This is a genomic window from Pseudocoprococcus catus (assembly GCF_019734885.1).
Lineage (GTDB): Bacteria > Bacillota > Clostridia > Lachnospirales > Lachnospiraceae > Coprococcus_A > Coprococcus_A catus.
The window spans coordinates 379,485-421,556 of the sequence record NZ_JAAXCM010000020.1; the positions used below are offsets into that span (position 1 = coordinate 379,485).

At 43.5% G+C, this 42,072-nt stretch carries 35 protein-coding genes, 1 tRNA gene and 1 other RNA gene (1 of these 37 cut by a window edge); 35 read left to right on the forward strand and 2 right to left on the reverse strand.

Going from position 1 to position 42,072, the window contains the following annotated elements; translation table 11 throughout:
* From HED67_RS03775 to HED67_RS03825, 11 genes are all read left to right on the forward strand, one after another.
* Positions 1–1,238 carry the 3' portion of an acyl-CoA carboxylase subunit beta gene (locus tag HED67_RS03775; RefSeq protein ID WP_221717563.1) on the forward strand. The gene continues 217 nt to the left of window position 1, outside the view, so the window shows 1,238 of its 1,455 coding nt (coding positions 218–1,455); its start codon lies beyond the left edge, outside the window; its stop codon occupies positions 1,236–1,238.
* 15 nt (positions 1,239–1,253) lie between these two features.
* A complete protein-coding gene (locus HED67_RS03780; protein ID WP_178441075.1) occupies positions 1,254–1,655 on the forward strand; it encodes an OadG family protein in 402 nt (133 codons plus the stop codon).
* Between the two features lie 14 nt (positions 1,656–1,669).
* Positions 1,670–2,044 (forward strand): biotin/lipoyl-containing protein, encoded by a 375-nt coding sequence (locus tag HED67_RS03785; RefSeq protein ID WP_221717564.1) that lies wholly within the window; start codon positions 1,670–1,672, stop codon positions 2,042–2,044.
* A 41-nt stretch (positions 2,045–2,085) separates the two neighbouring features.
* Positions 2,086–3,243, forward strand: coding sequence for a sodium ion-translocating decarboxylase subunit beta (locus HED67_RS03790; RefSeq protein WP_015514147.1), 1,158 nt, complete (start codon positions 2,086–2,088; stop codon positions 3,241–3,243).
* Positions 3,244–3,345: 102 nt separating this feature from the next.
* Positions 3,346–4,758, forward strand: coding sequence for an oxaloacetate decarboxylase subunit alpha (locus tag HED67_RS03795; RefSeq protein ID WP_221717565.1), 1,413 nt, complete (start codon positions 3,346–3,348; stop codon positions 4,756–4,758).
* 462 nt (positions 4,759–5,220) lie between these two features.
* Positions 5,221–6,402: an acetyl-CoA C-acetyltransferase gene (locus HED67_RS03800; RefSeq protein WP_178441081.1), complete on the forward strand. Its 1,182-nt coding sequence runs from the start codon at positions 5,221–5,223 to the stop codon at positions 6,400–6,402.
* Positions 6,403–6,576: 174 nt separating this feature from the next.
* Entirely contained in the window at positions 6,577–7,446 is an 870-nt protein-coding gene (locus HED67_RS03805) for a MurR/RpiR family transcriptional regulator (protein WP_221717566.1), read from the forward strand.
* A 21-nt stretch (positions 7,447–7,467) separates the two neighbouring features.
* The gene (locus HED67_RS03810) at positions 7,468–8,715 is read left to right on the forward strand and encodes a BaiN/RdsA family NAD(P)/FAD-dependent oxidoreductase (protein ID WP_221717567.1); all 1,248 of its coding nucleotides are present in this window, start codon (positions 7,468–7,470) and stop codon (positions 8,713–8,715) included.
* A gap of 13 nt (positions 8,716–8,728) precedes the next feature.
* Positions 8,729–9,400, forward strand: coding sequence for a (d)CMP kinase (cmk, locus tag HED67_RS03815; protein WP_221717568.1), 672 nt, complete (start codon positions 8,729–8,731; stop codon positions 9,398–9,400).
* Between the two features lie 6 nt (positions 9,401–9,406).
* Entirely contained in the window at positions 9,407–11,320 is a 1,914-nt protein-coding gene (locus HED67_RS03820) for a bifunctional 4-hydroxy-3-methylbut-2-enyl diphosphate reductase/30S ribosomal protein S1 (RefSeq protein WP_221717569.1), read from the forward strand.
* A gap of 70 nt (positions 11,321–11,390) precedes the next feature.
* Positions 11,391–12,170 (forward strand): hypothetical protein, encoded by a 780-nt coding sequence (locus tag HED67_RS03825; protein ID WP_221717570.1) that lies wholly within the window; start codon positions 11,391–11,393, stop codon positions 12,168–12,170.
* A gap of 216 nt (positions 12,171–12,386) precedes the next feature.
* Here the strand turns inward: HED67_RS03825 and HED67_RS03830 are convergent, their stop codons facing one another.
* Positions 12,387–13,469: a ribonuclease H-like domain-containing protein gene (locus tag HED67_RS03830; RefSeq protein WP_221717571.1), complete on the reverse strand. Its 1,083-nt coding sequence runs from the start codon at positions 13,467–13,469 to the stop codon at positions 12,387–12,389.
* A 107-nt stretch (positions 13,470–13,576) separates the two neighbouring features.
* Between HED67_RS03830 and ruvA the strand changes: the two genes are divergently transcribed.
* The 23 genes from ruvA to HED67_RS03945 all read left to right on the forward strand — a co-directional run bounded on the left by ruvA (position 13,577) and on the right by HED67_RS03945 (position 39,788).
* Complete coding sequence (gene ruvA, locus HED67_RS03835) at positions 13,577–14,194, forward strand: Holliday junction branch migration protein RuvA (RefSeq protein WP_215632671.1); 618 nt, start codon at positions 13,577–13,579, stop codon at positions 14,192–14,194.
* A gap of 10 nt (positions 14,195–14,204) precedes the next feature.
* Positions 14,205–15,206 (forward strand): Holliday junction branch migration DNA helicase RuvB, encoded by a 1,002-nt coding sequence (gene ruvB / locus HED67_RS03840; RefSeq protein ID WP_178441096.1) that lies wholly within the window; start codon positions 14,205–14,207, stop codon positions 15,204–15,206.
* Positions 15,207–15,320: 114 nt separating this feature from the next.
* Positions 15,321–15,728: a cell division protein ZapA gene (locus tag HED67_RS03845; RefSeq protein WP_178441098.1), complete on the forward strand. Its 408-nt coding sequence runs from the start codon at positions 15,321–15,323 to the stop codon at positions 15,726–15,728.
* Between the two features lie 97 nt (positions 15,729–15,825).
* Entirely contained in the window at positions 15,826–18,177 is a 2,352-nt protein-coding gene (locus HED67_RS03850; RefSeq protein WP_221717572.1) for a U32 family peptidase, read from the forward strand.
* 7 nt (positions 18,178–18,184) lie between these two features.
* Positions 18,185–19,552, forward strand: coding sequence for an FtsW/RodA/SpoVE family cell cycle protein (locus tag HED67_RS03855; protein WP_178441103.1), 1,368 nt, complete (start codon positions 18,185–18,187; stop codon positions 19,550–19,552).
* Positions 19,494–21,419, forward strand: coding sequence for a peptidoglycan D,D-transpeptidase FtsI family protein (locus HED67_RS03860; RefSeq protein WP_221717573.1), 1,926 nt, complete (start codon positions 19,494–19,496; stop codon positions 21,417–21,419). Before HED67_RS03855 ends, HED67_RS03860 begins: the two co-directional genes overlap by 59 nt.
* A 126-nt stretch (positions 21,420–21,545) precedes the next feature.
* A complete protein-coding gene (locus tag HED67_RS03865; protein WP_178441107.1) occupies positions 21,546–21,998 on the forward strand; it encodes an NUDIX hydrolase in 453 nt (150 codons plus the stop codon).
* Positions 21,999–22,186: 188 nt separating this feature from the next.
* Entirely contained in the window at positions 22,187–23,683 is a 1,497-nt protein-coding gene (gene pap, locus HED67_RS03870) for a polyphosphate:AMP phosphotransferase (protein WP_221717574.1), read from the forward strand.
* Between the two features lie 86 nt (positions 23,684–23,769).
* A tRNA-Arg gene (locus HED67_RS03875) sits at positions 23,770–23,841 on the forward strand.
* A gap of 57 nt (positions 23,842–23,898) precedes the next feature.
* Positions 23,899–24,792, forward strand: coding sequence for a hypothetical protein (locus HED67_RS03880; protein WP_221717575.1), 894 nt, complete (start codon positions 23,899–23,901; stop codon positions 24,790–24,792).
* Between the two features lie 77 nt (positions 24,793–24,869).
* A complete protein-coding gene (locus HED67_RS03885) occupies positions 24,870–25,655 on the forward strand; it encodes a pseudouridine synthase (protein WP_221717576.1) in 786 nt (261 codons plus the stop codon).
* The gene (gene ligA, locus HED67_RS03890) at positions 25,652–27,616 is read left to right on the forward strand and encodes an NAD-dependent DNA ligase LigA (protein WP_221717577.1); all 1,965 of its coding nucleotides are present in this window, start codon (positions 25,652–25,654) and stop codon (positions 27,614–27,616) included. The genes HED67_RS03885 and ligA overlap by 4 nt, the downstream gene beginning before the upstream one ends.
* Before the next feature lie 179 nt (positions 27,617–27,795).
* Complete coding sequence (gene nifS / locus HED67_RS03895; RefSeq protein WP_215632662.1) at positions 27,796–28,986, forward strand: cysteine desulfurase NifS; 1,191 nt, start codon at positions 27,796–27,798, stop codon at positions 28,984–28,986.
* A complete protein-coding gene (nifU, locus tag HED67_RS03900; protein WP_178440498.1) occupies positions 28,986–29,423 on the forward strand; it encodes a Fe-S cluster assembly scaffold protein NifU in 438 nt (145 codons plus the stop codon). The genes nifS and nifU overlap by 1 nt, the downstream gene beginning before the upstream one ends.
* Before the next feature lie 89 nt (positions 29,424–29,512).
* Positions 29,513–30,619, forward strand: coding sequence for a tRNA 2-thiouridine(34) synthase MnmA (mnmA, locus tag HED67_RS03905; RefSeq protein ID WP_221717578.1), 1,107 nt, complete (start codon positions 29,513–29,515; stop codon positions 30,617–30,619).
* Positions 30,620–30,897: 278 nt separating this feature from the next.
* Positions 30,898–31,917 carry a type I glyceraldehyde-3-phosphate dehydrogenase gene (gene gap, locus HED67_RS03910; protein WP_015514169.1) on the forward strand — a complete coding sequence of 340 codons (1,020 nt, stop codon included), beginning with the start codon at positions 30,898–30,900 and terminating at the stop codon, positions 31,915–31,917.
* A 114-nt stretch (positions 31,918–32,031) separates the two neighbouring features.
* Positions 32,032–33,225: a phosphoglycerate kinase gene (locus HED67_RS03915; RefSeq protein ID WP_015514170.1), complete on the forward strand. Its 1,194-nt coding sequence runs from the start codon at positions 32,032–32,034 to the stop codon at positions 33,223–33,225.
* 51 nt (positions 33,226–33,276) lie between these two features.
* Positions 33,277–34,029 (forward strand): triose-phosphate isomerase, encoded by a 753-nt coding sequence (gene tpiA / locus HED67_RS03920; protein WP_178440502.1) that lies wholly within the window; start codon positions 33,277–33,279, stop codon positions 34,027–34,029.
* A 75-nt stretch (positions 34,030–34,104) separates the two neighbouring features.
* Positions 34,105–35,646 carry a 2,3-bisphosphoglycerate-independent phosphoglycerate mutase gene (gpmI, locus tag HED67_RS03925; RefSeq protein ID WP_221717579.1) on the forward strand — a complete coding sequence of 514 codons (1,542 nt, stop codon included), beginning with the start codon at positions 34,105–34,107 and terminating at the stop codon, positions 35,644–35,646.
* A gap of 64 nt (positions 35,647–35,710) precedes the next feature.
* A complete protein-coding gene (gene secG / locus HED67_RS03930; protein WP_015514173.1) occupies positions 35,711–35,962 on the forward strand; it encodes a preprotein translocase subunit SecG in 252 nt (83 codons plus the stop codon).
* 224 nt (positions 35,963–36,186) lie between these two features.
* Complete coding sequence (rnr, locus tag HED67_RS03935; protein ID WP_221717580.1) at positions 36,187–38,352, forward strand: ribonuclease R; 2,166 nt, start codon at positions 36,187–36,189, stop codon at positions 38,350–38,352.
* Positions 38,352–38,816, forward strand: a complete 465-nt coding sequence (gene smpB / locus HED67_RS03940; RefSeq protein WP_015514175.1) for an SsrA-binding protein SmpB — start codon at positions 38,352–38,354, stop codon at positions 38,814–38,816. Before rnr ends, smpB begins: the two co-directional genes overlap by 1 nt.
* Positions 38,817–38,930: 114 nt before the next feature.
* Positions 38,931–39,788, forward strand: coding sequence for a M15 family metallopeptidase (locus tag HED67_RS03945; RefSeq protein WP_215632658.1), 858 nt, complete (start codon positions 38,931–38,933; stop codon positions 39,786–39,788).
* A 113-nt stretch (positions 39,789–39,901) separates the two neighbouring features.
* Here HED67_RS03945 and HED67_RS03950 read toward each other — a convergent pair whose 3' ends face one another.
* Positions 39,902–41,425: a YcxB family protein gene (locus HED67_RS03950; protein ID WP_221717581.1), complete on the reverse strand. Its 1,524-nt coding sequence runs from the start codon at positions 41,423–41,425 to the stop codon at positions 39,902–39,904.
* 189 nt (positions 41,426–41,614) lie between these two features.
* Between HED67_RS03950 and ssrA the strand changes: the two genes are divergently transcribed.
* Positions 41,615–41,965, forward strand: a transfer-messenger RNA (tmRNA) gene (gene ssrA, locus HED67_RS03955).
* The last annotated feature ends 107 nt before the right edge of the window (positions 41,966–42,072 follow it).

A 42,072-nucleotide genomic window follows, 5' to 3' on the forward strand; every position in this document is an offset into this window, starting at 1 on the left:
CGATCGGAGAGATGCATGCACGCAAGATTGAGAAGATCTATGAACTGGCATTGAAGATGGGTGCGCCGGTTATTGGCATGTATGACTGTGCAGGGCTGAGACTGCAGGAAGCAACAGATGCATTGGATGCGTTGGGAAAACTGTACAGACAACAGACAGCAGCTTCAGGTGTCATTCCGCAATATGCGGCAGTATTTGGCCAGTGCGGCGGCGGTACGGCTTTGCTGACAGCATTATCAGATTTTACTTTTATGGTGAAGGACACAAGCGCACTTTTTGTCAATGCACCGAATACACTGGATGATGGTTGCGGTGCGGCTGAGAGGTATGCCAGTGCAGAGTTTCAGGGCAGGGAGACTGGCAATGCGGATTTTGTCTGCGAGAACGAAGAGACATTGCTGGCACAGCTGCGTGAACTGGTGCTGATGCTTCCGTTTAATCAGGAAGATGTTCTGGATTATGACGTATGCGAAGATGATTTGAACAGAAAGATCGCAGACTATTCAGGAACAGGTGATGCGGCACAGATACTGAAGGATATTACGGATGTCGGCAGGTATGTGGAGGTAACGGCCGGTTATGCCAGAGAGCTGGTGACAGCTTTTGTTAAACTGAATGGACTTACTGTCGGTGCAGTGGCCAATAGAACAGAGATTCTGGATGAGAATGGTGAGGCAGCTGAATCATTTAACGGCAAGTTGACAACAGAAGGACTTCAGAAAGCAGCAGATTTTATTCGTTTCTGTGATGCATTTTCAATTCCGGTGCTGTCCCTGGTTTCTGCAACCGGCTTTGATACAACCGTGGCCAATGAAAAGAGTGTTGCCAGAGAAGCAGCCAGACTGATTCATACTTTTGCGGATGCATCCGCACCGAAGGTGACATTGCTGACAGGTGAAGCTTACGGCAGTGCTTATCTGACCATGAATTCAGGACATATCGGTGCAGATCTTGTTTATGCATGGCCGACGGCGTCTGTTGGCATGATGCCTGCAGAGAATGCGGTAAAGATTATCTACAATGATGAGATTAATGCTTCTGATGATGCACAGGGACTGATCGCAGAGAAGGCAGCAGCTTATGCGGCACTTCAGACGAGTCCTGAATCTGCGGCAGGCAGAGGTTATGTGGATGCGGTGATTGAACCGGAGAGTACAAGACAGCATTTGATCGCAGCATTTGAGATGCTTTATTCAAAGCGAGCCGTACGACCTTCTAAGAAGCACAGTACGCTGTAATTGGAGGCGCTATCTATGAAGAAGAAATTAATGGCTTGTGCGGCTTTTTTGCTGCCGACGCTGGCGCTTACCGGCTGTGGTTCACAGTTTGGAGATAAGATGGTAAGAGCCGGAATGAATACATTGATGGGTATGGGAACAGTCTTTGTTGTTCTGATATTCATTGCATTTCTCATATCAAGATTTAAATACATCAGTCAGCTGGAGAACTGGTTCAGAAACCGTAAGACGAAGAATGAACAGGCAGTTACTGAGACTGTTGCTGAAGAACCGGCGGCAGATGAGGAAGAAATTGATGAAACGGATGATCTGGCTCTTGTGGCAGTGATTACTGCTGCACTGGCTGCATCCCTTGAGACATCACCGGATAAGTTAATCGTCCGTTCAATTCGAAGAAAAAATACGAACCGCTGGTAGGAGGATAAGTAATTATGAAAAACTATATTGTGACCGTTAATGGTGTCAGCTATGAAGTTTCTGTTGAGGAAGTAGGAGAGGGTCAGGCAGCAGCGCCTGCAGCCGCTCCAGTGAAAGCCACTCCTGTAAAGGCAGCAGCCCCTGCTAAGAAGGCCAAAGCATCCGGAGCAGCAGGCTCTGTGAAGGTTTCTGCACCAATGCCAGGCAAGATCATTGCAGTGAAGAAAGATGCCGGTGCTGCAGTGAAGAAGGGCGAAGTCATTCTTGTCCTTGAAGCGATGAAGATGGAGAACGAAATTGTTGCACCGCAGGATGGCACAGTTGCATCTGTGAATGTTGGAGCCGGTGATGCGGTTGAAGCCGGTGATGTTCTCGCAACGATGAATTAATGTCACTGTTAATTTAATTCATCTGTACGGGAGGCTTCAATATGGATTATATTTTTACAACATTAGGAAATCTCGTCCATCAGACTGCATTTTTCAATCTGACGGTGGGAAATTTTATCATGATATTTGTGGCATGCTTTTTCCTGTATCTGGCCATTGGACGCGGCTATGAGCCGCTTCTTCTTGTGCCGATCGCATTTGGTATGCTTCTGGTCAATCTGTATCCGGATATCATGAAAACTGTGGAGGAGGCCGCTGCGGACGGCAGTACATCAGCTGGTCTTCTGCATTATTTCTTTCTTGGAGACGAGTGGGGCATATGGCCGTCACTGATCTTCCTTGGTGTCGGTGCCATGACGGACTTTGGACCGCTGATCGCCAATCCTGCCAGCTTCCTTCTGGGAGCAGCAGCACAGTTTGGTATTTTCTTTGCTTATATTGGCGCTATGTGTCTTGGATTTGAAGATGCAGCGGCTGCAGCAATTTCCATTATCGGCGGTGCGGACGGCCCGACATCCATATATCTGGCCAGTAAGCTGGGACAGGCACATCTTATGGGACCGATTGCCGTAGCGGCATATTCCTATATGTCCCTGGTACCGATTATTCAGCCGCCGATCATGAAGGCACTGACAACAAAAGAAGAACGTTCCATCAAGATGGAGCAGTTAAGACCGGTATCCAAGCTGGAGAAGATCCTTTTCCCTATCATTGTTACTGTTGTGGTCGTACTGATTCTGCCTTCAACAGCACCCCTTGTAGGTATGCTGATGCTGGGCAACCTTTTCAGAGAAAGCGGTGTGGTTAAACAGCTTGCTGAAACAGCATCTAATGCCATGATGTATATCATCGTTATTCTTCTTGGTACATCCGTTGGTGCCACAACAAGTGCAGAAGCATTCCTGAATTGGACAACCATCAAGATTGTAGCCCTTGGCCTGATAGCCTTTGCAGTGGGAACAGCATCCGGTGTCCTGTTTGGCAAAATTATGTGCAAAGTAACCGGAGGCAAGGTAAATCCTCTGATTGGTTCCGCGGGCGTATCCGCAGTACCGATGGCAGCCCGTGTTTCTCAGAAAGTCGGTGCCGAAGAGGATCCGACAAATTTCCTGTTGATGCATGCCATGGGACCGAACGTTGCCGGTGTTATCGGTACAGCAGTTGCTGCCGGTGTGTTTATGGCTATTTTTGGTGCATAAGGATTCGGTTTTTACGATGTATCTGCAGAGCAGACACGGATTTGGCGCCGGTGTCTGCGGGCAGATCCTGAGTTTGATAAATGAATGATAGGAGAATGAAAAATGTCCGAGATTAAGAAAAAACCTGTGGGTATTACTGAGACTATTCTCAGAGATGCCCATCAGTCACAAATTGCCACACGAATGACGACAGAGCAGATGCTGCCGATTATCGACAAGATGGATCAGGTTGGCTACCATTCTGTAGAATGCTGGGGCGGAGCCACTTTTGATGCCTGCCTGCGTTTCCTGAAGGAGGATCCATGGGAGAGACTTCGTAAATTAAGAGACGGATTTAAGCATACAAAGCTTCAGATGCTGTTCAGAGGTCAGAATATTCTTGGCTATCGTCATTACGCAGATGATGTGGTTGAGTATTTTGTTCAGAAATCCATTGCAAATGGTATTGATATTATTCGTATTTTTGATGCGTTTAACGATCTCCGCAACCTTGAAACATCTGTTAAGGCCTGCAAAAAGGAAGGCGGCCATGCACAGATCGCGCTTTGTTATACACTGGGAGAAGCGTATACCTTGGATTACTGGAAAGAAATTGCCAAGAGAATCGAGGAGATGGGGGCTGATTCCATCTGTATTAAGGATATGGCAGGCTTGCTTGTGCCTTATGAGGCAGAAGAACTTGTAAAAGCGTTAAAGGCTTCTACAAAACTGCCAATTCAGCTGCATACCCATTACACAAGTGGTGTTGCTTCAATGACCTATATGAAAGCTGTTGAGGCAGGATGCGATGTCATTGATACAGCGATGTCACCGTTTGCCCTGGGCACCAGTCAGCCGGCTACGGAGGTTATGTGTGAGACATTCAGGGGCACACCGTTTGATACAGGCCTTGATCAGAAACTGCTGGCAGAGATTGCAGATTATTTCAGACCGATTCAGGAAGAAGCTTTAAAGAGCGGTCTGCTGAATCCGAAGGTGCTTGGCGTCAACATCAAGACACTGATGTATCAGGTACCCGGCGGTATGCTTTCCAATCTGGTATCGCAGTTGAAAGATGCACATGCAGAGGATAAATATTATGATGTACTTGAGGAAATCCCTCGTGTAAGAAAAGACTTTGGTGAACCGCCGCTTGTAACACCATCATCACAGATTGTCGGTACCCAGGCTGTACTGAACGTTCTGATGGGTGAACGCTATAAGATGATCACCAAAGAAAGCAAGGCACTGCTTCATGGCGAATATGGTCAGACCGTGAAGCCGTTTAATCCTGAAGTTCAGAAGAAAGCCTGTGGTGATGAGACGCCGATCACGTGTCGTCCGGCGGACCTTCTGAAACCTGAGCTGAAGGAAATGGAGAAAGAGATGGCCCGCTATAAACAGCAGGATGAAGATGTATTATCCTATGCTTTATTCCCGCAGGTAGCCGTTGATTTCTTCAAATACCGGGAGGCACAGCAGGAGAAAGTGGATCCGGCCAAAGCAGATACGAAAGCCGGAGCATATCCGGTATAAGAGATAGCTGATTTTATATTTTGATGATATGTGGTCAGAAGCATAAAAAGAAATCCCCAATGAGCAATTGTTCGTTGGGGATTTCTTATGAAAATCTACGGTTCCCACGCCGATTGGTTCATCCAATCACGTTAGAGAATTAACATGAAATAGGATAGGCCAATTTTGATTTTCGGAGGTTTTATAGAACAATAGTGCTGAAAGAAATTGATGTTAGACGATGATTTTCAGACAAAAAAATAAGAACTTCAAAAAATTTGAAAAAAGTACTGTACAAATTTAAAATTCATGATATAATAACATCAACACGATGTTAATAAATTAACGAATGCTTATGGGAGTTGAAAACGAATAGAATGATGAATGAGAGAATAACAGTTTTCAAAGGGCATCGTTAATGAGCGCGTGAGTTGCTTTATTAATATTTTATCATGTTATGTTATTGAAAGGGAGAACAAGATCATGGGAGAAATTGTAATTGCTAGTGCATGTAGAACAGCTATTGGTACATTTGGCGGTACTTTAAAGGACGTTCCGGCAGCAGAACTTGGTGCAATCGTTGTTAAAGAAGCAGTTAAGAGAGCAGGCATCAAACCTGAGATGGTTGATGAAGTTATTTTTGGTAATGTATTACAGGCAGGTCTTGGACAGAATATCGCTCGTCAGGTTACATTAAAAGCAGGTCTTCCTATTGAGACAACAGCTATGACAATCAATATTGTTTGTGGTTCTGGATTGAAGAGTGTTGCTCTTGCAGCTAACCAGATTCTTGCAGGCGAATCTGAAATCGTTGTCTGCGGTGGTACAGAAAACATGAGTGCTGCTCCATATGCAGTTCCAAGTGCTCGTTGGGGTGCAAGAATGAACAATTCTAAGATGATCGACGTTATGGTTAACGATGGTCTGTGGGATGCTTTCAATCAGTATCATATGGGTATTACAGCAGAAAATGTTGCTGAGAAATATGGTATCACAAGAGAGATGCAGGATGAATTCGCAGTAGCTTCCCAGAGCAAAGCTGAAGCAGCAATCAAAGCCGGTAAGTTCAAAGATGAAATCGTTCCTGTTGTTATCCATGGCAAGAAGGGTGATACAGTATTTGATACAGATGAACATCCGAAATTTGGCACAACAATCGAGAAAGTTGCTAAATTAAAACCAGCTTTCAAGAGAGACGGCGGTACAGTTACAGCAGCTAACGCTTCCGGTATCAATGATAGTGCAGCAGCTCTGGTTGTTATGTCCAAAGAAAAAGCTGATGAATTAGGTATTAAACCTCTGGCAACAATCGTTTCCTATGCTACAGGCGGTGTAGATCCTTCAATCATGGGTGTTGGACCTGTTCCTGCAGTTACAAAGGCAATGGCCAGAGCTAATATGACAATTGATGATATTGATCTGGTTGAAGCAAATGAAGCTTTTGCAGCTCAGTCTCTGGCAGTTGCTCAGGATCTTAAGTTTGATATGAGCAAAGTCAATGTTAATGGTGGTGCAATCGCTCTCGGCCATCCAATTGGTGCATCAGGTGCCAGAATTCTTGTTACATTATTATATGAATTACAGAAGAGAGAAGATGCTCATACAGGTCTTGCTACACTGTGTATTGGTGGCGGCCAGGGTCAGGCTCTTATCGTTAAAAAATAATTCCTTTTCTTCTAACATACATAGAGGATGAAAGAAAGGCTGTTTCAGAACATGTTTTGAAGCAGCCTTTTCTTTGCATGAACAGAATATGCGAAAGCGCATCCTTTGCTTACTTGCGGGAATGAAAAATCTGTGTTATGATAAAACGGATTGATGAAAAAACTGGAGGCAAATATGGATACATCGACAGATGTTCTGCAATTAATAGAGGAATCTTATAAAACATTCAGCAAAGGGCAGAGATATATAGCAAATTATATATGTAGTAATTATGATAAAGCTGTGGATATGACAGCGGCACGCCTTGGCAAGATCGTAGGAGTCAGTGAGTCAACGGTCGTACGTTTTGCAACGGAACTCGGCTTTAAGGGATATCCGCAGTTTCAGAAAGCGTTGGGAGAGCTTGTGAAGCAGAGATTGAGCTCTGTACAGAGAATTTCGCTGGCATACGAACGTTTATCCGAAAGTCCGGATCTTATATCTTCCGTCATTAATAATGATATTCAGAATTTAAAGCATACGGAAGAAATGCTCGACCGAGAAGCTTTTTACAAAGCCGTAGATTTGATTGGAGATGCCAGAAAGATTTATGTGATCGGCGGCAGGAGCTGCAGTACACTGGCTTCATTTTTGAGCTATTATCTCAACTATATATTTGATGATGTCCGCTTGATACGTTCTGACAGTGTGACAGAGTCTATTGAAGAAATCCATCGCATTGGTGATGAGGATGTGATTATTGCAATCAGTTTTCCACGTTATTCCGTAAAGACAATTCAGACAGTTTCTTTTGCAAAGAACCGTAAGGCGAAGATTATTGCGATTACAGATGGTGCGCAGTCACCGCTGGCCAAGTATGCGGACTGTTCAATTTATGCCGGCAGCGATATGGTTTCATTTGTGGATTCCCTTGTGGCTCCTCTTAGTGTGGTGAACGTATTGCTGGCAGCATTGAGTATGCGGTATAAAGATTCTGTGACAGATACAATGTTGTCTATGGAATCAATATGGAACACGATGAATGAATATGAACATATTGATTAAAGAATCCGGATGGAGTTTTATATGAGAAAGATAATAATCATCGGCGGCGGTGCTGCCGGTATGTTTGCGGCCATTTCGGCAGCAGATGAACATACAGAAGTTCATATATATGAACATAATGAGAAGCTTGGAAAGAAGCTGTTTATCACAGGAAAGGGACGCTGCAATATTACCAATGGCTGTGATGATGTGGAAGAATTGCTGGCGCATGTGGTCACAAACGCCAGATTTTTGTATTCGGCATTTTATACATTCAGTAATCAGGATATGATGCAGTTTCTATCTGATCAGGGACTGAAATTGAAAACTGAGAGAGGACAGAGAGTATTTCCGGTTTCAGATAAGTCCTCAGATGTGATTCGGACATTGGAACGGGTATTAAAGGACAGAGGTGTTTATATTCATCTCCGACAGGAAGTGAAAGAACTGCTGGTTGAGAATGGTGAGATTTGTGGAATCCGACTGTCTGACGGACAAAAGGTCAATGCGGATACCGTTATTATCGCTACAGGCGGCATGTCCTATCCTTCCACAGGTTCAACAGGGGATGGTTATCGTATGGCGGAAGCTGCAGGCCATCATGTAACAAAAAGAGTACCGTCTCTTGTACCGATGACAGTTGCTGATGAATGGTGTCCGGAACTTCAGGGATTATCTTTGAAGAACATTACATTTACCATGAAATGCGGCAAGAAGAATTTCTATCAGGAATTTGGGGAAATGATGTTTACGCATTTTGGTATCACCGGACCTGTTGTATTGAGCGGAAGTACACATCTTGCTCCATATCTGAAGAAAGGAACGGTAACAGCGGAGATCGACCTGAAACCGTCACTGACAGATGAGCAGTTGGATGCCCGGCTTCTCAGGGATTTTGAGAAGAATATCAATAAGCAGATCAGGAACTCTCTGTCAGAGCTTCTGCCGGCAAGTATGATTCCGATCATTATCAGATTATCGGGAATTGATCCTTATACTGTCGTACATGATGTAACCAGACAGCAGCGACAGACACTGGTACATGTGATGCATCATCTGACCATGACGGTGACAGGGGTGCGCGGATTTAATGAAGCCATCATTACCCAGGGCGGCATTCGTGTCAAAGATGTAGATCCGAGCACAATGGAATCGAAGCTTATAAAGGGACTGTATTTTGCCGGTGAAGTGTTGGATCTGGACGCTGTTACAGGCGGATATAATCTTCAGATTGCCTGGTCAACTGCTTATCTGGCAGGAAAATCTGCAGCAGGAGCGATCACAGAGTAAAGGAATGAAAAAGATGAGTATAAATGTAGCAATTGATGGACCGGCAGGCGCAGGCAAGAGTACGATTGCCAGGATGCTTGCCAGAGAATTGAATTATATTTATGTAGATACAGGAGCAATGTATCGTGCCATGGCACTTTATATGATCGAACACAAAATAGATGTCAGCCATCTGGATGAAGTCGGAAGTGCCTGCGATGCCATTACAATTGATATTCAATACAGTGCCGGTGAACAGCAGGTGATCCTGAATGGAAAGAATGTCAATGACTTTATCCGGACTGAGACAGTCAGTGAGATGTCCAGCAAGATTTCTGCTATACCGGAAGTAAGAGAGAAATTGCTTTCGCTGCAGCGATCTCTGGCGGCGGCAGAGAATGTGATCATGGACGGCAGAGACATTGGCACGCATGTACTGCCGAATGCAGATGTGAAGATTTTTTTGACGGCAGATGCACATGTTCGTGCTGTTCGGCGTTATGAAGAATTTATAGCCAAGGGTGTCAGTTGTACATTGGAGAATGTTGAAAGAGAAGTTATCGAACGGGATGAACGGGATATGAATCGGGCCATTGCACCGTTGAAACAGGCTGAAGACGCTGTCAGAGTGGATACTTCAGCTATGACTATTGAGGAAGTTGTCTGTTATCTGAAAAAGCTGATTGGACAGGCTGTTGCGAGGTAAGTTTCTATGAGAAATGTTATACTGGCCAAGACTGCCGGCTTCTGCTTCGGTGTTCGCCGGGCGGTGGACATGGCCTATGGTCTGGCAGGAAAGCACAAAGTCTATACCTACGGTCCGATTATACATAATGAGACCGTTGTAGATGATCTTGAATCAAAGGGAGTGAGAGTGGTTCATTCCATTGATGAAGCAGCCGGCCTTCGCGGAGGAACGATGATCATCCGTTCTCATGGGGCATCAAAGAATGAAATTAATCTTTTGAAACAGATGGGATTTGAAATTGTGGATGCCACATGTCCTTTTGTTAAGAAGATCCATCGGATAGTTGAAGATTTCAGCGGCCAGGGTTATGGTATTGTTATTATAGGCAGTGCTGCACATCCTGAGGTTCAAGCAATCAGCGGCTGGTGCAAGGAACCGCCGGTGATCATCGAATCAGTGGAAGAAGCAGAGAATTTTTCGCCTGATCCGGACAAAAAATTGTGCCTTGTGTCACAAACGACATTTAATTACAATAAATTTCAATTATTAGTTGAAATTATTTCAAAAAAGGGTTATGATATAAGATGTCTAAATACTATATGTAATGCGACAGAGGAACGCCAGTCAGAAGCCCGGGATATAGCCGGACGCGTTGATGCGATGATTGTCATCGGCGGAAGACAAAGTTCCAATACGCAGAAATTATATGATATTTGCAAAAACGAATGTAAAAATACTTACTATATACAGACACTTGTTGACTTGGATTTGAAGACATTTGAATCTATAGGTAATGTAGGTATTACAGCAGGGGCATCGACCCCAAATAATATTATCGAGGAGGTTCACACCAATATGTCAGAAATGGGTAATGAACAGAGTTTTGAACAGATGCTGGAAGCATCATTAAAAACTATCAGAACAGGAGAAGTCGTTGAAGGTACCGTCATCGATGTTAAAGAAGACGAGATCATTCTTAATATAGGCTACAAAGCAGACGGAATCATCACGAGAAATGAGTATTCCAATACATCTAATCTTGATCTCAGAACAGTTGTTAATGTCGGCGATACAATGCAGGCTAAGGTTCTGAAAGTAAATGATGGTGAAGGTCAGGTTCTCTTAACATACAAGAGACTGCTTGCTGAAAGAGGCAATAAGAGAATTGAAGAAGCTTACAACAACAAGGAAGTACTTACAGCGAAAGTTGCTAATGTCCTTGAGGGCGGTTTAAGCGTTGTGGTAGAAGAAGCAAGAGTATTTATCCCTGCAAGCCTTGTTTCCGATACTTATGAGAAGAACCTGTCCAAGTATCAGGATCAGGAAATCTCTTTTGTTATCACAGAATTCAACCCTCGCAAGAGAAGAATCATCGGTGATAGAAAACAGCTCATCCTTGCTGAAAAAGCTCAGAAACAGAAAGAATTATTTGAAAAGATTAATATCGGTGATACAGTTGAAGGCCGCGTAAAGAATGTAACAGATTTCGGTGCATTCATTGATCTTGGCGGTGCAGATGGTCTTCTTCATATTTCAGAGATGTCCTGGGGCAGAGTTGAGAATCCAAAGAAGGTTCTTAAAGTCGGCGATACACTGAAAGTCCTGATCAAAGATATTCAGGGCGAGAAGATTGCATTAAGCCTGAAATTCCCAGAAACAAATCCATGGCTTACAGCTGCTGAAAAATATGCAGTAGGCAATGTTGTTGAAGGTAAAGTAGCAAGAATGACAGACTTTGGTGCATTTGTTGAACTGGAGCCAGGTGTAGATGCTCTCCTTCATGTATCTCAGATCTCAAGAGATCATGTAGACAAACCATCAGATGTTCTTTCTTATGGTCAGGTTATTACAGCAAAGGTTGTTGATTTCAATGAAGAATCCCAGAAGATCAGCCTGAGCATGAAAGCACTGGATACAAAAGAAGAAACTGAAGAATAATTTTTGAATTCAGGAGAGGCTTTGCCTGCTGTTGGCAGGTAGGGCCTCTTTTTTCTCAAGGAGGTTTTATATGCAGCCGTACTATGCCATAAAGTTAAAATGCTTTATCCTGCGTCTGATGATGGGGTGTTCCCTTTTGCTTATTTCTATAGGGATTACCGTATCCATTGTACAGGAGATAATGGAAAGTTATGATATCAACAGCAAACTGGCGTATATATTGGGGCTGGTAATTTGTGCATTGATGGTCTTACTGGGTGTCTGGCTGATTTATCAGGCATTTCATTTTGAAAGGTTTGTTTTTGGCAAAAGCAAATCAGGCTATGTGCTGCTGAAGAAAGATATGCAGAATGAATCTGTTGTCAGTGCTGGTGATCTGATCGTGACAGACCAGTTTTTGCTGCTTTTTTCATTGCATTTATTGAATATGTGCAAAGTGATCCGTCTGGATAACATTATTGCCTGTTTTGAGGATCCTGTTTATGGAACGGTTGCAAAGCCTTCAGAATACACTTTATTTATTTATGACAGGGATTTCAAATGTCATACAATTGTTCTGGATGCAAAGCAGTCGGAAGCAGGGCATCTTGCCAAGCTGAAGATCAGTCAGACACATCCGTGGATTTATGCTGTCAGCAGAGATACATTTCTTGACAGGACGATGACCAAGAATGGCAGGCGTAATTTCTTAAATGAGATAGAGAAGAGAAAGTACAAGATGTCTTCTCATGTCAATGTGGAAGCTGAAGCAGAGACGGAGATTGACCAGATGGTCAGCGATACCAGAAAGAAACTGGATTTTCATTCCATCCTTGGAAAAACCGATAAAAACCAACAGAAGAAAAAATAAAATGAGTATGTGGAAGAATGAGGTCATTTTTCCACATACTCATTTCATTTACGCGAGCAACAAGCCAAAGTACGTGCCTGCACAAGACCTTGGCGTTGCTAAGCGCCAGTGGCGCTTGTTTAGCAACGACCGAAACGGAGTGTAGAGGCCGCGATAACCTGAGAAACTCGCGGAGCGTGTTTCTCATAGTTTGTAAAATCTGCAAGATCGGAGATTTTAATGGATCAGAGACTTTTTGATCAGGATGCTTAAATAATGTTTTAAATCATCAGGATGCTCTTCAAAACGATTGGTATCATATGCAATAAAAAAATGTGTACTGTCATAAGATTCTCTGAAACAAGGCTGCAGAGAAGTATCCGCGGCCGGAAGGAAAACACCGTTCTGGCGAACATAACAGGTGGCGGCGGTGGCCTTCTGTCGGTAAGCTTTGTCAACATAGCAGGCAATGGATCGGTGAACAGCCTGATCTTCTTTTGGAAGATAGTAGTAATCTTTGGCGGGACCCGGAAGAAAATACTTTAATTCACCCTGAAACATGGGGATGCGAAGCAGTGCGGAGGCTTTAGTTAGCGAAAGAAAGAAATATACACCAGAAGCTTGAATCGGAACCGGAACCGCTGTTTTTAAAGATAAAGTGAAAGAGCAGAAGCGGCCATCTGTTTCACAATGCTCTATGGCATCAAATTCACCTCTGAAAAACTGTGCATAAGCTATCAGGGAATAAAGGGAGAGCAGTCCGATCATATCCGCATCGTGATGGCTGATAAGCTGTGTCTGCAGTTTGTTGTCGCCGGAAAGTTCCCATGCGGTGTAGCATTTAATCAGCTCCTTTGGTGCAGTGTGCTCTGAACGATGATAATGAACAAAATGCTCGGCTGTTTCTTTTTTGATATCTGCAAAGGACAGCAGATGTTTGTAGGGTGAAAGGCTTTTCTGGATATCCAGCTGGCGGATGTTCTCAAAAAGACGATGCTCTGTGTCTGAAAAGAAATCTGAATCGCTGTAGTTTCTCCAGCGTTCTTCCAGAAAACGGTATGTAAAACTATGGCCGCCATAGGTTAGAACCTGATGGTAACCGGTCAGAATCTGTTGGAAAACTTCCATCAATTTGCGTTCATCCATGCGTTTCTCTGCAAGAAGGCAGCGAAAATGCCAGCCATTGTTCTCCATCCATCCCAGGCCGATCATAAAAACAAAGGCATTGCGAGGGGAAAGACCGGTCGTTTCGATGTTCAGGAGAAGAGTGCTGTCGCCGATCTGTATATCTGATGAATAAAAAGTATCAAAAGTAAGCATAAGAGGACCTCCTGTCCGTATCTTATCACAAAATCGAACATTTGAACAGTCTCTACTGGACTGAACAGCTGTTTTGTGGTATGATGATTTCCGAAGGAGTGAAAGTCGTGATAGCATTTATTCAGGGAGAATTATGTGAAGTCGGACAAGATACGATTATTGTTGCCTGTCAGGGCATTGGATATGAAATTCAGGTGCCGGTATCTGTGGCGCAGTCGCTGCCGGATCCGGGCAGCAGAGTTAAAATATATACTTATACTTATGTAAGAGAAGATGCCTTGGGATTATTTGGTTTTCTGACCAGGGATGACCTGACTGTTTTTAAATTGCTGATTACAGTGAATGGTGTGGGGCCTAAAGCTGCATTGGCCATTTTATCCTCTATGACGGCGGATGAGCTGCGGTTTGCAATTCTGGCTGAAGATGCCAAGGCTATTTCCAAAGCGCCGGGTATCGGTCCGAAGACAGCTAAGCGTATGATTATTGAATTAAAGGATAAGCTGGATCTTGAGTCAATGATTGACAATCATGGAGATTCGTCGACATATGCCGCAGGAAACGCTGAGGCAGCAGCTTCAGTTCGGGATGAAGTTATTATGGCGCTGACAGCGCTTGGTTACAGCAATACGGAGGCAGTACGTGCGGTACGTGCTGTTTCAGGAGCAGACGAGATGGACAGCGAGACTTTATTGAAGCAGGCGCTGAAGAAGATTATGGTATTTTAGGTGACGGACAATGGCAAAACGAATTATTACAACTGAGTTTGCAGAGGAAGATATAAAGATTGAGAATCACCTGCGGCCTCAGCTTCTGAAAGATTACATCGGACAGCAGAAAGTGAAAGATACTCTTTCTATTTATATTGAAGCAGCCAGACAGAGGGAAGAACCTTTAGATCATGTCCTTTTTTATGGACCGCCGGGACTGGGCAAGACGACCTTGGCTGGAATTATTGCCAATGAGATGGGTGTGAAGATGAAGGTGACGTCTGGTCCGGCTATCGAGAAGCCGGGAGAAATTGCGGCCATATTGAACAATCTGTCAGAAGGGGATGTTCTTTTTATTGATGAAATCCATCGGCTGAACAGACAGGTAGAAGAAGTCCTTTATCCGGCGATGGAGGATTTTGCCATCGATATTGTGATCGGAAAGGGTGCTGCAGCCAGATCTATTCGATTGGATCTCCCGAAATTCACACTGGTGGGTGCGACGACGAGAGCCGGCCTTTTGACAGCACCGTTGAGAGATCGTTTTGGTGTTGTCAGCCGACTGGAGTTTTATTCAACAAGGGATCTGATGACAATTATCAGAAGATCCGCGGATGTTCTGCATGTGAAGATTGATGAACGGGGAGCAGAAGAACTTGCCAGACGGTCAAGGGGGACACCGCGTCTTGCCAATCGTTTGCTGAAGCGAGTGAGGGATTATGCACAGGTTTGTCATGACGGTGTGATCACTTTGCAGGTTGCCAATGAAGCACTGGATCTTCTGGATGTAGATAAGTATGGATTGGATCAGTCAGATAGGAATATTCTCTTTACCATGATGGAGAAATTCGGCGGCGGGCCTGTGGGACTTGATACACTGGCAGCGGCGCTGGGAGAGGATTCAGGGACATTGGAGGATGTCTATGAGCCTTATTTGATCAAGAACGGCTTTATACAGCGGACGCCACGGGGAAGAGTTGTCACAGAACTCGCCAGAGTCCATTGCGGTATTCCAAAAGAGCAGCTTTAAGGAATTAAGACTTGTAATTCCGGATAATTCGTTTATAATATATGGAAGATGTCTCAAACTTTTGACCAGATGAGGCAGATGTTTGTAGTAACTGAAGATGAAGGAGGATATGGAATGGCATCAAAGACAGATGTTCAGGTTTTGCTTGGCGGCAAGGTTTATACGCTGAGCGGCTATGAGAGTGAGGAATATCTTCAGAAGATTGCATTATATATCAACAACAAGATGTCAGAGCTTAATGAGCTGCCGGGATATAAGCGTATGGGCAGTGATATGCAGAAAACTTTGCTTGAGCTTAATATGGCAGATGATTATTATAAAGCAAGAAAAAGGATCGGCGAATTGGAAACGGATCTGGAAGATAAGGATAAAGCTGAGTATGATTTAAAGCATGAGCTGATCGCCGCTCAGATTCAGCTGGATGAATCATCCAGAAAGGTCGATCAGCTGAAGGATGAAATCAATGAGCTTCAGAAACAGATTGTAAAGCTTGAGGCAAAGGCAGATCAGCAGAAGGACTAAAGAGACTTTTGTGAATAATACGAGGGGTTGCTGTACGGATTCATAGTGATAAGTTGCGGCTTCCCCTCATTTGTTCTTTGCAGGACAGGAGACAGAAATGAGACAAATAGAGGTATTGGCACCGGCAGGTTCTTTTGAGACGATGAAAGCAGCCTACAAGGCGGGAGCAGATGCAGTTTATATGGGAGGTCCGATGTTTGGGGCACGGGCTTATGCGGACAATGCAGATATGGAACAGATGCTTTCTGCCATTGATTATGCCCATCTGCATGGCAGAAAGCTGTATATGACGGTGAATACACTTTTGAAAAACATAGAAATAGAGGGACAGCTGACGGAGTATATCAGGCCATTTTATGAGCAGGGACTGGATGCGGTGATCGTGCAGGATCTGGGCGTGATGACGCTGATCCATACCCTTTTCCCGGATATGGCGATTCATGCCAGTACCCAGATGACGGTGTGCGGGACACAATACGGTGAATGGCTGAGAGATCATGGCGCTTCACGGATTGTAACGCCCCGTGAACTTGATCTGTCGGAGATTGCAAATATGAAACGACGGACAGGCGTTGAGATTGAGACATTTGTACATGGTGCCCTTTGCTATTGTTATTCCGGACAGTGTCTGATGAGCAGTATGATCGGGGGTAGAAGCGGCAATCGCGGAAGATGTGCACAGCCATGCCGTCTTCCCTGGACGTTTCAGGCAGACCACAAGAGCAGCAGCGGTTATCTGCTGAGCCCGAAGGATCTGTGCAGTCTGAGCCTGCTGCCGGATCTGATTGATGCAGGGGTGGATTCCCTGAAGATCGAAGGCCGTATGAAGAAGCCTGAATATGCAGCTCTTACAGCCTATCTGTACCGAAAGTATACGGATATGTATCTGACGGGCGGACGTGAGAATTATCATGTGGATAAGGAAGATATTCATCAGCTGATGGATCTGTACAACAGAGGCGGATTTACGGACGGATATTTTAACCGTCACAATGGTGGGGGGATGATGTCTGTTCATCGCCCAAATCATTCAGGGGTTTATATCGGACAGGGCAGCATGGGCCGCAAAGATGAGATCATTATTCAGGCAGAAGAAGCTCTTGGTACAGGCGATGTTCTGGAATTGCCGGATGGGCAGTCAGTAAAGATTGACAGAAACGTGGCTGTCGGCGGGCGCCTGAAGCTTCAATATGCGGGAAAGCCCTTTAAGCAGCCATGCCGTATTATGAGAACCCGCAATGAATCTCTGATCCGGTCTGTTACGGAACAATATGTCAAAAACAGTGACTTGAAAGAGAAGCTTTATGGTTATATAAGTATTTCGAAAGATTTACCTGCTAGAATAGATCTGTATCATGAGGATGACCATGCAGCAGCGGAAGGAGCGATTGTTCAGGCGGCAGAGAAAAGACCCCTTGAAAAAGAAGAGATCTGCAAGCGTCTGATGAAAACCGGAGGAACGGCCTTTGAATTTGAAAATCTGGAAATTTCTCTGGATGAAGGGTGCTATATGACAGTGCAGGAATTAAACCAGCTTCGGAGAAAAGCACTTGAGGAGATGGAACAGGTCATGCTTAAGCCTTATCGGCGCATATGGCAGCCATCGCCTGATACAAGCGTGCATATTGACAAGAAGACGGAATCCGGGTTTGAAGTCAGTGTTCTGGTTTCTTCTAAGGAGCAGGCCAAGGTTGCTGTAGAATTTGAAGAGATCAGCAGAATTTACTTTAATTATGAAGGCAATAAAGAGCTGGTTCTTGAAATCTCTGAGTTGGTTCACCGGGCAGGCAAATTGTTTTATCTGGCGATGCCGTATATTCTCAGAAAGGATACGGATGCCCTGTGTCTGGCACAGAAACAGATTCTTTGCCGCAATGTGACGGACGGATTTCTTATAAGGAATATGGAGACATTGCTGATGCTTCGAAGAGAAGGATTTGACCAGCCTTGCATATCGGATTATAATATGTATTGCATGAATGACAGAGCCAGTCAGGTTTATACACAGATGGTGGATCAGATAACATTGCCTGCAGAACTGAACAGGAAGGAATTGGCCGGTCTTTTGGCTTCGGGAAATGGTGAGATGATTGTGTATGGTTATCAGCCACTTATGGTATCTGCACAATGTCTTTTAAAGACCACCGGGAAATGTACCGAAAAGCCGGGATATTATGAACTGGAAGATCGTAAGCACAAGAAATTCCAGGTACACAATGTATGTGCATTTTGTTATAATCTGATATATAACTCTGTTCCATTATATTTAATGGATGTTGTAAGTGAAGTCATGCAGATCGGTGCGGCAGGAATGCGTCTTCAATTTACCGGTGAGACGGCAGAAACAGTCAGAAGAATGATCAGTGACGGTGTCCGTGCAGCCAAGGGTGAACACGTAACTGCGGCCGGTGATTTTACAAAAGGACATTATAAAAGAGGAGTAGAATAGGTGAAGAATGGTTAATGTTATTACACAGTTATTTAAGTACATGGTTGCATTGATCATGGCGATTTATACGATTCGCTGTTTTACGGTTTTCAGTGTCAAAAAAGAAAAGAAAAAGCGCAGAATATACAGGAGTCAGAATTTTTTGATGCTGTTGATCCATTTTATGCTTTATACAATTATTTTTCTGAATGAAAAATCCATGTATGTACTTGTCTTTTACGGCGCACAGCTGTGTTTTTTTATTGTTGCATTGTTTATGTACAACAATATTTACAGAAATGCGTCAAGATTACTTATCAATAATATGTTTTTTCTGATGATGATCGGATTTGTGATGCTGACAAGGCTGGATATGACGCTGGCAGTGAAGCAGTTTTTAATAGCAGTGGCATCTGTGGCTTTCAGTCTGGCAGTGCCGGTCATTGTTGAGAAGGTGGGATTTTTGAGCCGCCTTGGGATTGTTTATGGCATTCTCGGCCTTGGTGTTGTCGGTTCTGTCTTTATTTTTGGTACAAAGGTATACGGTGCGACAAACTGGGTCAGCATTGCAGGCATCGGGTTTCAGCCTTCCGAGCTGGCAAAGATTATTTTTGTATTCTTTGTAGCAGCGATGCTGTACAAGAATACCAGTTTAAAACAGATCATCATTACATCCGTCATTGCAGCGGTGCATGTCCTGATGCTGGTGGTTGAGAAAGACCTTGGTGCAGCGGTTATTTTCTTTGTAACGTATATCGTAATGCTCTATGTGGCATCACGCAGGGTGATGTGGCCGCTTCTGGGTCTTGCAGCAGGCAGCGGGGCTTCTGTGGTGGCGTACCATCTTTTTGATCATGTCAAACGAAGAGTGATCGCATGGAAGGATCCGTGGGGGAATTATAACGATGCCGGCTATCAGATCGCGCAGTCGTTGTTTGCAATCGGAACCGGCGGATGGTTTGGAATGGGCCTCTATCAGGGGATGCCAAAGGATATTCCGGTTCGGGAAAGTGATTTTATTTTTGCGGTGATTGCTGAAGAATTGGGAGGATTTTTTGCAATCTGTCTGATCCTTGTGTTTATGAGCTGTTTTATTATGTTTATTAATATTTCATTGCGCCTGACCAATAATTTCTATAAACTTCTGGCCATCGGACTGAGTATTGCTTATGGTTTTCAGCTGTTTTTATGTATTGGCGGCGTGATCAAGTTTATTCCGCATACAGGTGTTACGCTTCCTCTCATCAGTTACGGCGGTAGCTCTATTCTTTCTACAATTATTGTCTTTGCAGTGATTCAGGGACTCTACCTGTTAAAACAGAAGGAGGTGAAACAGATTGAAGAAAAACGACGAGAATCAGAACAGCGACAGCGGCTTGACCAGACGCATCTATAAAAAGGCAAATCTGGATGACACAGTTGTCAACATCAAAAAGGATTCTTCCGATGACTTTAATCTGCTTTCTGGTGACGAGATGATGGATTATGTGCCGGGAGTTGATGATGTGGATCACTTTGATTTTGATGAAAGTGATATTGAGCACTATCGGAAGCTGAATGAACAGGAAGCAGTCGAACGTGACAGACGCAGAAAACAGCGTGCGGCAGAAAAACAGTGGATAGCGCAGAATCAGCAGCGTACAGAAAAACAGCGGGCAGCGCAGAATCAGCAGCGTACAGAAAAATTGGATGAACAACCGCAGGAAAAGAGACAGAATAAACAGGCCGGCAAGGCCGCAGCAAAAGAGGTTCCTGTGAAGAAGACGAATACAAAGAAGCAAAAGCGGCGGGGCAGAAAAAAGGACGATCTGGATATTGATGATACCGAACTGCGCCGTGAACTCAGTGAAAAGAAACGTACCAACAAAGAGATCATGCGTATCACTTACGTGATGATGATCCTGTTTTTTGGTATGATCGGTTATTTTATTTATTTTGATGGTGTGACAAGCAAAGAAGTGATCAACAATCCCCATAACAGTCGATTGGCCAAGATGGCAGACAGTGTAGTAAGAGGTGAGATTCTTTCGGCGGACGGAGAGGTTTTGGCAGAATCAATTAAGGATGACAACGGGAATTATTACCGTTACTATCCGTATGGCTGTACTTTTGCGCATGTTGTAGGTACCAGCGATGTGAATAAGTCAGGTGTTGAGCTGACGGCAGATTATAATCTGATCACATCAGATATTCAGCCTGTGCAGAAGATCATCAATGAGATTAGCGGACAGAAGAATCCGGCGGACAATGTGGTAACGACACTGAATGCGAATCTGCAGCAGGTGGCTCATGATGCACTGGGAGAGCGGGAAGGTGCTGTTGTTGCTATTGAGCCGTCTACAGGCAAGGTTCTTGCCATGGTCTCAAAACCGGACTACGATCCGAATTCGCTTGTTGACAATTATCAGGATATTATCAGTGATGAAAACAGTAAAGTATTGTTGAATCAGTCAACGCAGGGGCTTTTTGTCCCGGGATCCATATTCAAAATCGTCACATCGCTGGCATATCTGAGAAGCGGCGGAGATCCGGATAATTACAGCTATTACTGTGATGGTTCCATTTCAGTGAATTCTGATGACGGTGATAGTTATATTAAGTGTTATGGCGGAGAAGAGCATGGGCAGGTGGATTTGCTGGAGTCTTTTGCAGAGTCCTGTAATTCGTCTTTTGCAAATCTTGGATTATCCATCAGTGTTGACAAGATGAATGAAGTTGCCAATTCTCTGCTTTTTAATCAGGCACTGCCGACGAAATTTACAACTGCTAAGAGCCAGTTTGGATTGTCCTCAACGGACAGTCAGTGGCAGATTGGTGCAACAGCCATCGGCCAGGGCAATACAACAATTTCTCCGATCCATGCAACGATGATTGTGAGTGCAATCGCCAACGGCGGTACACTGATGGAACCGTATGTGATTGATGAAGTTCAGAATACAGAAGGCAATGCAGTTGAAAAATATGAACCGGAAAGCTGCGGTGCATTGGTGTCATCTTCTGAAGCTTCAAGGCTGACAGAGATGATGAAGGCAGTTGTCAGTGAGGGTACCGGTTATAAGCTTTCAGGCAGGGATTATTCTGTTGCCGGCAAGACAGGTACAGCAGAGGTTGTCGGAAGAGGCAATAATGCATGGTTTGTTGGTTTTGCACCGGCAGACGATCCAAAGATTGCTATCTGCGTGCTGGTGGAAGATGCAGGCACAGCCAGCAGTGAAGCGGTACCGATTGCCGGTGAGATTCTGGATGCTTATCTGGATAATTAGCATTTGCATATTCATTGGCAAACAACTACTTAAAATCCTGTGATGCTGTTGTAAAATACAGAAAATCATTGTATACTAATAATCAGAATACTTGATGGACACACCAATGAGCAGGGAGGAATTGCGATGACAAAGGCAACGAGCTGTGGCGGTGTGGTTATATTCAGAGGTAAGATCCTTTTACTGTATAAGAATTACAGGAACAAATACGAAGGATGGGTATTACCAAAAGGTACTGTTGAGGCAGGCGAGGAATTTAAGGAAACAGCACTCAGAGAAGTCAAAGAAGAAACAGGTGTAGACGCATCTATTGTTAAATATGTAGGTAAGAGCCAGTACAGCTTTAACACATCCCAGGATGTGGTGATGAAAGAGGTGCATTGGTATTTGATGATGTCTGACAGCTATTTCAGCAAACCACAGCGTGAAGAGTATTTCGTGGATTCGGGATATTACAAGTATCACGAAGCGTATCATTTACTGAAATTTACGAATGAGAGGCAGATCCTTGAGAAGGCTTACAGTGAATATATAGAATTCAGGAAAAGCAATCTCTGGGGAAGCAAAAAGTATTATTGATCTGTCATGGGGCAGAACACACAGAAGAGGGGATGTTGTAAAATGCGGACAAGCCATGAAAGCTGTCCGGGCGGCATATGTTACGACATCCCCTTGTCGTTTATGGATTACTTGTGAATGCTCTGTTCCGATGAATGTTTAGATTTATTTCCTCCCCTGATACCTGTTTAGTTAAGAAGGAGAATACAATGCTTGGTGAAGTTGATTTAAATAAAAATCTTTCAAAAAAAGAATATAAAGAAATGATGGATGTGCTGGCTCCGAAATTTTCAGCTCTTCAGCGTGAAGCAAGAAAGAAAGGTCTGCCTGTGATGATCGTATTTGAAGGGTGGGGGGCATCCGGGAAAGGAACACTGATCAATCGACTGATACAGCCCCTTGATCCGCGGGGATTTAAGGTATTTACTGTTCAGGAAGAGAATGAGGAAGAACGGATGCATCCATTTTTGTGGCGATTCTGGACGAAGACACCGCAGAAGGGGCGTATTCATATTTTTGACAGAAGCTGGTATCGTCGTGTGATCACAGAGCAGATGGATCAGCCGATGTCCCAGAAGAAACTTGCTTCTTCTTATCAGCAGATACTTTCTTTTGAAGAACAGTTGGCGGCGGATGGCACATTGATCATCAAGTTCTTTCTGCATATTTCGGCGGATGAACAGGAGAAGCGGCTTAAGAAACTGGAGCGTTCGCCGGAGACAAAATGGAGGGTGACAAAGGCCGACTGGAAGCATTTTAAACAGTATAAGGGTTATTTTCCGATGTATGATTATATGCTGGAACAAACGGATATGGCATGGGCACCGTGGCATGTAATCGAGGCAATGGACCGCGAATATGCAGCATTGAAAGTGATGGCAGTGGCTGCAAAGATGATGGAGGAACGGCTTCGTAAAATGGATCGTGTCAAACAGTCGGAAAAAGAGGCAGAGAAAGCTTCCGATGTGCCTTTGGATTTTCAAGAGACAGTGAGAACTTCTGTTTTGGATGGCGTGGATATGAGTCTTTCGATGACGAAGGAAGCGTACAAAAAGCGGCTTGCACAGCTGCAGGATGAGTTAATGCGGCTGCATAATGAGATGTATCTGAAGAGAATTCCGGTTGTTGTGGCACTGGAGGGCTGGGATGCGGCCGGTAAAGGCGGTGCGATTAAACGTTTGACGGAACCGCTGGATCCCCGTGGATATGAAGTTGTTCCTACGGCAGCACCGAATGACATTGAGAAAGCCCATCATTATTTATGGCGGTTCTGGAAGGAAATGCCGAAGGATGGCCATATGACGATTTTTGACAGAACATGGTACGGTCGTGTGATGGTAGAAAGGATCGAAGGCTTCTGCAGTCAGAATGAATGGCGTCGTGCTTACAGGGAAATCAATCAGATGGAGCAGAATCTGACCGACCATGGTGTGGTTGTTCTGAAGTTCTGGCTTCAGATTGATAAGGATGAGCAGGAGCGGCGTTTTAAGGAGCGGATGGAAGATCCGGAGAAACAGTGGAAGATTACAGATGAGGACTGGCGCAACCGCGGAAAGTGGGATGAATATGTCAAGGCAGTAGATGAGATGATTTTGCGTACATCTACAACTTGTGCACCATGGACCATTGTTGAGGCCAATTCCAAATATTATGCACGAATTAAGATTCTTGAGACGGTGGTTCGGGCTCTAAAGAAGAGAGTATGAGTTAAATCAACACACTTGAAAAATTAACATAAGAAAAATTAATTTATCCATTGCATTCTGATAAAAAGTATTGTACAATAACAATTGCATCTGTAGCTCAGTGGATAGAGCAACGGTTTCCGGAGCCGTGTGCGAGGGTTCGATTCCCTTCAGGTGTATTTTTTATATAGAATGCTTTGAAAGATATGATTGAATAAATGGAGGAAGAAATAGGAATGCGTAATTCATTAGATGATAGAGATATAGAAAACGGGCGCAGTGGATCTGCCGGCAGCAGACGGAATGCAGTGATGAACCGAAACAGCATATTGATCATTATATTGTCAGTAATCGTTGTTGTTGCAGCAGTGGCGGGACTTGCTGTGAACCTTGGAGGTAAGGAGTCTACGAAGAAGAATCCTTCTTCAACGTCAGATAGTGCCAAGGCGGAGTCATCGGTAAGTATCGATGAGAATACCAATGCCCTTGAGGAGAATAAGTATCCTGAAGTGAGTGAGCTGATCGCCAACTACCGTAAGGCATTTAAGGAAGGGGATACAGATCTTCTGAAGAAAGTCTATAATTCTGATCAGGAGATCAATGCAGACGTACTGACTGCGACATCTCAGATTATTGAAGATTATAAGAATACACAGTACTATACAAAGCGTGGATTGAATTCAGGAGAATATGTTGTTTTTGTTTATGATGAACTGAAGCTTGCAGATATCAAGACACTGGCACCAAATCTTTCTGTTTTCTATGTGAAGACAGAAGACGACGGTTCATTATATATTTACCGTGGTGACTATAATGCAGCATCCGGTTCATTCGAATATGATGAGAAAACACAGAACTACATTAACCAGCTTTATCAGGATCAGGATGTCATGGAGCTTATTTCCACAGTGAATACGAAGATGGACAGTGCCTGTGCGAATGATTCAAGTCTGATGGAATTTATGCAGAAGGTACGTTCCAAGACAAAAGTGACAGATACATCTTCAGCTGAGACCGATGATACATCTTCAACTGAATCGGGACAGTCTGAGACAGAATCACAGACTGGGACCGAGTCAGCCAGTGAGACAGAATCACAGACTGATGGCAGTGATGCTGCACAGAACTAAATGGATGAACGAAGGATAAGAGCTTTTGCTGAAGAGAAATGCAGCAAAAGCTCTTTTGTGTGATAGGGATAACAGATATGAGTGGTTTTAAGAAAGATATGCTGCATGAGAATGCGAATAAGGAAGATGTCCGTCTGAACAGATTCTTAAGTGATGCGGGCTTTTGCTCCAGAAGAGAGGCTGACCGGCTGATTGAAGCCGGACGAGTGACAGTGGACGGCGTGAGAGCTGAGTTGGGAACGAGAGTAAGAAAAGGACAGAAGGTCAGGGTCGGCAGCCAGCTGATCAGGCAGAATGACAGGATGGTGCTGATCGCCTTTAATAAACCAAGAGGCATTGTCTGTACAACGGACAGAATCCGGGAGAAGAACAATATTATTGATTATATTCATTATCCCGAGAGAATTTATCCAATTGGACGTCTGGATAAGGAATCTGAGGGATTAATCCTTCTGACGAATGATGGAACGATTGTCAATCATATTCTGAAAGCCAGTCAGTATCATGAGAAGGAATATATTGTCCGGGTGAATAAGAAGATTACGGATGATTTTATACAGGGAATGTCAAAGGGTGTGCCGATTCTTGATACGGTGACACGACCGTGTACACTGCGAAGGATGGATGATTATACATTTTCAATTATTCTGACACAGGGTTTGAATCGTCAGATACGTTATATGTGCAGATATTTTGATTATCACGTAACGAAACTCAAGAGAGTCCGCGTGATGAATATTCGTCTGGGTAATCTGCCCATAGGCAAATGGCGGGACGTTACACCGGAAGAGCTTGAGACTTTGAAGCAGCAGTTTATCGACAATCAGCGACAGAACCAGATAAAGCGGAGGAAGAGCAGATGACATCAAAGGCAGATAGAATCAAAGAGTTGACAGAAATCCTGAATCGGGCATCGAAGGCTTACTATATGCAGGATACAGAGATTATGAGCAATTACGAATATGATGCCCTTTATGATGAACTTGTGCAGCTTGAAAAAGAGACGGGGATTACTTTGAGCAACAGTCCGACGATTCATGTCGGATATGAAGTAGTGAGTGAATTGCCGAAGGAAGAACATGAATACCCGATGCTGTCATTGGACAAGACAAAGGATGTTCAGACGTTGTCGGATTGGCTGGGAGATCAGATGGGTGTTCTTTCCTGGAAGATGGACGGCCTGACGATTGTATTAACTTATGATAACGGAGAACTGGTCAAGGCGGTGACTAGGGGCAATGGCTATGTTGGAGAAGTTATTACCAACAATGCGAAGGTATTTAAGAATGTACCTCATCGGATTGCGTTCAAAGGGAAACTGACGCTGCGCGGTGAAGCCGTTATCAAGTATTCTGATTTCAATGCACTGAACAATCAGATAGAGGACAGTGAAGCAAAATACAAAAACCCGCGTAATCTCTGCAGCGGTTCCGTCCGTCAGCTGAACAATGCGGTGACTGCGGAGCGGAATGTTTTCTTTTTCGCTTTCACACTTGTTGTTGCTGAGGGAGAAGATTTTCATAATTCCAGAATGCAGCAGTTTGAATGGCTGAGATCCCAGGGATTTGATGTGGTGGAACATGTACAGGTGGACAGAGAAAGTCTGCCGTCATATGTATCCCAATTTGCAGAAAGAATTACAGAGAATGATTTTCCATCAGATGGACTTGTACTGATTTTGGAAGATATTGCCTATGGTGAATCACTTGGAACAACGGCCAAGTTCCCCCGTAATGCCATTGCTTTCAAATGGGCGGATGAGATCAGAGAGACCCATTTGCTGGATGTGGAATGGAGTGCATCAAGAACAGGATTGATCAATCCAATTGCTGTATTTGAGCCGGTGGAGCTGGAAGGAACGACAGTATCAAGGGCAAGTTTGCATAATATCAGCATTTTGAGAGCATTGCAGTTGGGCCGGGGCGATTTGATCCAGGTATACAAGGCGAATATGATCATTCCTCAGATTGCTGAGAATCTCACAAGAAGTGACAGCCTTGAGATTCCATCTGTCTGTCCTGTCTGTGGTGAGACAACAGAGATCAGAAGCCTGAATGATGTGTCTTCCCTGTATTGCCTGAATGAGGAATGCCCGGCAAAGCATGTTAAGCAGTTTTCACTTTTTGTCAGCAGGGATGCGTTTAATATTGAAGGTATGTCAGAAGCAACATTGGAGAAACTGATACAGCATGGATTCCTTCATGAGCCGGCTGATCTTTTTCATCTGGATAATTATCATGATGAGATTGTGCAGCTGGATGGTTTCGGCGAAAAGTCGTATCAGCGTTTAATGGCATCTGTTCAAAAGGCAAGAAAGATTACACTGGCTAAATTAATCTACAGTCTTGGTATTTTGAATATCGGTCTTTCTAATGCCAGATTGCTGTGCCGGCATTACAAAAACGACCTTCAGGCGCTAATGTCGGCGTCAACAGAAGAATTGACAGCGATTGACGGAATTGGTCCTGTTATTGCCGGCAGCTTTACGGATTATTTTGCGGATGAGCATCACAAAAAGGAATTAGAGGATCTCCTTGGCGAAGTGGAGATCGAGCAGGAGAATTTTGAAGCAGAGGATCGTATTTTCGATGGAAAGATTTTTGTCATTACCGGTTCACTGGAACATTTCAAAAATAGAAATGCGCTGAAAGAGCTCTTGGAGGAGAAAGGAGCCAAAGTGGCAGGTTCCGTATCATCTAAGACGAGTTACCTCATCAATAATGATGCGGCATCGGCTTCATCAAAGAATAAAAAAGCACGTGAGCTGGGTGTGTCGGTCATCACAGAAGAGGAATTGATGGCACTGATGGGCAAAGCGGAGTAATGTGCCAATTTTCCTACCAAAATAGTATGAAAAAGTCTTGACGAATATGTTATGAAATGTTAATATAAAAAGGCAAGTTTTCATAAAAATAAGGGACATATTAACATAGACAATTTCATTGCATATGTATAAGATATGCCGCCAATGATAAAATTTGAATAATTGAAGGAGATGAGCAAATGGATCATTTAGTTTATCTGGATCATGCAGCGACAACTGCAGCAAGACCTGAGGTCGTTGAAGCGATGCTGCCTTATTTTACAGAGAAGTATGGTAATCCATCCAGTATCTACAGCTTAGGTTCAGAGACAAAAGCTGCTATTGCACATGCACGTGAGGTTATGGCGACGTCCATAGGGACGACGTCCGAGAATATATATTTTACAGCTGGCGGCAGTGAATCAGACAACTGGGCACTTGTTGCGACAGCAGAAGCATATGCTTCCAAGGGCAAGCATATTATCACATCTAAGATTGAGCATCATGCTATTCTTCATACATGCGATTATCTTGCATCCAGAGGATATGAGATCACTTATATTGATGTCGATGAGAACGGTGTGATCAAACTGGATCAGCTGAAAGCAGCTATCCGTCCGGATACGATCCTGATTTCTGTTATGTTTGCCAACAATGAGATCGGTACAATCCAGCCGATTGAAGAGATTGGTGCTATTGCGAAAGAGCATGGTGTTTTATTTCATACAGATGCTGTACAGGCATATTGTCAGGTGCCTATTGATGTAGACAAGATGCATATTGATATGCTCAGCATCAGTGGTCACAAGATTAATGGACCGAAGGGGATTGGATTCCTTTATATCCGCAAGGGTGTGAAGATCCGCTCATTTATTCACGGCGGTGCTCAGGAGCGTAAACGCCGTGCCGGTACAGAGAATGTTCCGGGTATTGTAGGCCTTGGCAAAGCTGTTGAGATGGCTGTTGCAGACATGGCTGAACGTACAGCTAAGGAAATTGAACTGAGAGACCGCATGATTGATGCTATTTATAAGAGAATTCCTTATGCACGTCTGAACGGAGACAGAACACGCAGATTGCCGAATAATGTTAACTTCAGTTTCCAGTTTGTAGAAGGTGAATCTATGCTGATCATGCTGGATATGGCGCATATTTGTGCATCCAGTGGTTCCGCCTGTACATCAGGTTCTCTGGATCCGTCCCATGTCCTTCTGGCAATCGGTCTGCCTCATGAGATTGCACATGGTTCTCTGAGACTGACTCTGGGTTATGATAATACACAGGAAGAAATTGATAGTGTTGTAGATGAGATTGAGAAGATCGTTGCACGTCTTCGTTCTATGTCACCATTATACGAAGATTTCATCAAGAAAACAGGAGGAAATAAATAATGTACAGCGAGAAAGTTATGGATCATTTCCAGCATCCTCGTAATGTTGGAGAGATTGAGAATGCAAGTGGTGTCGGCACAGTTGGCAATGCCAAATGCGGTGATATCATGAGGATATATTTTGATATTGATGATAACCAGGTGATCAGAGACGTTAAGTTCAAGACATTCGGCTGCGGTGCAGCTGTTGCAACAAGCAGTATGGCAACAGAGCTTGTAAAGGGCAAGACAATATATGAAGCCCTTGAAGTAACAAACAAGGCTGTTATGGAAGCACTTGATGGCCTGCCGCCTGTAAAGGTACACTGTTCACTTCTTGCTGAGGAGGCAATCCATGCCGCTCTGTGGGATTATGCAGAGAAGAACGGTATCAAGATTGAAGGCCTTCAGAAGCCTAAGAATGATATCAGTGAAGAGGAAGAGGAAGAAGATTATTAATCTCCGATTGAATTGAAAGGAGGACTGTTGCAGGATCTGACATAACGCAGCAGTCCTTTTGTTATACCACAGGAAAAAGGAGGATGCATATGGCATCGAAAAAGGTTGTAATAGGTATGTCCGGTGGCGTGGATTCTTCAGTGGCAGCCTGGCTGCTCAAACAGCAGGGCTATGATGTGATCGGCGTTACCATGCAGATCTGGCAGGAAGAGGATGATGAGATTGTTGAAGAAAACGGCGGCTGCTGCGGATTATCTGCAGTTGACGATGCCAGAAGAGTAGCAGAACGAATCGGTATTCCGTATTATGTTATGAATTTCAGAGAAGTGTTCAGAGAAAAGGTCATCGATAATTTTGTTTCTGAATATGAGAAGGGACGTACACCAAATCCGTGTATTGTCTGCAATCGTTATGTGAAGTGGGAAGCCTTGCTTGAAAAAGCACTGGCATTGGGAGCAGATTATATTGCAACGGGACATTATGCCAGAGTTGTACACCTTCCAAATGGCAGATATGCGATTGAAAAAGCGGCTTTTGACAGAAAAGATCAGACATATGCGCTGTATAATCTGAATCAGCATCAGCTGGCACATACATTGATGCCGGTGGGGGATTATGACAAGTCTGAAGTTCGTCGGATCGCTGAGGAGATCGGACTGGCTGTGGCCAACAAACTGGATAGTCAGGATATCTGCTTTGTCTCAGATGGCAATTATCAGGCATTTATCGAAGAATACACAGGAAGAAAACTTCCTGAAGGAAATTTCGTTGACAAAAACGGCAAAGTACTTGGACGCCACAAAGGAATCGGTGCTTATACTATTGGACAGAGAAAAGGTCTGAATCTTGCTATGGGACATCCTGTTTTTGTGACCGAAATTGACCAGAATGAGAATAAGGTGATTATTGGTGAGAATGATGAGCTGTTTAAGAGGGGGCTCTATGCATCTCACGTGAATCTTATGTCCCGTGCATCTCTGGATGAACCGGTACGTTTGACCGCCAAGATCCGTTATGCACACAAAGCAGCCCCTTGTATTGGGAAACAGCTGCCGGATGGAAGGCTTTATGTGTATTTTGATGAGCCTCAGAGGGCGATTACACCGGGACAGGCGGTTGTTTTATACGATGGTGACTTTGTAGCAGGCGGCGGTATCATTGAGGAAGCGGTGACCGAATTTGACTGCGAGAGTTAAAACGTTGTCAAATATGGACATAACTGGTTGAATATTTTATTTTTTTTTGCAAATAATGTACAGATATAAAAACAAAGGCTGCTTGTTTTATAAAAAATCATGAAAATAAGTAGGCAAACTGGTATAAAATATAAAGATTGTTAAAAAATTAATAAAGTGTTTTTTGTACTTGAAAAAAACATGAAAGTTCGATACAATAGGAACAGAGCGAAAGTGGTAAGAAAATTCTTAAAGCTTTCAGCAAAATAAAATGATATACAATATCAGGAGGAATTATCATGGCAGTTAAAGTAGCAATTAATGGATTTGGTCGTATTGGTCGTCTTGCATTCAGACAGATGTTTGCAGCAGAAGGTTATGAAGTAGTAGCAATTAATGATTTAACAGATCCTAAGATGCTTGCACATCTTTTAAAATATGATTCATCTCAGGGCAGATATGCCGGACATACAGTAACTGTTGGCGAAGACAATGCATCTATCGTTGTTGACGGCAAACAGATCACAATCTACAAAGAAGCAGATGCTTCCAACTTACCATGGGGTGACCTGGATGTAGATGTTGTTCTTGAGTGTACAGGTTTCTATACATCCAAAGCAAAAGCTGAAGCACATATCAAAGCAGGCGCTAAGAAAGTTGTTATTTCTGCACCAGCAGGCAATGATCTTCCTACAATCGTATATAGCGTTAACGAGAAGACACTTACAGCTGATGACAAGATCATCTCTGCTGCATCCTGTACAACAAACTGCCTTGCACCTATGGCAAAGGCTCTGAATGATTATGCTCCAATCCAGAGTGGTATCATGTCTACAATCCATGCTTACACAGGTGACCAGATGATTCTTGACGGACCACACAGAAAAGGTGATTTAAGAAGAGCAAGAGCAGGTGCTGTCAACATTGTTCCTAACTCAACAGGTGCTGCTAAAGCAATCGGTCTTGTTATTCCTGAATTAAAGGGCAAACTGATCGGTTCCGCTCAGCGTGTACCGGTTCCTACAGGTTCTACAACAATCCTTACAGCTGTAGTTAAAGGCAGTGATGTAACAGTTGACGGTATCAACGCTGCTATGAAGGCTGCTGAAAGTGATTCCTTTGGTTACAACGAAGATCAGATCGTATCTTCTGATATTGTAGGTATCACATATGGTTCTTTATTTGATTCTACACAGACAATGGTTTCTCCGATTGGCGATGATTTATATCAGGTGCAGGTTGTTTCATGGTATGATAATGAAAACTCCTACACAAGCCAGATGGTTAGAACAATCAAATATTTTGCTGAATTGGCTTAATTTTGAAATCAGAATAAATAAATAAGATCCTTGGCGGGTCCGGTCTCATTGGACCGGACCCGTTTTTGCACTTAAAGGGCGCTTAAATATAGTCAGACAAAAGGAGATAATAATATGCTGAATAAAGTTTCTGTTGATGATATTAATGTTAAAGGCCAGAGAGTCTTAGTAAGATGCGATTTTAATGTTCCTTTACAGGATGGAAAGATTACAGATGAGAACAGACTGGTAGCATCCCTGCCGACAATCAAGAAACTCATCGCTGACGGCGGCAAAGTTATCCTTTGCTCACATCTTGGTAAGCCAAAGGGCGAAGCAAAGCCTGAACTTTCTCTGGCACCTGTTGCTGTTCGTTTAAGCGAACTTCTTGGTCAGGACGTAAAATTTGCTGCAGATCCTGAGGTCGTTGGTCCAAATGCAAAAGCTGCTGTAGCTGCCATGAAAGATGGCGATGTTGTTCTTCTTGAGAACACACGTTACAGAATTGAAGAGACAAAGAATGGGGAAGCCTTCAGCAAAGAACTGGCAAGCCTTTGCGATGTTTATGTGGATGATGCTTTCGGTACAGCTCACAGAGCACATTGCTCCAACGTCGGTGTCACTCAGTATGTGAAGACAGCAGCTGTTGGCTATTTGATGCAGAAGGAAATCGATTTCCTTGGCAATGCAGTCAATAACCCTGCAAGACCTTTTGTTGCTATTCTTGGCGGTTCCAAGGTATCCAGCAAGATTTCTGTTATCAACAACCTGCTTGACAAAGTGGATACTCTGATCATCGGCGGCGGTATGGCTTATACATTTATGAAGGCTCAGGGCGGTAAGATCGGTACATCTCTTTGTGAAGATGATTATCTTGATTATGCCAACGATATGATCAAGAAAGCTGCTGATAAGGGCGTGAAGATGCTTATTCCTGTAGATACAGTAACTGCTGATGCATTTTCTAATGATGCCAATGTGAAAGTAGTCGATGCCGGCCAGATCGATGACGGCTGGATGGGCCTTGATATCGGACCGAAGACAAGAGAACTGTTTGCCAACGCTGTCAAAGATGCGAAGACAGTTGTATGGAACGGACCGATGGGCGTATTCGAAATGCCTAACTTTGCAGCTGGTACTGTTGCAGTTGCTCAGGCACTTGCAGATACAGATGCAGTGACGATCATCGGTGGCGGTGATTCAGCAGCTGCTGTTAACCAGCTTGGTTTTGGTGACAAGATGACACATATCTCCACAGGCGGTGGTGCATCTCTTGAATTCCTTGAAGGCAAAGAACTTCCGGGCGTTGCAGCAGCAACAGACAAATAATTTAAGTGGATAATGAGTCAATTATTTATCATAAATAGAAGGGATCGTAATATCATGCGTAAGAAGATTATTGCAGGCAACTGGAAAATGAATAAAACACCAAGTGAGGCAGTGGCGCTTGTAGAAACACTGAAACCACTTGTAGCAAATGATGACGTGGATGTTGTTTTCTGCGTACCTGCTATCGATATCATTCCATGTATGGAAGCAGCTAAAGGCAGCAACGTCAATATTGGTGCTGAGAATATGTATTTTGAAGAATCCGGCGCTTATACAGGCGAGATTTCTCCTGCTATGCTGACAGATGCCGGTGTGAAATATGTTGTACTTGGTCATTCTGAGAGAAGAGAATACTTCGCTGAAACAGATGAAACTGTCAATCGTAAAGTTCTCAAGGCTTTTGAACACGGTATTACACCGATCGTCTGCTGCGGCGAGTCTCTGACACAGCGCAAACAGGGTATTTACATCGAATGGATCCGTATGCAGATCAAGATCGCATTTCAGAATGTAACAGCAGATCAGGCAAAGACAGCAGTTATTGCTTATGAGCCAATCTGGGCAATCGGAACCGGTGAAACTGCAACAGCAGATCAGGCTGAGGAAGTTTGCGGTGCAATTCGTCAGTGCATCCGTGAAATCTATGATGAAGCAACAGCAGAAGCTATCCGTATCCAGTACGGCGGTTCTGTGAATGCGGGCAATGCAACTGAACTTTTCGCAAAACCGGATATTGACGGCGGCCTTGTAGGCGGTGCATCTCTGAAACCGGACTTCGGCAAGATTGTTAACTACAACAAATAATTTTTATCAATAACAATATCAATTGGGGCGCGTCTTGAATAATTCGGCGCCCTTTTTTGAAGAAAGTGAGAGAAAATGAGTAAAAAACCTACAGTTTTAATGATTCTTGATGGTTTTGGTTTAAATGACAAAAAAGATGCCAATGCTGTTTATGAAGCAAAGACACCTGTCATTGATGATTTAATGGCAACCTATCCATTTGTCAAGGGCAATGCCAGCGGATTGTCCGTTGGCCTTCCGGAAGGTCAGATGGGCAACTCTGAGGTCGGACATATGAACATGGGCGCCGGACGTATTGTTTATCAGGATCTTACAAGAATTACCAAAGAGATCCAGGATGGTACATTCTTTGAAAATCCGGCTTTATTAAAGGCCATTGAGAATGTTAAAGCCAACAATTCTGCACTGCACTTATATGGTCTGTTGTCCGACGGTGGTGTCCACAGCCATAATACACATCTGTATGGGTTGCTGGAGCTGGCAAAACGTCATGGACTTGAGCAGGTCTATGTTCACTGCTTCCTGGATGGCCGTGATACACCGCCGGCATCAGGTGCAGATTATATCAAAGAATTATACGAGAAGATGCAGGAACTGGGTGTTGGACAGATTGCTTCTGTTATGGGCCGTTACTATGCCATGGACCGTGACAACAGATGGGACCGTGTAGAAAAAGCTTATCGTGCCATCGCTTTTGGTGAAGGCATACAGGCAGAATGCCCATATGATGCGGTTAAGGCATCCTATGAGCAGGAAGTTTATGATGAATTTGTTGTACCGACTGTCATTATGAGAGACGGCAAGCCAACGGCTACAGTCAATGACGGTGATTCCATTATCTTCTTCAATTTCAGACCGGATCGTGCCCGTGAGATCACAAGAGCTTTCTGCGCAGATGAATTTGATGGTTTTGACAGAGGCGAACGTAAAAAAGTAACCTATATCTGTTTTACAGAATATGATGTAACAATCCCGAATAAAGAAGTGGCATTCAACAAAGTAGAAATCAAAAATACATTTGGTGAATTCCTGGCTTCTAAAGGACTGAAGCAGGCAAGAATTGCTGAGACAGAGAAATATGCACATGTGACATTCTTCTTTAACGGCGGTGTCGAAGCACCAAATCCGGGAGAGGACAGAATCCTTGTGAATTCTCCAAAGGTAGCGACTTATGATCTGAAGCCTGAGATGAGCGCTTACGAAGTGTGCGATAAACTCGTAGAAGCCATCAAATCAGATAAATACGACGTGATCATTATCAATTTCGCTAATCCGGATATGGTGGGTCATACCGGTGTTGAATCTGCAGCGATTAAGGCAGTTGAAGCAGTGGATACATGTGTCGGCCGTGCTGTTGAGGCATTGAAAGAAGTGAATGGCCAGATGATTCTTTGTGCAGACCATGGCAACTGTGAACAGCTGGTTGATTATACAACAGGGGTGCCTTTCACAGCCCATACAACCAATCCGGTGCCGTTTATCCTGATTAATTATGATCCGGCTTACACATTGAAAGAGGGCGGATGTTTGGCAGATCTGGCACCGACACTCATCGATATGATGGGATTAGAGAAACCTGCAGAAATGACCGGCCATTCTTTACTTGTCAAACGATAAAATGCTTTACATGCTGTAGGAACCTGTGCTATAATGATTTAGATTGAATGCAGGAGGTGTACGCATGAGCGGTATCAGAATTGCAGCCACAGTGGTCTATATCATTGTATGTTTAGTACTTGTATTTTTAGTATTTAAAGGAAAAGGTCAGGGTGCGGATCTGTCTGGCGGTATTACAGGCAGAAGCAACGACACATATTTCACGACCCATGGTAAGAAGCACACAGAAGATGCTTTACTTGAGAGATCAACAGCTATTTTGGCAGCGATCTTTATTGTATTATCTCTTGTGATGAACATGAGCTGGGGATACTAGGAATGGTAGACTGCCGAAGGCAGTTTTCTCAATCTGAAGAGGACTTTAGATTGAGCATGTACAACAGGATGAATGAAAACACTCCTTCGGGAGTGTTTTTGTTCTTTATAGAAGGAATGAAGCAGAAGTCATGTAAGTATATAGAAAGCTTCGTGAAGTGGCTTTAAGGATGGCTTCGATGCAGACAATAGAGAAAGATAGAATAGAAACAGGAGGTGACAAGAATGGATAAGGTTATTTTTGATGTAAGAAGAAAAATGGTACTGGATTTTGTTGAAGAGAAGAACTATCGGCCAATGAAGTTCAAAGAGTTTTGTATGGTATTCTCAGTGCCGAAACGTGAAAAAGAAGAATTCAAGGAATTTCTTGATCAGTTGATCGCCAGTGGTGAACTGATGCTGACAGAGAATGGTCGATACAAGAAGGCTGAGCCGGATACGTTGACGGGAAAATTCTGCGGCAGTACGAGAGGTTTTGGATTTGTGACTGTTGAAGGGATGGAGCAGGATGTTTTTATTCCGGCAGATGAGACGAAGGGTGCCTTTCATGGGGATACAGTTCTGATCCAGCTGGTGGCACCGGCTGTCCCGGCGAATGGTACAAGAGCGGCCAAGAGGGCTGAAGGGAAGGTGCTTCAGATCATTGAGCGTGGTTTCACGGAGGTAACCGGTATTTTCCAGAAGAACAAAAATTATGGCTTTGTAATCCCTGATAATCAGAAGCTTGGCAATGATATTTTTATTCCATGCGGGAAGACCATGCGGGCGGTCAACGGTCACAGGGTTGTAGCTAAGATTACAGATTACGGCAATGATCATAAGAATCCGGAAGGTATTGTGACAGAGATTATCGGTCATGCGGATGATCCGAAGACAGATATTCTGGCGGTTGTGAAAGCCTTTGATCTGCCGACGGAATTCCCGGAGGATGTGAAGGAACAGCTTTTATCTATTCCTGAATCTGTCAGTCAGGAGGAGACCGAAGAGCGCAGGGATCTGAGAGATCGGATGACAGTGACAATTGATGGTGAAGATGCCAAGGACCTGGATGATGCTATTACCCTTGAGGTAAAGAATGGTCATTATTTCCTGGGTGTACACATTGCGGATGTGACACATTATGTCAAAGAAGGTTCGTCTCTTGACAAGGAAGCACTGAAGAGAGGCACCAGCGTCTATCTGGTCAATAAAGTCATTCCGATGCTGCCTCATGTCCTTTCTAATGGAATCTGTTCGCTTAATGAAGGTGTGGACAGGCTGGCACTCAGCTGTCTGATGGAGTTAGATGAGAATGGTGGTATTATCGGCCATGAGATCACGGAGAGTGTGATCAGAGTGAATCATCGTATGTCTTATAACCAGGTCAGTCGTATACTGGATGGTGACAAAGAATTAGCAGCCGTCTATGCAGATGCTGTAGAAATGTTTAAGGAGATGAAAGTATTGTCGGATCTTCTTCGTAAAAAGCGTAAGGAGAGGGGCGGCATTGATTTTGATTTTCCTGAATCCAAGATTGAACTGGATGATAGGGATTTTCCTGTGGATATTCATCCTTATGACAGAAATCCGGCAACAAAGATCATCGAGGATTTCATGCTGATGGCCAATGAGACTATTGCGGAGGATTTCTTTTGGCAGGAAGTGCCATTCCTTTATAGGAGCCATGAATCTCCGGATGCGGATCGGATTAAGCGTTTGATGATTCTGATTAAGAATTATGGTTATTATATGAATATCCGACAGGACAGCATTCATCCGATGGAATTCCAGAAACTTCTTGGCAAGATTGAAGGAACCCCGGAAGAGACGATGATTTCAAGACTGGTGCTTCGCTCTATGAAGCAGGCCCGTTATACAACAGAGAATTTCGGCCATTTTGGCCTTGCGGTTTCCTATTACTGCCATTTTACGTCACCGATCCGAAGATATCCGGATCTTCTGATCCATCGGATCATCAAGGAGAATCTTCATGGTCAGTTGGATGACAGGCGCCAGGCTCATTATCATCATATCCTGCCGGATGTGGCTGTTCAGACAAGTAGTACAGAGCGCAGGGCGGATGAAGCTGAACGCGAAGTTGAGAAAATGAAGAAGGCTGAATATATGTCAAAGCGTATTGGACAGCGATATGAGGGAGTTGTCTCGGGTATCACCAATTGGGGCATGTATGTGGAACTGCCAAATACCTGTGAAGGCCTGGTTAGACTTCAGGATATGGATGATGATTATTATATTTTTGATGAGAATACTTACACATTGACAGGAGAAGATACCGGACGCAGCTTCAAACTGGGAGAGCATGTCAGTATTATCGTCAAAGATGTAGATTTTCTGGCAAAAGCTGTGAATTTTATGCTGGATGATAATATTTTTGCAGAGGGGGCAATGTAATGGCTGGAAAAGGTACAAAACTGATTGCCAACAATAAAAAGGCGTATCATGATTATTTTATTGAAGATAAATATGAAGCGGGCATTGTTTTGCATGGCACAGAAGTGAAATCCCTGCGTATGGGGAAATGCAGTATTAAGGAATCTTTTATCCATGCAGATCATGGTGAGATTTATATTGAACATATGCATATTGCGCCATATGAGAAGGGCAATATTTTCAATAAAGATCCGCTGCGTACAAGAAAGCTGCTGCTGCACAAGCGCGAGATTACGAAGCTTCTTGGGCAGGTTTCGCAGAAGGGTTACACCATTATGCCATTACAGGTGTATTTTAAGGATAGTCTGGTGAAAGTCCAGATTGGTCTGGCGCGAGGCAAAAAGCTTTATGACAAGCGTGAAGATATTGCAAAGAAGGATCAAAGAAGAGAAGCCGAGCGTGAAATGAAGATTCGTTTGCGCTGATAGATAGAGATCCGGGATAGGCTTTAAAAGAAAGTTTATAAAACTTTTAGAGTTTAGTCAAAGTTTTGATGCACGGCTTTTGTTATAATAGAGAATATAAAGGGGCTGTGATAGATGCGAAAAAGAAGAACACGTTATTCCGAGAGAAATACAAAATTTTATAATAAAGGAAGCCATACAGTTGGGCAGGTGGTTTTGTCGGTAGCGGCTTTGTTTCTGGTTGTGATTTTTCTGGTCGTACTTTGTACAGATCCACTGGGCAATAATGGCTGCGGGCCTTCGGAGAGTATGATGACTTCCGGTGACGCACCGGAGACTGCTGACAGTGATGTTTCACAAAGCAATGACGCATCGTCAGACACGGCAGCTGATACCTCCGATCAGACTTCGGGCAGTACAGCCGACAACACGACGACAAGCTCGGATTGGCGTTTGCTTCTGGTGAACAGTACGCACCCGCTTGCTGATGACTATAGTGTTGATCTGACAGAATTGCGAAATGGTCAGTCGGTTGATACACGTATCCTCTCAGATCTGCAGGAAATGTTTGATGCAGCCAGATCAGAGGATATTTATCCGATTGTCAGCGATGCATACAGAACGAGGGAAGATCAGCAGACATTGATGGATGATGTGATCCAGAATTATGAAGACGAGGGCTATTCATCAGAAGAAGCTTCAAGTAAGGCAGAGCAGGTGATTGCAAAGCCTGGGACGAGTGAACATGAAACCGGTCTGGCGATTGATATTGCCGGCGATGATGATTATGATCAGGATACGGACAGCGTGTTGGAATGGATGAATAGCAATGCTTACAAGTATGGGTTTATCCTGCGTTACCCATCCGGCAAGGAATCTGTAACGGGCGCTGAAGCTGAGAATGATCATTATCGTTATGTGGGCAAAGAGGCAGCAAAGGTGATACATGATCAGGGCATTTGTCTGGAGGAATATCTGAGTCAGAACAATTGATAAAGGCTGTAGAGATATTAGATGAAATATCAAGGGATATCAGATGAATAATTCAACATAAGTGTGAATCAATTCAGCTGATATCCCTTTTAAAATTTAAGGGTACAGATTATTTAGTTAATATAGGAATACGTGAAGGTATGTATGGACAGCAGGTTATTAGCCACATCATAATACATGGCGTATATATCATATTCACCGGTTTTATCCGGTATTTGATTGTACTCATTTGTCGTCTTGTTATAGACGGAATAGTAAATCTGATTGCCGGCGTGGAATTGTGACGGTAGTAATATTTTCAGTTCAGATTTGATCTGAGTGCTTAAAATCCAGTTTTTACTGGTTTCAATGCTGTCCACAAGGGTGTCAACATCTTCCCCGTCATAATAGGCATTCGCGATAACGTAGTCGGTTTTGTCATCATCAAAAAATGTCCCCCAGTCCTGGATATCCAATTCTCCATTTTCAGGAAGATCGGCATCGATGTATGGTTCATAGGCATAAATTTGCCTGTAATCCTCAGAAAAGGTTGGAAATAAACAAAATGAGCCATAAACTGCTAATAAAATTCCAATTATAAATCCGGCTACGATGTTTTTTGTGCATTTAAAACCGGCATGGTTATATTTAAAGCCGAGAACAATTGACAAAATTGGAATTGGCAGCCAGCACCAGAAAACCCAGGTATTTTTGACGGCGTTCAATCCATGCTGAGGATGAATTGTATCTACTAAAGTCACTGACCATGAAGCAGCAAACAAGCTGAAAAGGGTTAAGATAAACAATAGGATCATGCCTGCTTTAATAAAATAAGTATGACGGTATTGTTTCATATCCATGCTGTCTGGATTAGCATTCATGTATTTTCCTGAGTTTGAAAACTTCTTTCGTATAAAATCAATCAGACTTGCATCACATACAGCTTTAGGAATAAGGATAACATTTCTCTGACCGAATTTTATGTAAAAATGAGTGTCAGTTTCTATACAGGTTTCAATAATGCTGTAATAGACTTCTTTTGTCTGATGAGTGCTTCGCCTGATTAAATAATTATCATAAAAGTATATATGAAATTCCGTGTCTGAGACTTCCCTTTTTTGCAAAGAATTATATGCCTTTTCGGCATAATGTTCTAATCTTTTTTTATATAATATCATGATAAATATCTGGCATATAACAAAAAAGATGAGTGCGATATAAGGAAGGGTGGATATATTGGCAATAATTAAGGTAAATATTATATTTAATATGGTTCCCCTCATGACAAATGCCCAATATGTCTGCGGAAAATAATGAACCATTTTCTTGTATTCATCGACATTCATGACAGTTTCGCATGTGTATAAACATTTATCATTAGCACTCCTTTCTATATTCGTCTGGGCGGTTGGCATAGGCGTGTCTGGAACCGGCTTTCTGATTTTATTGACGATAAAGGCAATCATAAAAGAAATGATAAACCATATAACCGTAAAAAACAGAGTTGCTTCAAAAAAGTCAAGCCAGGTGAGAGGTTCTTCGCCGGGGTCATCAGGAATCAGCATTACAACTAAAAAGAATATAGTCCAGCAGATTAAAGGAATACTAAAAAGTTTGGGGAAAAAACGGCTTTTTAAAGTACTTTTACTCGTATGCATTATAAAATGTCTCCCTTAAGTATGAATTATTAATAATTCTATCATAGTTAGCGAAAAAAAGCATTCTAATTAAATGTGATTAACCCATTGACTTTAAAATGAAATCTGATATAATAAAATATGCTTTATCAATTCGTTTGCATACCGCACATGTTCTGGTGAGTGATTATTATAAATCAATCATCATAAGGGCTTGTACTGGTTTCGACGGGGATGTTAAAGTTTGAGAAGCCATCCGCAGACTCCGGAACTGCGTTAAAAGCTGGAACCTAAATATAAAAGCAGACGATAAGTTAGCTTTAGCTGCCTAATTAGGCGCTTGTCGGCCCGGGACTGCTCACCATTCCGGTCACCGGCATCGAATAAGGTGAGGACCTCCAGAGCCTAAGCTTTGCGGCTTTGGAAAATTTATGAAGCTACTGATGCTGTAGGCCTGTCATTAGGCATATGGCAGAGGGAATGAATGTATAATGACTGTGATGGGAGATGCTTGGATGGAGATGTCTTCGGACCGGGGTTCGACTCCCCGCAGGTCCATCGACCTAAACCTCTGTAAATCGCGTATTTACACAATGTCATTAACTTAAAGCAGAAGATATTTATTCTAAAAGGATTAGATATCTTCTGCTTTTTTTGATATGCTTACA

Coding starts and splice junctions, on each gene's coding strand:
- HED67_RS03780 (WP_178441075.1), top strand. CDS start 1,254: ATGAAGAAGAAATTAATGGCTTGTGCGGCTTTTTTGCTGCCGACGCTG.
- HED67_RS03785 (WP_221717564.1), top strand. CDS start 1,670: ATGAAAAACTATATTGTGACCGTTAATGGTGTCAGCTATGAAGTTTCT.
- HED67_RS03790 (WP_015514147.1), top strand. CDS start 2,086: ATGGATTATATTTTTACAACATTAGGAAATCTCGTCCATCAGACTGCA.
- HED67_RS03795 (WP_221717565.1), top strand. CDS start 3,346: ATGTCCGAGATTAAGAAAAAACCTGTGGGTATTACTGAGACTATTCTC.
- HED67_RS03800 (WP_178441081.1), top strand. CDS start 5,221: ATGGGAGAAATTGTAATTGCTAGTGCATGTAGAACAGCTATTGGTACA.
- HED67_RS03805 (WP_221717566.1), top strand. CDS start 6,577: ATGGATACATCGACAGATGTTCTGCAATTAATAGAGGAATCTTATAAA.
- HED67_RS03810 (WP_221717567.1), top strand. CDS start 7,468: ATGAGAAAGATAATAATCATCGGCGGCGGTGCTGCCGGTATGTTTGCG.
- cmk (WP_221717568.1), top strand. CDS start 8,729: ATGAGTATAAATGTAGCAATTGATGGACCGGCAGGCGCAGGCAAGAGT.
- HED67_RS03820 (WP_221717569.1), top strand. CDS start 9,407: ATGAGAAATGTTATACTGGCCAAGACTGCCGGCTTCTGCTTCGGTGTT.
- HED67_RS03825 (WP_221717570.1), top strand. CDS start 11,391: ATGCAGCCGTACTATGCCATAAAGTTAAAATGCTTTATCCTGCGTCTG.
- HED67_RS03830 (WP_221717571.1), bottom strand. CDS start 13,469: ATGCTTACTTTTGATACTTTTTATTCATCAGATATACAGATCGGCGAC.
- ruvB (WP_178441096.1), top strand. CDS start 14,205: ATGGCAAAACGAATTATTACAACTGAGTTTGCAGAGGAAGATATAAAG.
- HED67_RS03845 (WP_178441098.1), top strand. CDS start 15,321: ATGGCATCAAAGACAGATGTTCAGGTTTTGCTTGGCGGCAAGGTTTAT.
- HED67_RS03850 (WP_221717572.1), top strand. CDS start 15,826: ATGAGACAAATAGAGGTATTGGCACCGGCAGGTTCTTTTGAGACGATG.
- HED67_RS03855 (WP_178441103.1), top strand. CDS start 18,185: ATGGTTAATGTTATTACACAGTTATTTAAGTACATGGTTGCATTGATC.
- HED67_RS03865 (WP_178441107.1), top strand. CDS start 21,546: ATGACAAAGGCAACGAGCTGTGGCGGTGTGGTTATATTCAGAGGTAAG.
- pap (WP_221717574.1), top strand. CDS start 22,187: ATGCTTGGTGAAGTTGATTTAAATAAAAATCTTTCAAAAAAAGAATAT.
- HED67_RS03880 (WP_221717575.1), top strand. CDS start 23,899: ATGCGTAATTCATTAGATGATAGAGATATAGAAAACGGGCGCAGTGGA.
- HED67_RS03885 (WP_221717576.1), top strand. CDS start 24,870: ATGAGTGGTTTTAAGAAAGATATGCTGCATGAGAATGCGAATAAGGAA.
- ligA (WP_221717577.1), top strand. CDS start 25,652: ATGACATCAAAGGCAGATAGAATCAAAGAGTTGACAGAAATCCTGAAT.
- nifS (WP_215632662.1), top strand. CDS start 27,796: ATGGATCATTTAGTTTATCTGGATCATGCAGCGACAACTGCAGCAAGA.
- nifU (WP_178440498.1), top strand. CDS start 28,986: ATGTACAGCGAGAAAGTTATGGATCATTTCCAGCATCCTCGTAATGTT.
- mnmA (WP_221717578.1), top strand. CDS start 29,513: ATGGCATCGAAAAAGGTTGTAATAGGTATGTCCGGTGGCGTGGATTCT.
- gap (WP_015514169.1), top strand. CDS start 30,898: ATGGCAGTTAAAGTAGCAATTAATGGATTTGGTCGTATTGGTCGTCTT.
- HED67_RS03915 (WP_015514170.1), top strand. CDS start 32,032: ATGCTGAATAAAGTTTCTGTTGATGATATTAATGTTAAAGGCCAGAGA.
- gpmI (WP_221717579.1), top strand. CDS start 34,105: ATGAGTAAAAAACCTACAGTTTTAATGATTCTTGATGGTTTTGGTTTA.
- secG (WP_015514173.1), top strand. CDS start 35,711: ATGAGCGGTATCAGAATTGCAGCCACAGTGGTCTATATCATTGTATGT.
- rnr (WP_221717580.1), top strand. CDS start 36,187: ATGGATAAGGTTATTTTTGATGTAAGAAGAAAAATGGTACTGGATTTT.
- smpB (WP_015514175.1), top strand. CDS start 38,352: ATGGCTGGAAAAGGTACAAAACTGATTGCCAACAATAAAAAGGCGTAT.
- HED67_RS03945 (WP_215632658.1), top strand. CDS start 38,931: ATGCGAAAAAGAAGAACACGTTATTCCGAGAGAAATACAAAATTTTAT.
- HED67_RS03950 (WP_221717581.1), bottom strand. CDS start 41,425: ATGCATACGAGTAAAAGTACTTTAAAAAGCCGTTTTTTCCCCAAACTT.